This window comes from Prevotella marseillensis, assembly GCF_900625065.1.
Classification (GTDB): domain Bacteria; phylum Bacteroidota; class Bacteroidia; order Bacteroidales; family Bacteroidaceae; genus Prevotella; species Prevotella rara.
On record NZ_UYXY01000001.1, the window covers coordinates 995,515 to 1,053,185 of the forward strand.

A 57,671-nucleotide genomic window follows, 5' to 3' on the forward strand; every position below is an offset into this window, starting at 1 on the left:
ATTCAAGTCTTTCAGATCTTGAACGTGATATCATGATTAAGATAATGACAATCTTATATGGTATAAAGCATCGTATAGAAATTAAAAGAAAAGATATGTTAGATTTATATCTTAGCTTAAAATATAATAATTTTGATGAAATTCAGTTATATAATAAAGTTCATGAGACCGGTATTTTAAAAGATACAGCGCGCTTGTTTCAAATAATGAAAGAGCGTTATGGGTTAAGTGAAGGCTTTATGTTTATAGAACCGATTAATGATAGTAAAACGGAGAAATTGAGAAAAATGTTTTTTAAATCTAATATACAATGAAGACAAGGAATTATGACATTGAAAAGGACTTAAAGTATTTGCAATTGTTGTCTCATACTTTTCCGACAATTGCTGATGCCAGTACAGAGATTATAAATTTGCAGGCGATATTGAATTTGCCTAAGGGTACTGAACATTTTCTTGCAGATTTACATGGTGAGTATAAATCTTTTCAGCATGTATTAAAGAATGCTTCTGGTAATATTAAACGTAAGGTTAATGAAATCTTTGGAAATGATTTGCGTGAATCGGAAATCAGGGAATTGTGTACTTTGATATACTACCCCAAAGAGAAACTTGAACTTGTTAAAGCTAGTGAGCCGGATTTGGAGGATTGGTATCATATAACAATACATCAGCTTGTAAAGGTTTGTAGGGATGTTTCTAGTAAATATACACGCTCTAAGGTTAGAAAGTCTTTACCGAAGGATTTCTCTTATATTATTCAGGAACTTCTTCATGAACGTACAGATGATATAGATAAAGCTGCTTATGTTAATGTCATAATCGAAACAATAATATCAACGGGACGTGCGGATGATTTTATTATTGCTATTTCTCATGTGATACAGCGTTTGGCAATAGATCTATTGCATGTGTTAGGTGATGTCTATGACCGTGGACCTGGTGCGCATATTATAATGGATGTACTAACGAATTATCACAATTGGGATATTCAATGGGGAAACCATGACATACTTTGGATGGGTGCTTGTGCCGGTAACGATGCATGTATATGTAATGTAATACGTTTGTCTTTGCGTTATGCAAATCTTGTTACACTGGAAGAAGGGTATGGTATAAATCTTATTCCATTGGCAACATTTGCAATGGAGCATTATGGCGATGATCCTTGTGAGGAGTTTATGCCTAAAATTAATGGAGGCAGTACAGACATTGACGATAAGACAAAAAGGTTGACTGCATTGATGCATAAAGCTATCACTATCATTCAATTTAAGGTGGAAGCTTCCATGATAAAACGTCATCCAGAATGGGATATGCAAGATAGACTTTTATTGGAATGTATTGATTATGATAATGCGACATGCAATATCTCTGGAAAGTCTTATGAAATGAAAAGCTGCTGTTTCCCGACTGTAAATCCTAATGCACCATATGAATTGACACCAGATGAAATTATACTTATGAGTAAACTTCATCACTCGTTTACCGTTAACGAGAAGCTTCATAAGCATATAAGGCTATTGTTGAGTCATGGTTCATTATATACCATAATTAATGATAATCTTTTATTTCATGCTTCCGTTCCTTTAAACGATGATGGTAGTCTTAAAGAAGTGGAACTTTGTAAAGGTCATAAGTACAAAGGACGTGAACTGATGAATCGGACGGAACATATTATTAGAAATGCATTCCAAAATGATTCAGATCCGCGTGAGAAGGAATTTTCTGTAGATTATTTCCTTTACTTGTGGTGTGGGCGAAATTCAGTTTTGTTTGATAAGTCTAAGATGGCAACTTTTGAACGTTACTTTCTTAAGGACAAATCTACATATAAAGAGGAAAAAGGAAATTATTTTAAATTAAGAAACAATGAGGAAGAGTGTGATGCCATTCTTGATGCTTTTGGAGTGAGCGGTCAGAATAGGCATATTATTAATGGACATGTCCCTGTTCATGTCGTAAATGGAGAGAATCCGATAAAGGCTAATGGTAAGCTAATGGTTATTGACGGCGGATTTTCGCAGGCATATCATGAAGAAACGGGTATTGCCGGATATACATTGGTTTATCATAGTAGAGGTTTCCAGTTAGTTCAGCATGAACCATTTACGAGTACAGAAGATGCAATACTTAGAGGGTCCGATATTAAAAGTACAACACAGATTGTTGAAATGTCATCACATAGAATGCTTGTGGCAGATACAGATATAGGACGTGATTTGAAAAAGCAAATTGCAGAGTTGGAAAAACTGCTTTATGCTTATAGGCATGGTTTTATTAAAGAATTACGCTAACAATTGAGAATCATTGAGGTAGTCCAAGATTTTGTGGTGAAAGCAAAATTTTGGACTATTTCAATATTAAACAATGTGTGTGTAACAATCTTCAAATATGCAATCAAAATTTCCTATCTCTTTTTCAAATATACCGAATAAAGCACTTCCACTTCCCGTCATTGAAGCGTAAATAGCGCCTAAATCATATAGCCTGTTTTTAATTCTACCTATTTCTGGATGTATAGTGCAGATGCTATTTTCAAAATCGTTTATCAGTTCTTCTTTCCATGTTTCTATCGGCTGTGCTACGATTTCTTTGCAGCATTTTATTGGCTGTTTAACTATGATGTTTGAAAAAGCCTCTTTCGTACTTATCATTACGGGAGGTTTTACAATCGCAATTTTATATTTGCTCAAATTGATGTCTATAGGTGTCAATATTTCTCCAATGCCCGTTGCGTGTGATGGCTGTGGATTTATGAAAAAAGGGCAGTCTGCACCTAATTTAGATGCAAAAGATTGCATGTCTTTTATTGACATTTTCAGGTTAAACATCTCGTTTAACATTTTTATTGTATACGCACAATCAGACGAACCTCCACCCATGCCGGCTTGCGTTGGAATATTTTTGGTAAGGGTTACATTGACATTTGGAATTTGTGGATAGTATTTTTTAAGAATATTATAAGCTTTAACAATTAAGTTTTGTTGTAAATCGCCTTCTATATTAATCCCTTTTATACTTAAAGAACATTGGTACTTTGTGATTTCTTTATCAAGTACAGGTTCAATACATATCTCGTCATTTAGATTTATTGGATAAAACACTGTTTCTAGATTATGATATCCGTCAGGCCTTTTGCTGACAATATTAAGGCCTAAATTTATTTTTGCACATGGTCGTTGAATCATAGTCATTTTTATTTTTGTTTGTAAAGGTAACTATTTAAATTGAATTTAATAGTCTTAAACCGAAGATTTATTTGTAATTTTGCGCAAATTATTATGTAAATATTATGCCTGAAAATAAGAAAACCCGTAAAGTAAATAATAATAGCATCCATATGCAGCCTCAGGCTGTTGATATAGAAAAGATGGTCCTTGGAGCCTTGATGGTTGATAAGGATGCCTTTTCTGTTGTTAGTGAGATTTTGCATCCCGAAACTTTTTACGAACCGCGTAGTCAGAAAATATACAAGGCTATTCAAACTCTAAGTTTGAATGAAGATCCTGTGGATATTATGACTGTTGTTGAAGAATTGAAGCGCGAGGGAACTCTAGATGACATTGGTGGAGCTGGCTATATATTGGAGTTAAGTGAACGTGTGGCATCATCTGCACATATTGAATATCATGCTAAGATTTTAGCACAAAAATATTTGGCTCGGCAATTAATTTCCTTTGCGAGTGTAATCGAGACAAAGGCCTTTGATGAAACTGTAGATGTAGATGAGCTTATGCAGGAGGCTGAGGGTTCACTATTTGAACTGTCACAAAAAAACATGAGGCAGGATTATACCCAAATTGATCCTGTAGTAAAACAGGCTGTCGAAATCTTGCAAAAAGCTGCAGCAAACAAAGGTGGATTAACGGGTATTCCTACAGGGTATGCCAAATTAGATGATTATACATCCGGATGGCAAAGAAGCGATTTGGTTATTATTGCTGGTCGTCCGGCTATGGGTAAAACCTCATTTGCATTATCTTTGGCAAAAAATATTGCTGTTGATTACGATACGCCTATAGCATTCTTTTCATTGGAAATGAACAATGTTCAGCTGGTTAACCGTCTGATATCTAATGTATGTGAGATTGAAGGTAAGAAAATACTTAACGGACAGCTGGATGATGAAGAATGGAAACGACTTGATAAGAATGTAAGAAAACTTCAGGCTGCGCCAATTTATATTGACGACACTCCGGGTATGTCTATTTTTGAATTAAGAACAAAGGCAAGACGTCTAGTAAGAGAAAAAGGAGTGCAAGTAATAATGATAGACTATTTGCAGCTTATGAATGCCAACGGAGCACGTTTTGGAAGCAGACAGGAAGAGGTGTCAACCATCAGCCGCTCATTGAAGGGACTTGCAAAGGAGTTGGACATTCCTGTATTGGCTTTGTCTCAGTTGAACCGTACTGTAGAAGGACGTGAAGGTATAGACGGAAAGCGGCCTCAACTCAGTGACTTGCGTGAGTCTGGTGCGATTGAGCAGGATGCCGATATGGTGCTGTTTGTTCACCGACCGGAATATTACAGAATTTTTACTGATGAAAAAGGAAACGATCTTCACGGAAAGGCTCAGATTATTATAGCTAAACACCGTAAAGGTGGTACAGGTGATGTGTTGTTGAATTTCCGTGGAGAGTTTACGCGTTTTGAGAATCCAACAGATTCCGATAAGTCGCCAATCGGTGGAGGAGAGATTATTGGTTCGAAGATTAATGGAGATGATTTGGGTCCGTCGCCGTATATTGGTGATATTCCAGATAACGGCCCATTACCATTTTAGATGTTATAATGTATGAAGTTATAATTAGAATACAATAATGGCGCATCTGTAAGCAGAATGTTTAAAGTGGAAAAATGGGAATATTATAATTTATATGATCGAATAGGTGTTTTTGTGAAGTGATAAAGAATAAACCATTAAATAAATAATTATGAATCTTAAAATAGCTGTTCTTCCTGGTGATGGTATCGGACCGGAAATTATTAAGCAGGGTGTTGATGTCATAGATGCCATTGCTGAAAAATTCGGACATAAAATAAAGTATCAAGAGGCTATATGTGGAGCACATGCAATAGATTTGGTCGGTGACCCATTTCCTGATGATACGTTTAATATATGCAAGTGGGCTGATGCGGTGTTGTTTGCTGCTGTAGGTGACCCTCGTTTTGATAATGATCCTAGGGCTAAAGTTCGTCCTGAGCAGGGCCTGTTAGCTATGCGTAAAAAGTTGGGACTTTTTGCAAATGTTAGGCCCGTACAAACATTTGAGTGTCTGTTGCATAAATCTCCATTGAAAGATGAGATAATAAAAAATGCAGATTTTATATGTATAAGAGAGCTTACCGGTGGCATGTATTTTGGTGAAAAATATCAGGATGATGAAAAGGCGTATGATACAAATTATTATACACGTCCGGAAGTAGAACGTATTTTAAGGGTAGCATATCAATATGCGATTAAGCGCAAACACCATGTTACTGTTGTTGACAAAGCAAACGTGCTGGCTTCAAGCAGGCTTTGGCGTCAAGTTGCTAAAGAAATTGAAAAAGAATACCCGGATGTTATAACTGATTATATGTTTGTGGACAATGCTTCTATGCGTATGATTGTCGAACCAACCTTCTTTGATGTAATCGTTACGGAAAATACTTTTGGAGATATCCTCACAGATGAGGGTAGCTGTATTTCTGGAAGTATGGGCTTGCTGCCATCAGCTTCTACAGGAGAAGGCACTCCGGTCTTCGAACCTGTACATGGATCATGGCCGCAGGCTGCAGGCAAAAACATCGCTAATCCTCTGGCTCAGATTTTATCGGTGGCTATGCTTTTTGAGTATTTTGGTCTGAAAGATGAGGGATTGCTTATACGTAAGGCCGTTGATGCTTCACTTGACGCCAATGTACGTACTCCTGAAATTCAGGTAGAAGGAGGTGAATTTTATGGCACGAGAGAAGTAGGAGAGTGGATCGTTGACTATATAAATAAAGCGTAATAATGTTTGTGAAGTAAATAATGTCATGACGAATGAGCGTCCGCATTATTTTGCCAATAAATATTCAAAAGTATATATTGGTGCTTTAAATACATATAGTCATGATTGATGTACTTTGAATATGATTCTGAATATCAGTGTGTTATACACTTGCGTCATGCAAGGTTGTTAAGGCTATTGCATAATACGGCATATTAGGTAGTAAAAGGGCACATATTGCAAAGTAAAAGCGTATGTTTTGCATTGCAATATGTGCCTTTTCGTAATTGGTCTGTTTTTGTTTCAAGTTTCACTTTATGGTAAAGTGATTTACAGCCTTGTTGCGCTTGTGGCAATTGAAACCAATATCATTAAAATAAAAACCAGAAATACTATCGAGCATTTCTGGTTTTAGTTATATTACTTGTTTCTTAATTTTGCAAGTGATTCTTTCAGCATTGCTATCTTTTCTTCAGAGTCATGCTGTTTCTTTCTTTCTAATGCTACAACAGCCTCAGGGGCATGAGCAACAAATTTTTCGTTTGAAAGCTTTTTTATCACACCTGCAAGGAAACCTTCCAGATGCTTTAGTTGTGCTTCCTGCTTTTCAATCTCTGCTTCAACATCAATAAGATCACCTACAGGTACTGCATATTCATCAGTGCCGACCATAAACTGTATTGTATCGGCAGACTTGCCCTCCGCAATATTTATGGACTTTAAGTTTGCCATCTTTATTGTAATATCGTCATATGCGGCATATTTATTTTCACCGATAGCCTGCAGTTCAAGTTCCTCTTTGGGTGATATGTTCTTTTGATTTCTTATTGTTCTGATGTTGCTGATTATCTGTTTAACATTTTCAATGTCTGCTACCAGATTCTCATCTTCTTTTGTTGAGGCCGGAATTGACAGACAATCACGCATAATGCTTTCACCTTCTTTGCGTTCATATATATGTTGCCATAATTCTTCTGTTATGAACGGCATGAACGGATGTAGCATCTTCAAAAGTTCATTAAAGAACTTCAGTGTCATGTCGTATGTACTGTGGTCGATAGGTGTGCCGTAATTAGGCTTTATCATCTCGAGATACCAACTTGAGAACTCATCCCAGAAGAGACGGTAAACGGCCATTAATGCCTCAGATATGCGATATTTCTTAAACAGGTCATTTACTTCGTCGTTAGTGATTTTAAGTTTGGCCTCAAACCATTTTACGGCAGTCTTGTTTGATGTGGGCTGTTCAGCGTCTGAAACTTCCCATCCCTTAATTAGACGGAATGCGTTCCATATCTTATTATTGAAGTTTCTTCCCTGTTCACATAGGCTCTCATCGAAGAGAATGTCGTTGCCGGCAGGTGCTGACAGCATCATTCCCATACGAACGCCATCGGCTCCGAACTTGTCGATAAGTTCTATAGGGTCTGGGCTGTTACCTAAACTCTTGCTCATCTTACGGCCAAGTTTGTCACGTACAATACCTGTGAAGTACACATGCTTAAACGGGAATGTTCCTTTATATTCATATCCGGCCATTATCATGCGAGCAACCCAGAAGAAAATGATATCAGGTGCGGTAACAAGATCTGAAGTAGGATAATAATATTTTATTTCTTCGTTGTCAGGATCGTTGATGCCGTTGAAAACAGATATGGGCCACAGCCATGATGAGAACCATGTGTCAAGGCAGTCCTCATCCTGTTTCAGGTCATCTATGGTCAGATCGTTGTTGCCGCTTTTTTCCTTGGCCATAGTAAGTGCTTCCTCCGGAGTTTCTGCAACAACAAATCCGCCATTGTTAGGTAGGTAATATGCTGGAATGCGATGTCCCCACCATAGCTGGCGGCTTATGCACCAGTCTTTAATGTTTTCAATCCAATGGCGATAAATGTTCTTATATTTTGCTGGATAGAATTTAATTTCATCATTCATAACCGGTGGAAGTGCCATATCTGCAAAGTGTTGCATTTTCAGGAACCACTGTGTTGAGAGTTTTGGCTCTATTGGTACATTAGTTCTTTCAGAGAAGCCAACTTTGTTGTTATAGTCTTCAACCTTTTCAAGCAGACCGGCTTCTTTAAGATCTTTTTCAATTTGAACTCTGACATCCATTCTGTCCATGCCGACATACAGACCGGCTGCTTCAGATATTGTTCCGTTATCGTTAAAGATATCGATCGATTCCAAATTGTGTTTCAGACCTAATGCATGGTCATTTATGTCGTGTGCCGGTGTAACTTTCAGACAACCTGTTCCAAATTCTATATCAACATAGCAGTCTTCGATGACTGGTATCTGACGATTTACTAAAGGAACGATTACGTGTTTTCCTTTTAACCATGTGTTCTTCGGGTCGTCAGGGTTTATGCACATAGCTGTATCGCCCATGATTGTTTCAGGACGTGTAGTTGCAACAATGGCATATTTTTCAGGTTCTTCAACAACCTTGTATCTAAGGTAATACAGTTTGCTGTGTTCGTCCTTATAAATAACTTCCTCGTCGCTAAGGGCGGTCTGGGCTTTAGGATCCCAGTTTACCATTCGTACTCCACGATAGATAAGTCCTTTGTTATACAAATCGCAGAATACTTTTATCACTCCTTTGGAGCGTTTTTCGTCCATGGTGAATGCTGTTCTGTCCCAATCGCAGCTTGCACCAAGTTTTCTTAACTGCTTTAAAATTATTCCGCCGTGCTCATTTGTCCAGTCCCATGCATGCTTAAGAAAATCGTCGCGTGTCAAGTCGGTCTTCTTTATTCCTTCCTGCGCCAACTTGTTTACAACTTTTGCTTCTGTAGCAATAGATGCATGGTCTGTTCCCGGCACCCAGCAGGCGTTTTTGCCTTCCATTCTGGCACGTCTTACCAAAATGTCCTGAATAGTATTGTTGAGCATGTGTCCCATATGGAGCACTCCCGTTACATTAGGTGGAGGAATAACTATGGTGTAAGGCTCTCTTCCGTCAGGTTTACTGCTGAAAAGCTTATTGTCAAGCCAATATTGATACCATTTTGACTCTACATCTTTTGGGTCGTACTTACTTGCAAGTTCCATTTCTTATCTTATTTTTATTTATTTTGCCTAATTCAATAAAAAACGTTGCAAATGTACAAAATATTCGTGGAAAATATCTACATTTGCATAACTAAAATACATATTATGCATACAAAGGAAGAAAAACTTGAAGCATTTGGACGTTTATTGGATGTACTTGATACGTTACGCGAAAAATGTCCGTGGGATAAAAAGCAAACAAATGAGAGCCTTAGGCCAAATACGATAGAAGAGGTGTTTGAATTGTGTGACGCCTTGATGAAAGACGACAAGAAGAATATATGCAAAGAACTTGGAGATGTCTTTATGCACGTTTGTTTTTATGCACTTATTGGCAGCGAGACAGGAGATTTTGACATTGCTGATGTATGTAACATGCAGGCTGATAAGCTTATTTTCAGACATCCGCATGTCTATGGTAATGTGAAAGCTGATACAGTAGATAAGGTTTTGGAGAATTGGGAACAGATAAAATTAAAGGAAAAGGATGGTAATAAGAGTGTCCTTTCCGGTGTGCCGGCTGCACTGCCTTCACTTATTAAAGCTTATCGCATACAGGATAAAGCTCGTAATGTCGGTTTTGACTGGCAAGATAAGGGCGATGTCTGGGCTAAAGTGAGAGAAGAACTTTCTGAGCTTGAAGCAGAATTGCGTAAGGATGATAATGAAGCTTCTGAAAAAGAGTTGGGTGATTTCTTGTTTAGTGTCATAAATGCAGCACGTCTTTATCATTTAAATCCTGATACGGCTCTTGAACATACAAATCAGAAGTTTATCAGGCGTTTTAACTATATAGAAAATCATTCTATAAAAGTTGGTAAACCATTGACTGAGATGACTTTGGCTGAAATGGATGAACTATGGAATGAAGCTAAAAAAGAAGAAAAAACGAATAAATAATACAATTATGAGTAAACTAAGTTTGGCATTCTTGTTGTGCTGCATTGTAGCGATAGGATGTGACAATAAAAAAAATGCAAAGGCTGTAGTTGAGAATGTTTCTGATAACGAAATAGCAGACACTACTGTGTATGGCAAATGTGGTGAAGGTACTGCAATGCACACACTTGAACTGATTACGGATAAGGGAGACACCTTGACATATACATTGGAGGGACTTGATACGTGCTCAAACGTTCAAGGGGGATTGTTTGTCGGTGACCGGCTGGCAGTGATCTCGGGTCCGAAAAGTGAAGAAGGACTTTTTGCAGAAAAGGTAATTAACCTTACATCTCTATTGGGTAAATGGGTCAGCCTTGACAAGAGTTTTGAGATTTGTGAGGGCGGAGTTGTTGAAGGTAGTATGAAGGAGCCGAAGCCGTATACGGAATGGAAAATATTAAATGGTAAGCTGATTTTATCGTCAGATACATTTGACATCTATTCTTTGGGTGCAGATTCACTTTATCTGGAGAATACAGAAGGAATCTATGGCTATAAACGTCTGTCGAAAGAGGCTAAATAGTTTATGTATCTTGTGTAATATATAAAATACATGCAGCCATTTAAAGTCTATATATTAGGATGCGGCAGTGCTTTGCCTACGTTGAAGCATAATGCTTCTTCGCAGGTTGTTCTTGTCCGTGATAAGATGTTTATGGTTGATTGTGGTGAAGGAACACAAGTGCAATTAAGACGTTCACGTATTAATTTCAATAAACTTTCTGCCATCTTTATAAGTCATCTGCACGGAGATCATTGTTTCGGTCTTATCGGCCTGATCTCTACGCTGGGTATGCTTGGCCGTATAAGTCCTTTGCATGTATTTGCGCCTAAAGACTTTTTCCCTATATTGCAGCAGCAACTGGACCTGTTCTGTAATGGATTGGAATATGAAGTTGTATTTCATGTGGTAGATACGAAACGTAATGATGTGATATATGAGGATAAAAGTCTTACGGTTAGCTCTATACCTCTAGAACATCGTGTTGCGTGTTGCGGATATTTATTCCGTGAGAAACCGACCTTACCGCATATAAGACGCGATATGATAGACTTTTATGGCATACCTGAATGCCAGCGTAATAACATAAAAAATGGGGCAGACTGGATTACTGCTGACGGCGACGTAATTCCAAATTCTTATCTTACCTTCCCTGCGGATCCGCCAAGGTCATATGCGTATTGTTCAGACACCAGATACATGCCGGAACTATACAGGATGGTGGAAAATGTGGATTTGCTGTATCATGAGGCAACTTATTGTAGTGAAAACGAGAATAGGGCAAAGTTATATTATCATAGTACGGCAAGACAGGCGGCCATGGTGGCATTGAAGGCAAAGGTTAAAAGACTTGTTGTCGGACATTTTTCTGCGCGCTATGAAAATGAAGATGTTATTCTAAAGGAAGCTCAAGAACTCTTCCCGAATACAGATTTAGCGAATGAAATGGCTGTTTTTGATGTGTAAGTAAAAAAAAACGTATAATATTTTGTTATATCGTAAAAATATTTTATCTTTGCGGTAATAAAAAAGAAGCTTTTATGTTAAGAAACTTACTTTTTATTCTGTCTGCAGTGTTGCTGTTGTCTGTCGCAACTCCTTCTGTTGCCAATTCCAATTCGGCAATAGAGATAATTGATGTTGAAAGTCAGAGCGTTTCAATCTCTGTTAATTCATCGTCAATTCGCGTTGTTGGAGCCAATGGACAGATGTTGTATATATACAATGTTGCCGGAGTAAAAATAATGTCCATAAAAGTTGATGGTTCAGATAGATATTACGATTTGAATTTGCCTAAAGGCTGTTATATTGTTAAGGTTGGTAAAGTCGTAAGGAAGATTTCGGTTAAGTAGTATTTTGTCTGTTTTGTTAAAGTTATTTTACCTTATACTTTTATGTCTGCTCGTGTCATCTTGTCATGACGCGACAAATAATTATGACAAAAATATTAATTTAGATACATTTTCAGACTTACGGGATGAAAAGTATTCTTTGGACATAGTTGATATACGTGAACATATATCCAAAATTGCAAGTGAAGACGGAGTCGCATTGCCCATGGATGGGTTTGTAAACAAATATTATAAAGAGCAACAACCGTTTTTGTGGATAAACCGTTATGGTATATATGACCGTGCAGATACTCTTTTGAGTCTTCTTAAGGGTATTGGTTATTATGGATTGAACAAAGACGCTTTTCGTGTCTCTAAAATAGAAAAGGATCTTTACTTGGCACGTAGTTTAGACATAGGGTCTTCAAATGATAATCTAAACCGAATCTTGGCTCGTTTAGAGTATAACCTGACAAAAGCCTTTTTAAGATATTCTGCAGGACAGTATTTTGGCTTTGTTAATCCCGATTATTTATATAATAGTTTGGAAGAGTATCAGGTGGATTCTTTGACAACACGATTCAGACAATTGTGTGATTTAAAAGTATTACGCCCGGACAAAAAATTCTATTTTAGAGCCATCAGCCATATTTTGAATGACAGTGTAGCTGAGTTTTGGCATACAACCCTTCCTAAAGGACGTTTGGTCGGTAAGTTGTTGAAAGAGTTAGATAATCCGAATTTAACCAAATCTGAACGGTTAAGAATATTGTGTAATATCGAACGGTGTCGATGGCGTTTGCGTGGAATGCCTAATACAGATTTGCACAATAAATATATAGTCGTGAATATTCCTTCATTTGAATTATACGCTTTTGACGGTGAAAAATCGCAAACAATGAAGGTATGTTGTGGCGAGATTAGTTTCAAGACTCCGATTCTTACCAGTTGGATTAAGCGCATGGATGTAAATCCGCAATGGATTGTTCCTAAAAGCATTTCCAAAGGATTTTTGCATAATTATTCTTATATGCATAAAATGGGGATGTTTGTTCTGGACAGGGAAAAGGGTAAGTTGGCTCCTGAGCAGGTTTCATATGATAGAATAATGTCAAACGAGCAATATATTGTTCAGGCTGGAGGTAAAAAGAACTCTTTAGGACGTATTATTTTCAGATTTGATAATAATTTTTCTGTCTTTCTTCATGACACCTCTGCACCATGGGCGTTCAAGCGCACCCAAAGAGCTGTGAGCCATGGTTGTGTTAGAGTAGAACGTCCGCTGGAACTGGCTTTATTCTTATTAGGCGAACGTGCAGAGGAGATGGAAGACAGATTACAGTATTCAATGTCTGTTGATTTTATTAATGATGTAGATTCGTTGAAGAAGAGAAATATAGACAGAAAACGTCTCGTAAATACTTTGAATGTAAATCCACCAATACCATTATATATTACCTATTATACAGTTTATGATGGCATTTGTGGACAATTATGCTATTATGATGATGTTTATGGCTATGACGATGTCCTGATAGAGAAATTGTCTCCGTTTATTGAATAATATGGCATTAAGTGAAGATTTAATATGCAGGATGCTGGCCTCTGAAACTACAAGGCGTAAAGCTTTTGATGCAATCGTAAAGTTATATGGTGAACGATTGTATTGGAAGATACGTTATATTGTTCTATGTCATGACGACGCTAATGATGTGTTGCAAAATACGTTTCTTAAAGCATGGAATAATATTGATTCTTTTCATAATAAATCTAAGTTATTTACGTGGCTGTGCAGTATTGCCATAAATGAGGCTTTAGATTATTTGCGCAAAAATAAAAATAATTCAACTATAGATATTTCAGAGTCGCCGTCAGTTTCAAAGACTCTTATGGCTGATGAGTATTTTGATGGTGATGAGGCACATGCATTATTGTTAGAGGCTGTTGCGACATTGCCTGATGTACAGAGGACGGTTTTCAATTTGAAATATTTCGATAATATGAAATATAGTGAAATCAGTGAAATTCTCAACACCTCAGAAGGCGCGTTGAAGGCCTCGTATCATATTGCGGTAAAAAAGATTTCGGATTATTTTCATCTACATGAATGACTTTTTTTGACAGGCAATTAAACTTTTAATGGGAAGTTCCGTCATAGAATAAAAGAATAATAATTATTTATTATGAAAGAAGAACAATTGCTTAAACAAAAATTTGGCAGCCAGCGGCCATTTAAAGTTCCTGAAGGCTATTTTGATTCTTTGGAGAAGAGTCTGATGCAGAACGTGGTTGAGCCAGCCGTACCTAATAAACGCCCTGCAATAAAAGCGTTTATGCGTCCATTGAAGTGGGCCGCATGTTTTGCTGCGGTTCTTCTAGTTTCCGGAACAATATATTTTAATAGTTTAGAAAAAGAATCTTATCAGAATCACGCAGACAATATATCAGAAAATATGTCATCTTCAGTTTATGCTGATTATATTTTAGACGAAATTTCAGATTATGCCATGCTTGATAATGATGACATTTATTCTTATGTGGAAAATGAATGATAATAATAAAATGAGAAGATTTATAATTTGTTTATTCTTTATATTAGCATTTAATATATCAGATGCCCAAAATAAGAATAGACATTTTACACCAGAACGTTTTCAAGCAGAATTAGAGCAGTATATCACACGAAAGGCGGGCTTGTCTCCAAAAGAGGCTTCAGAATTCTTTCCGCTTTATTCGGAAATGTTACGTAAGCAGCGGTCAATTCATGATGAACTTAAAAAGTTAAAACGAATAAAGCCGACAACGGATGCTGAATGCAAAAAGAATCTTATGAAGCGTGATAAGTGTGAAATTGAAATAAAACAACTTCAGAAAACTTATCATGAAAAATTTATGCAGATATTACCTGCGGGCAAAGTCTATGACATTGTGAAAGCAGAAGAGCGTTTCCATCGGCAGATCTTTAAACGAGCTGCAGATAAAATGAGGCATAAGAAAAAGTGATAATGACGAAACTTTGTTGTGTAGTTTTATATATTATCCAATAATAATATTGTTGTTTATCTGATTATAAATATAACTTGATGATTTTATATTTCTTGTGGTAATGTTATAATAAATATAATTAATTTAATGTCGGATTATAGACTTATAAACCCATTGGTTTCATTAATGAAAATCAATGGGTTTTTAGTTATAACTCAATGAGTTTTATGCAAAAACTCATTGAGTTATTTTAAATGAATATTTGATATTAAAATTTTTATTGACCACGCTTTTGTGGAATAAACAAAAGCGTATAGGAATAAACAACATCCATTCGAAGTGTTACCTTTTAATCATAAAGTATCCTAATCTATGTGCTATGTCTTTTTTATTTAATGATAATAGAATGTAACACCCATTTTCAAGATTGCTTATATCTGCATATTTGCCTTTGTATGGATGTATTGAAATTATATTACCTGCCAGACTTTTTACTATAACGTATTCGCTATCTAAGGTTTTCCCTTTGTCTGGTAATAAAAGTTTCTTGCCGTCATTTTTAATAAATTTGTCTGTGATTGCAGATTTGTCAGACTGTTTTTGCTGTGTGGGAAGGCTTTCATTGCCATAACGGTCTATACTAGTAACCGCATAAAAGAGGTCGCATTTTGAGTCTGTTTCAATTGCAATATAGTTATCTTTTATCCTTGTCGCCAAGATGTTCCTGCAGTCATTTATATCAACAGGATATTTCTTACTGACGTAAACATTATACATAATGCCGCCATAATTGTTATCTGATTTATCCCATGTTATAATTTCATTTTTATCTGTAACTTTTACAGATAAATTTTGTGGTGATTGTGGCACCGGAGCTTTTGCCCATTCCATTGGAGGAGTTAAAGCAGGATATAGATTGAATTCATCTTTTGTGAATGAATACAGCCCTTTGGTATTATCATAAAAGAATTTGTTCCTAAAGAAGGCATAGCCCATGCCATGACTTCTCGTAACATACATTTGACGCTTAATCTCATCTATATTCCAATTACCTTCGGAGGTATCTAGAAAATAAATGCCCAATCCGGGTATTATTGTTCTGTTATTGCAATTTTCTTTCCAGTCTATGGCAAAAGGATAGAATTGATTTCCGCGAAAGTACATCATGGGGTAAAGCTGATCCATTAGGCCTTGTTTGATCCAACTTTGGGCATCCTGGCATCCTTTTTTATATGCATTCCATCCACGGCTGGAATATCTGGTGAGATCATCGTATTTGCCAATTGGAGCACAGCTTAGTTTCACCCATGGTTTTGTTCTTTTTACTTTGTTGTAAATCTCTTTTACAATGTTTGTAATATTTTTTCTTGCTTTAGAAAGTGGTATCTCCAATTTCCATTTTTCGGGATATCTTATATAGTCAAGATGTATTCCGTCTATATCGTAATTGTCGGAGATTTCTTTACAAATATCCGATATATATTGAGCAGCCAAAATATTTGAAGGGTCTATAAATCCTTCTCCACCGTTTTTGATTACTAAGTTGGGATATTTATTGCGTAATGTTCTACAGCCTATTCCGTTCCATTTTCCTACAGGAATTGTTACTATCCATGCATGCAGTTCCATACCTCTTTTATGGCATTCTGCTATTGCAAATTCTAACGGATCATATCCGGGGGATTTGCCAGGAAAGCCGGAACAGCATCCGTCCCAAGGCTCTATGGATGAAGGATAAATAACCGTGCCTCTTATTCTTGTCTGGAATAATATTGTATTAATATTTGCCTTTTTCAGCTTGTCAAGTATGTCAATTAATTCTTTCTTTTGCTTTTTTATTGATGTTTCCGTTTGCGCATAGCTGTGTGGCCAGTCAAGTCCGCCTATTGTTGTAAGCCACACGGCCCTGACCTCGTATTTGGGATGTTGCCTGAAAACAAAGCTTTGGGAATTGCATGTTTCTGAAAAGCATATAAATAACAATATGATTACTATATTGAGGAATGATTGCTTGATTGAAATTTTCATTTGATATTTGTAAATCGATTATGATGCAAAGTTATATTATTTTTTTTGTTTTTCAAATTAAATATGTACTTTTGCATATGATAGGGAATAATGAAAATGATAAAAACATACATTTGTATGAAAGTAAAATTTTATATAGTGTTTTATATCAGTTCATTAATTCTATATTCGTTGATACTAAAAAAATAAACAATGTATATATGAAAAAAATTGTAATGTTGATAGCCTTTATGGCGTTTGCTCTTTCTGGATATTCTCAGTTTGAGCAAGGTAAGTATTATGTTGGTGCATCTCTTACAGGACTGAATCTTAGTTATAGCGGAGCAGAAAATTTTAATATCGGTCTTGATTTAAAAGGTGGATATCTTTTGGCTGACGACTGGATGATAACAGCTCAGGCTGGTATACAGCATAGTGGAAATGATGATGTCGCAAATTCTTATTCTATAGGCATTGGAGGACGCTATTATATAGTTCAAAATGGATTGTATCTTGGTGTTAATGCAAAATTGATACATGCAAATCATAATTACAACGATTTGATGCCGGGTATAGAAGTCGGATATGCGTTCTTCTTAAATAGAACAGTAACGATTGAACCTGCCGTATATTACGACCAGTCGTTTAAGAATCACTCTGATTTTTCTAAAATCGGTTTACGTATAGGCGTAGGTGTTTATTTATAGAACTTTGAATAAAATTTTTTAATATGTATTCAGTTGATGAATTAGAAGACAGACTTATTGATCTGTCTTTTGCCGAGGATATCGGTGATGGTGACCACACTACATTGTGTTGTATTCCGGAAAGTGCCATGGGTAAGTCACATTTGCTTATTAAGGAGGATGGTATTCTGGCAGGTGTGGAAGTGGCAAAAAGGGTATTTGCAAGATTTGATCCTTCTCTTGAGGTGCAAGTGCTTATCGAAGATGGCTCTCATGTAAAGAAGGGCGATATTGCAATGATTGTGTCTGGAAAGGTACGATCTTTGTTGCAAACAGAACGTCTCATGCTGAACATAATGCAAAGAATGAGCGGTATAGCAACAACCACAAATAAGTATGTTGAGTTGCTTAAAGGAACAAAAACACATGTCTTGGATACAAGAAAAACAACTCCTGGTATGCGTATGCTCGAAAAGCAGGCTGTGAAGATAGGTGGAGGAGTGAATCACCGTATAGGATTGTTTGACATGATTCTTCTGAAGGATAATCACGTAGATTTTGCCGGTGGAATAAATAACGCAATAGACAGATGTCATGATTATTTGAAAGCAAATTCGCTTGATTTAAAAATTGAGATAGAAGTACGCAATTTTGACGAATTGCAGCAAGTGCTTGATCATGGCGGTATAGACAGAATCATGTTGGATAATTTTTCTGTAGATGATACGCGTAAAGCTGTTAAAATGATAAATGGAAAATATGAGACGGAATCAAGTGGAGGTATAACTTTTGATACGATAAGGAGTTATGCTGAATGCGGTGTCGATTTCGTTTCTGTCGGGGCATTGACCCATTCTGTTAAGTGTCTTGATATGAGCTTTAAAGCTTGTTAATAGATTAATTATATTTACATACTGATAAACGTTCTCTTTTGACCCTAATAGTGCATTCTATAGAACGTCTTTCAGTATGTAAATATGTTTATAATTTGTTTTTAAACTTTGTTTTTAGAAAATGTTTAGTTTGTTTTCATCTTTGATTCTTGCTGCAATTACGAGTTTTAGTTCTCCCGTGAATTATCCAATTTCATTGGCCGGCAACTTTGGTGAGCCGCGTCCAAATCATTTTCATGGTGGAATAGACATCAGGACAGAGCAGGTTGAAGGCAAACCGATATTTTCTGTAGCTGATGGTTATGTTAGTAGAATAACTGTTGGGCTTGATGGCTTTGGATATGCAGTTTATGTGAACCATCCTGGTGGTAAGACAAGTGTATATTGTCATTTAAAAAAGTTTATACCGCAGCTTGGTGCTATTGTGCAGAAATGGCAATATCTAAACCAAAGCTATTTTGTTGATGTGAGATTAAAGCCTACAGACTTTCCTGTTGCCAGAGGACAACTTATTGCTGTTAGCGGAAATTCCGGAGCAAGTCGTGCTCCGCATTTGCATCTTGAATTTCATGATACAAAAACATGGAGTTATCTTGATCCATTGCAGTACTTGAAAGAGTATGTCGTAGATAAGACAAGGCCTATTGCACATGCGTTTATGGCTTATCCTATTGAAGGTAAAGGTGTCTTTTGCGGATCGGTCCAAAAGCAGTCTTATGGTTTTGCATCTTCTTCGTTGTCGCGTGTATTTACAGCTTGGGGAGAGGTCGGATTTGGTATATGGGCGAATGATTACATGGAAGGGAGTTATGGAATACTTGGAATCAGGAATACCCGGTTAACCGTTGATGGAAAATTGGTTTTTGAGAGTGACATAGACAGCATACCGGTTCGTTGTAATAGGATGGTTAACTCTTGGGGGGATTATGATCACTATTGCCGGACGCATGTATGGTATATGAAGTCGTTTAAGGAACCGGGAAATAGCTTGCCGATACTTCATGCTTTGAATAATAGTGGAATAATAAATATTGATCAGGAGCGTGATTATAAATTTGTTTATACAATATCTGATGTTTTTGGTAATTCTTATGATTATTCTTTTGTTGTAAAAGGTGTAAAACAGCAGATTCCCAAAAAGAGAAAACCAGATTTGATAAATTTGATGAGTTATGAAAGATTTAATCATCTGCAACGTCCGGGGGTAAGTTTGTTACTTCCAAAAGGGACCTTGCCTGATAATGTTGAATTGCACCCTAATGTAAAGTTTCAACCAGAATCATTATCAGACTCATGGCGATTCTATAATAAATCATATCCTATCTTTGGATGGGCAACAATAAAGATTAAATTGAATAAACCTGTTAAAGATACGGATAAGTTATACGTCGTAAGTCATTTTGGCATAGATAAATACATGGGTGGAACTTATAAGGATGGCTGGGTCATAACTAAGATAAGAGAATTAGGTGCTGAGTATGAAATCTGTTACGATGATGTTCCGCCTCATGTGTCGGTATCTGGAACTTCAGGTAATATACGTGTTCAAGCATCAGACTCAGGTAGTGGATTAAAATATATTAAGGGATTTGTAGATGGTAAGTTTGTTCTTTTAGAGTACAAAGAAAAAAATAATATATATGTATGTAATTTGAAGAATGCTCCTGTCTTACGTACAGGAGGCATGCATATGCTTAAAATTATTGCTGCAGATAAACTTGATAACCAAAGAATCATAATGGAAAATTTTAAGTATTAATAATTATATCGCTTATGAAAAGGATAGTTTTAGTAGTTTCTTTGTTAGTTAGTTATTTTAGCTCTTGGGCTTGTACCAATTTTATTGTAGGCAAGAAAGCCAGTGCTGATGGATCGGTGATATGTTCATATAACGCTGATGACTATGGATTGTTCATCGGCTTGTGTCATTATCCTGCCGGGAAACACGAGAAGGGTTCTGTACGTAAAATTTATGATTGGGATACAAATGTTTATCACGGACAGATACCCGAAGCAGAGGTAACCTATAATGTTATTGGAAACATTAATGAATATCAAGTTTCGATAGGTGAAACGACTTTTGGTGGAAGAGAGGAACTTGTTGATACAACAGGTATTTTAGATTATGGCTCTCTGATATATATAGCTTTACAGCGTTCAAAAACCGCACGAGAAGCAATAAAAGTTATGACTACATTAACCGATAAATATGGATATTGTTCTGGCGGAGAGACTTTTACAATATGTGATCCAAACGAAGCCTGGATAATGGAGATGATAGGAAAGGGACCTGGACGCAAGGGGACTGTATGGGTTGCTGTTAGAATTCCTGATGATGCTATATGTGCTCATGCAAATCAGAGCCGTATTCGTACATTTAATCAAAAGGATAAAAAGAATGTGATGTTTTCAAAAGATTGCATAACATTTGCAAGAGAAAAAGGATGGTTTAGTGGTAAAGATGCAGATTTTAGTTTTTGTGAAGCTTATGCTTATCCTGATTTTTCTGGAAGACGGTTCTGCGAAGCTCGTGTGTGGAGCTTTTTTAACCACTTCTCGACAGATATGGAACGTTATTTGCCTTATGCAGAAGGAAAAGTTAAAGATGCCGAACCGATGCCTTTGTGGATAAAGCCTAATCGCAAGGTTAGTGTTCAAGATATACAGGAATGCATGAGAGATCATTATGAAGGAACTCCGTTCTCTTTAGATAAAGACCCAGGTCAAGGTGTATGGAATATGCCTTATAGACCAACGCCTCTAACCTATAAAGTTGATGGTAAGGAATATTTTAATGAACGTCCGACGTCAACACAACAAACAGCATTTTCTTATGTTGCTCAATTAAGATCATGGCTTCCAAGACAAATCGGTGGTGTGCTTTGGTTTGGCAATGATGATGGTAATATGGTTGCTTATACACCTGTATATTGCGGAAATACTTCACAGCCAGAGTGTTATAATACTAAAGGTGCGGATGCTGTTACATTCAGCATGAAGAATGCTTTTTGGGTTTGTAACTGGGTTAGTAATATGGTATATCCACGTTATTCATTAATGTTTGGTTCTCTAAAGTCTGTCAGAGATTCTTTAGAAACCAGTTATTTTTCGGCTCAAGCAGAAATAGAGCGCAAGGCAATGGTTTTGTATGATGAGAATCCTTCTTTAGCTATTGATTTTTTGACAGATTATAGTATCAATAAAGCTCAACAGATGATTGACAGATGGAGACAGCTTGGGACTTATCTTATTGTGAAATATAATGATATGGCAATAAAGCCAGATGAAGATGGCAGATTCATTAGAACTGAAACAGGACTTGGTGCCACAGTTGAACGTCCGGGATTTCCTGAAAATGTTGCTAGAGAGATTGTGAAAAGTTCAGGTGACAGATATGCCGTACCAGAAGAATAGTGCGTAAAAGTTGAATAAATTTTTATCAAGTGGGTCCCAATACCTGAATAGTTTTACTATTTTGTGGTATTGGGATTTTTATTGTTGCATGACATTACAATATGCCTTTTTGTATAGGTTAAAAACTAGTTAAACACGAATATTTTTTATCGTCATATTTTTGGCTTTTAATATTATTTCGTAAATTTGTAGCTGATTAATATTGTTTTTATGGCATTTGTTTTAGTCTCAATATTATTGATAGGCTATATGCTTATCGCTACAGGATATGTCACTAATGTTAACCGAGCTGCTATTGCAATGTTTATCGGTACATTAGGGTGGGTGTTGTATATATGCTATGGAACTGATTTCGTTATGAGTCAGCATCAACAAGCTTATTATGATTTCCTTGGGGGCGCAACGTCTTCCAGTACAGCTGTAAAACAATATATAGCTCAAAACATATTTCTAAAATATGTGGGGAAAGGTGCAGAGATAGTACTTTTCTTATTTGCGACAATGTCAATTGTTGAGATTTTGAATAATAATGGATGTTTCGATTTCTTATCAGAGTTATTAAAAACGCGTAATAGCCATAAACTTTTATGGATGATGGCTATAATCACATTTGTTATTTCTGCAAATCTTGACAATTTAACAACAACAACAATGATGCTTGTTATCATGCATAAATTGTTGCCTAATCGTAGGCAGCGCATGATTTATGGCAGCGCAATTGTGCTGGCTGCCAATTGTGGTGGCGCATTAACTGTTATTGGGGATCCGAATGGTTTGATTCTGTGGAATAATGGTATTGTTACTGCAACAAATTTCTCTGCATCGTTGGCTTTACCTTGTTTAGCAGCTTGTGTCATACCGATTTATTGGCTCGGTAGAAGTTTGCCTGAGCATATAGACTTACAATATGTTGCAATGCCTTATAGAGGAGATGATACAAATCTTAATCGTTGGCAGCGTATATTGATGCTTATTGTAGGAATAGGCGGATTGTGGTTTATACCTACTTTCCATAACATTACTAAATTAAGTCCTTTTCTAGGTGCTTTGTGTGTGTTATCTGTGTTATGGATTGTAAATGAAATATTTAACCACAAGCTAATGAACGCCGATCAGATGATACAACGTCCTGTGCCAAGGGTCCTTCAGTATGGTGTTATTCAGCTTATGCTTTTTGTAATGGGAATAATGCTTGCTGTTGGAGCTATATACGAAACTGGAATAACGTCCAATTTGACACAATTTATTGATACCAATATTCATAATGTATGGGTAATGGGCGTAATCACTGGGGTAATCAGTTGTTTCTTGGATACATTTGCTACATGTATGAGTATAATATCTCTTTACTCTGTGGGTGATATTGCTAATTTGGCATTTTCGTCAGATCCGAATTATATGTCTTCATTCGTTCAGAACGGAATATTTTGGAAAATAATTGCTTATTCCTCAGCAATGGGTGGAAATATATTGCTTATAGGTTCTGTAAGCGGATTGGCATTGATGAAAATGGAACATATACATATTGGATGGTATTTTAAAAAAGTCGGTGTAGTTGCTATGGCTGCTTGGCTGCTTGGTCTGTTTATTATGTGGATTTTGAGTTAATTCTTAAATGATATAGATATGGCTAAAATTAAAACAATAGGTGTATTGACTTCCGGCGGAGACGCTCCAGGAATGAATGCGGCAATTCGTGCTGTAACGCGTGCCGGTATATGCAAGGGATTTAAGGTAAAAGGAATTTATCGTGGATATGATGGTCTTATTAATAATGAGATTGTTGATTTTACAACAGAGAATGTCAGTGGTATAATAATGTCTGGAGGAACCATTTTGAAAACTGCAAGATGTGACGAATTCAAAACTCCAGAAGGACGTAAAAAGGCATATGACAATTTGTTGAAAAACGAAATAGATGCGCTTGTCGTTATAGGCGGAAATGGCTCGTTGTCCGGAGCAATGGTCTTTGCACAGGAATATGATGTATGTTGCATAGGATTACCGGGAACTATAGACAATGATTTGTATGGTACTGATTCAACAATTGGCTATGATACGACTCTAAATACAATTGTTGAATGTGTAGACAGAATAAGGGATACTGCCCAAAGTCATGAACGAATTTTTTTCATTGAAGTAATGGGACGTGATGCAGGATTCTTGGCTCAGAATAGTGCTATTGCTTCAGGTGCTGAGGCCGCAATAATACCAGAGGACTCAACGGATGTTGACCAATTGGCGAGGTTTATGGAACGAGGTATAAGAAAAAGTAAAAAAAGCTGTATTGTAATCGTTTCAGAGAGCCCCAAATGTGGAGCCTTGTATTATGCTGACAGAGTTCGGAATGAATTCCCTAATTACGATGTTAGAGTTTCAATACTTGGACATTTGCAGCGTGGGGGACGTCCGTCCGCTCATGACCGCATTCTTGCCAGTAGAACTGGGGTGGGGGCAATAGATGCTATCATTCAAGGTCAGCGTAATGTTATGATAGGCGTAAGAAATAATGAGGTCGTTTATGTCCCATTGAGTGAGGCTATAAGGTCAGATAAACCTTTTGATAAAAAATTAATTACAGTCTTAGATGAGTTGAGCATATAATAGTCTGACGTATAAGTTGTAAAAATGTCTTTATATTATGTCAATTGAACTTATTATAAAAAGTTTTTGTTCTTTTCTTTGTAAGTTATAAAACAATTGATTAATTTTGCGTTTAGAAAAATACATGAAAAATAAAAAATAAAGTAAATCTATATGGAACAAATAAAAGGGCATATTTCTCAGATTGTGGGTCCTGTTATTGATGTCTATTTCGATACAAGTGGCTTAGATCCGGAAAAAGTGTTGCCCAAAATTCATGATGCGTTGACAATTTCACGCGAAGATGGACGTGAACTTGTTATTGAAGTTCAGCAGCATATCGGTGAAGATACTGTTAGATGTGTTGCAATGGATAATACTGACGGTCTTAAAAGAGGATTGGAAGTAGTTTCAACAGGTCATCCAATATTGATGCCTGCAGGAGAACAGATAAAAGGACGAATGATGAATGTTATAGGCCAGCCTATAGATGGTATGAAAACTTTGGATATGAAAGGCGCATACCCTATTCATCGTGAAGCTCCTACTTTTGAGGAGTTGTCAACGCATAAAGAAATGCTTGCAACTGGTATAAAAGTTATTGATTTGCTTGAGCCTTATATGAAAGGTGGAAAAATTGGACTTTTTGGTGGAGCCGGTGTCGGTAAAACTGTCTTAATTATGGAGCTTATCAATAACATTGCAAAAGGTCATAATGGATATTCGGTGTTTGCTGGCGTTGGTGAGCGTACGCGTGAGGGTAATGACCTTATTCGTGATATGCTTGAGTCTGGCGTAATTCGATATGGTGAGAAGTTTAAAAAAGCAATGGAAGAAGGCAAGTGGGACTTGTCGTTAGTAGATCCTGAGGAATTGAAGAAGTCTCAAGCAACATTGGTTTATGGACAGATGAATGAACCACCTGGAGCACGTGCTTCTGTTGCCTTGTCAGGCTTAACTGTTGCAGAGGAATTCCGCGATCATGGCGGAAAGAATGGTGAAGCAGCAGACATTATGTTCTTTATTGATAATATCTTCAGGTTTACTCAGGCTGGTTCAGAGGTGTCTGCTCTTCTTGGCCGTATGCCTTCAGCCGTAGGTTATCAGCCGACATTGGCAAGTGAAATGGGTACGATGCAGGAAAGAATTACTTCAACCAAAAATGGTAGTATTACTTCTGTACAGGCTGTTTATGTTCCTGCCGATGACTTGACAGACCCTGCACCAGCAACAACTTTTACTCATCTTGATGCTACTACAGAACTTAGTAGAAAGATTGCTGAGCTTGGAATTTATCCTGCAGTTGATCCTTTAGGTAGTACTTCGAGAATATTGGATCCGCTAATTGTTGGTAAGGAACATTACGAATGCGCACAGAGAGTGAAGGAAATCTTACAGCATTATAAAGAACTGCAAGATATTATTGCAATCCTTGGTATGGATGAACTTTCAGATGAGGATAAATTGACTGTTAATAGAGCTCGTCGTGTGCAGCGCTTCTTGTCGCAGCCTTTCACCGTTGCTGAGCAATTTACAGGTCTGCCTGGTGTGATGGTGCCAATTGAGGAGACAATTAAGGGCTTTAATGCTATATTGGATGGTGAAGTCGATGATTTACCAGAACAGGCATTCCTTAATGTTGGAACTATTGATGACGCTATTGCAAAAGGAAAGAAACTTCTTGATATTGCTAAAGGTAATTAACAAATCTGATAGGCATGAGTTTAAGATTGAAAATAGTATCACCTGAAAAAGTTGAATTTGAGGGATTGGTTGATAGCGTATTGGTACCTGGAACAAAAGGTGCTTTTGAAATATTGAATAATCATGCTCCAATCATTTCCTCACTTCAAACAGGAAAGGTTGAGTATGCTGTAAATGGTGTGCGAAATCAGATTCAAATTACTGGCGGCTTTGTAGAAGTTCAAAAAAATGTTGTCAGCCTTTGTGTTGAGATAGCTTAAGTTATGGATATGAATAAAAAAGTAGACATAACAAGTAAAAGATATTTTAAATATAGTCTATGGCTTATTGCGGCACTTACATTATTGTGTAGTGCTGCGATAAGTATGAATGTGTTAAAATATTCTATTGTTAATGCATTGGCTATAAGCGCATTATATACGGTATTCATAAATTCCATATATGTGGTATTTTGGAGAAAGATGGCTAAAACATCTCCTAATGTTATGACAAAATTTTATCTGGCAGCTTCTGCTTTGCGTCTTGTATCAGCCGCATTTGTTGTAACGGCTTATTGCTTAATATGTCATGATAAAAACTCTATACGTGATTTTGCGCTGCTTTTTATGAGCTTTTATATTGTAATGCTTGTTTTTGACAGTGTATTCTTTGCTCATGTAGAAAAATGTTATACTCTTAAAGATTGACAGATGAGACAGATCAGACAAATACTATGCTTGTTCATGCTAGTATTCATAATAGCGCCTATAAGTGCGTCAGAGCATACAGATGATAAAAAAGGGCTTGATTTGCAAGGCGTTTTGTTTGGGCATATTAAGGATGCGTATGAATGGCATATCACTGATATTAATGGTCATCCTATTGTAATAAATCTTCCTGTTATAGTGAAGAGTTCTACGGGATGGCATGTGTTTAGCAGTGCCGAATTTTCTGAAGAGAAGGATGCTGCTGGAAATCGTCCTGGACCGTATGGTCTATATATTTCCGGTAGTCAAGATAATGAGAATAAAATATGTGAAGTGATATCTGGTAAAGAAGTTCGTCCATTTGATATTTCTATAACCAAAACGGTTGTAGTTTTATTTATCAATTCCATACTTCTCCTAATTTGTATCTTAATTCCTGCAAGATGGTGTAAAAAACATCGTCCTGAAGATCCTGCGCCTAAAGGTTTTACAGGTTTGATGACAATGTTTATTATGTATATCTATGATGATATTATTAAGGCAACTTTGGGTAAAAATACAGATAGATTTGCACCATATTTATTAACGTGCTTTTTCTTTATCTTCTTGTCAAATATTATGGGTGTTGTGCCATTCCCGCCCGGAGGTGGAAATCTAACAGGTAATATCACTATAACATTTTTCTTGGCTTTGTGTACGTTCCTTATAACAAACTTTACGGGAACGAAAGCTTATTGGAAAGAGATTTTTTGGCCGGATGTGCCTACTTGGTTAAAGGTGCCTGTTCCACTTATGCCCTTCATAGAGTTCTTTAGTATTTTTACTAAACCTTTGGCTCTTATGATTCGACTATTTGCTAATATGATGGCAGGGCATGCAATAGCATTGTCATTGACGTGCCTGATTTTTATAATGTTTGGAATTAATGCAGTGGCAGGTGCATCAATGACTGTTGTGAGTGTTCTTATGAGTGTTTTCATGATGTTGCTTGAATTACTCGTATGTTTCATTCAGGCGTTAGTTTTCACTATGTTAAGCGCTGTGTTTATATCATTGTCTCAGGTTAAAGAGCATTCAGCAGAATAAATATGTTTTTTGATTAAAATAAAAATAAATAACTTTAAAAAATTACGATTATGATTTCATTATTATTAGCAGCAGATGCTGTAGCAAAGTTAGGTGCCGCAATTGGTGGTAGTATAGCTGCAATTGGTGCAGGTATTGGTATTGGAAAAATTGGTGGTCAAGCAATGGATGCAATAGCAAGGCAGCCGGAAAAAATAGGCGATTTGCGTTCTTCTATGATTATTGCAGCCGCTCTTGTTGAGGGTGTTGCTTTCTTTGCTGTTATTATTGCATTGTTGGCACTTTTCGTGTAAATTTTAGATTAAAGAAATAGAAATCTTAACAGCTTATGTCATTAATAACACCTGATTTTGGCTTGTTATTTTGGATGACGATTGTGTTTCTGATTGTACTTGGCATTGTAAGCAAGTTTGGCTTTAAAGTTATTGTCAAGATGGTCAATGATCGTAAAGATTATATAGACAGCAGTCTTCAGAAGGCACATGAGGCAAACAAAAAATTAGCTAATATCAAAGTTGAAAGCGATGCTCTTTTGCAGGAAGCACGCGAGCGTCAGGCAGCAATATTAAAAGAGGCTGCCGCAACGCGCGATGCTATCGTTGAAAAGGCACAGGACAAAGCTCATGAGGAAACTAACCGATTGCTTACAGAAGCGAAGGTTGAAATTGAGAATCAAAGACAGGCTGCCGTTAGCGATATCCGTAAACAAGTTGCAACGCTGAGTGTTGAAATTGCTGAGAAAGTATTGAGAGAAAAGCTTGGTGATGAAAAAACACAGATGGATTTGATTGAACGTATGCTGGATGAAATTTCTTTGTCTAATAAAAAATAGTTAATATGGATTTCGGATTAATATCGGTTAGATATGCCCGTGCCTTGTTAAAGGCAAGCTTAGAGGCAAAATTGGAGGATAAGGTATATGCAGAAATGCAGACTTTATCTGCCAGTTATATAAAAGTTCCTGATTTTAGGTTTACGATAGATAATCCCATGTTTTCAAAGAAGCGTAAAAAAGATTTATTTATTATTGCTTTAGGCGGAGATCCTTGTAAACTTACACAAGTCTTTATTGATTTGGTTTTGAAGGAAGAGCGCGAAAACATGATGCAGTTCATTGCAAATTCATATATTACATTATATAGGAAAAACAAGAATTTAATCCGTGCTAAACTTTTGACTGCTACAGCCGTATCTCCTTCTACGGAGCAACGGCTTAGGCAGTTGGTTGAAAGTAAGACAAATGGGAATGTTGAATTTGAGACAGAGATTAAACCTGAAATTCTTGGTGGTTTCATAATAGAATATGATACTTATAGAATGGATGTTAGTGTAAAGTCTCAATTAAATTCTATTTTGTCACAGCTTAAGTAATAAAATTAATTGTAATATGTCTGATAAAATTAAACCAAGCGAAGTATCTCAAGTTCTTTTGGAACAACTGAAAGGGATTAATGATAGCGCAAAGTTTGATGAAGTAGGTTCTGTCCTTCAGGTAAGCGATGGCGTAGCACGTATCTATGGTCTTCGAAATGCTGAAGCTAATGAACTTCTTGAATTTGAAAATGGGACTATGGCTATTGTCATGAACCTTGAAGAGGACAACGTTGGTTGTGTGCTACTTGGCTCTACTTCCGAGATAAAGGAAGGAATGTTGGTAAAGCGTACAAAACGTATTGCCAGCATCAGGGTGAATGATAATATGCTGGGAAGAGTCATAAATCCATTGGGGCAGGCTATAGATGGTAAAGGTGACATTGATTTGACGAATTCGTTTGAAATGCCATTGGATAGAAAAGCTCCAGGTGTTATCTATCGTCAGCCTGTAAAAGAACCTTTACAAACTGGTTTGAAAGCCGTGGATTCTATGATTCCAATTGGTAGAGGTCAGCGTGAGCTTATTATTGGAGACCGACAAACAGGTAAAACAGCAATTGCTGTAGATACTATTATAAATCAAAAGAGTTTTTACGATGCTGGTAAACCTGTTTATTGTATATATGTAGCTATTGGTCAGAAAGCCTCAACTGTTGCGGCATTAGTATCTACATTGAAGGAACATGGAGCAATGCCATACACGATTGTTGTTGCAGCTACAGCAGCAGATCCTGCTGCTATGCAATATTATGCACCTTTTGCAGGAGCTGCAATAGGTGAATATTTTAGAGATCGCGGTTATTCGGCCTTGGTCGTATATGATGATTTGTCTAAGCAAGCTGTTGCATATCGTGAGGTTTCACTTATTTTGCGTCGTCCTTCTGGTCGTGAAGCTTATCCTGGAGATGTGTTCTATTTGCATAGTCGTTTGTTGGAGCGTGCAGCACGAATAAATGACCAGCAAGAGGTTGCAGAGAATATGAATGATTTGCCTGAGTGTATGAAAGGGCATGTTAAAGGTGGTGGTTCGCTTACTGCTTTGCCTATAATTGAAACTCAGGCAGGAGACGTATCTGCGTATATTCCAACTAACGTTATCTCTATTACTGATGGACAGATTTATCTTGAGACCGACTTGTTCAATCAGGGATTTAGGCCTGCAATTAATGTTGGTATTTCTGTAAGTCGTGTAGGAGGTTCTGCGCAGATAAAAAGTATGAAGAAGGTTGCGGGAACATTGAAAATAGATCAAGCACAGTATAGAGAGTTGGAATCTTTTTCAAAGTTTTCAAGTGATATGGATGCTGTAACGGCTATGACACTTGATAGAGGTCGTAAGAATAATCAACTTTTGATACAGCCACAATATAGTCCAATGCCTGTTGGTGAGCAAGTTGCAATACTCTATTGTGGAACACATGGTCTAATGCATGATGTACCTGTTGAAAAGGTGCGTGAATGCCAAGATGCCTTTTTGGATAAGATGCGTTCTTCACATGAAGATGTTGTTGATGCTTTATCTAAAGGAAAAATTGATGATCAAATAACCCAAACTATTGAGGCTGTAATGGCTGATATTGCAGGGCAATATAAAAAATAGTTGATTTATGCCGTCACTAAAAGAAATAAAAAATCGTATATCATCTGTAAATAGCACTCGTAAAATAACGAGTGCTATGAAGATGGTTGCGTCGTCAAAACTGCATCATGCACAGATCATGATAGGGAACATGCTTCCTTATGAATCTATGCTAGAGCATATACTAAAAGCATTTTTGGCTTCAGAAGTTGATGCTACAACTGTATATAATACTGTGAGACGTGTAAAAAAAGTTGCTTTTGTTGTATATTCATCTAATAGCAGTTTATGCGGTGGTTTTAATGCAAATGTTATTAAGGCCATGCAGCAGGCGATTGATAAATACCAGCGTCTGGTAGGTATGGATAATATTGTTGTTTATCCTATTGGACGAAAGGTTGCTGAAAAAGTGACGAAACTCGGCTTGAACTGTGGTGGAGATTTCTCTGAAATTGCTGATAAGCCTGATTTGCATCGATGTATAGAACTTGCAGATTTACTTTCGCAGAAATTCATCGATGGTGAGTTTGATCGCATAGAGATGATTTATCATCATTTCAAAAGTGCTGGTTCACAAATCTTGACTCAAAAAACTTTCTTACCAATTAATATCAAAGAGGAATTGGATTTTGATGATGAGCGAGATTTGACATCTAATATTGCAACCTTGGAAGCTCAAGAGTATATACGTAAGAAAGGTAAGGTTTCTTCAAATGCCAAAGAGGCAGTAAAGCCTCTTAATGACAATTTTATTGTTGAACCTGATATGGAATCAGTGTTGTGCTCACTTATTCCTAAACTATCACATTTAATGATATATACAGCATTGCTTGATAGTAATGCTAGTGAGCATGCAGCTCGTATGGTTGCTATGCAGACAGCAACAGATAATGCTGATGAACTTCTGAGAGATTTGAATCTCCAATATAATAAGAGTCGTCAGCAGGCTATCACAAATGAGTTGCTTGACATTGTGGGTGGTACTGTTAATTCATAGTGTATTACTCTTACTTATATAAAGAGACTGCACAATTTGTGCATGTCTCTTTTTTATATTTAGGCATTGTCTAAATTTTTGTGTAATCTAAATAAATCTGTTTTCTATCAGATTGCTTATTTCTGTTTTCGTTTAGTTAAAAGATTTATCCTTTTGGAAGGTTCTTGTGCTTCTGGATATAATTCTAATGCCTTATTATAATTAGCTATTGCAGCTTCATACATTTTTTCATTTTCACATTCTTTACCTAGTATCGTATACTCTGCTGCAAGTCTTTTTAAGAAAGTCTCTTGCTTATTTAATTTTTCTTCGAGGCATTTTATTTCATCTTTTAGTGTATTTATCTTATTTAATTTTTTACGGATAAGTCTCTTGGCACTAGGCTTTTCTATATCGTATCTGCTGTGTATAGCTTTAAAAAAGCATTTTAAGAAGTTTTCATAGTCTCCGTTGTCAAATGCTTTTGCTGCTTCGTAATATTCTTTATCTGCGGCAGATTCGCTTAATGCTTTTTTTATAAGTGTTGAATTGTTGTAATTTTTAGCAAATTGCAATATTTCTTTTCGTACGAAAATATTTTCGTGCCTTATTGGCGATTTGAGTGTAATGCCGTTTAATGATGTACATCTTGATAAGGCGACGTATGTTTGGCCTCCGGCAAATACACCCCCTGTCAGGTCAATAATAACCTTGTTAAATGTTAGGCCTTGGCTTTTGTGTATAGTTATTGCCCATGCCAATCTTATTGGAAACTGTATAAAATATCCAATTTCTTCTTCTTCAATTTTTTGTTCCTTGTTATTGAAACGGTACTTCATATTACTCCTTCTCTCCCTCGAAACTTCGTATTCGTTACCGTCTTCTGTGATTATATATATTAATCCTTTTTCAACGTCAATAGTTTCAACAATACCTAGAGTACCATTTACCCATCTTTTGTTTATGTCGTTCTTTATAAATATTACTTGTGCACCAGGCTTGATTTCCAATTTTGTGAGTGTTGGTAGACTATTTTCTGGAAATTCTCCACCAATTTTCCCATTAAATATTGTTGATGATCCTTTAAGTTCTTTTAGCTTATTTTCATTTATATAATCTACAGTATCTCTACGTGTTGATAATGTTATTACGAGCTTTTCACTTTTGAACTCGTGGTTTTCTTCTTTATAACGGCTGTTTAATATTTTTAAATCATAGTCATTTACGTCACCAAGTCTTATCTTATCGAGTATGTTGATGAACTGGCTGTCTTTTTGTCTGTAAATTTTATTTAATTCAATACATATTAGTTTTATCTCTTTAAATATCTTTGCGTCAAAGAAGAAACTAGTAGGGTAGAATGGCTGAAGGAGTTTCCGTTCATCCTCCTTGACAACTGGTTCTAACTGAAAAATATCCCCTACAAGTAATAATTGTTTTCCGCCGAAAGGCTCGCGCATATTTCTCGAATATACCCGTAATACCTTATCTATAAAATCGATGATGTCAGCTCTTACCATGCTAATTTCATCAATTATGATGAGCTCAACCTCTCGTAGCAGCTTACATTTTTCACCATTGTATTTTAGTGTATTGCGTAAATGCCTTACTGAATATTGAGTATCATTGGGTAATATTGGGTGAAATGGGAGTTTGAAAAAGCTATGTAGTGTTGCGCCTCCTACATTGATTGCAGATATGCCAGTTGGGGCGAGAACAACAATTTTCTTTTTTATGTTGGACTTGACATATCTTAAAAAAGTTGATTTACCCGTCCCTGCTTTACCTGTAAGGAAAAGCGAGCGACGGGTAAATTTTAATATCTGAAGAGCTTCTTGAAACTCTTTGTTTGATTGATCAATTTGTGAATTCGGTTCCAATGTTGAGCTTCTTATAAGTCTTCAAATCTAATCTGTTCTTCACGAGGTTTATTTTTCTTTTTTTCTTTTTTATCTTCAGATTGTTGTACGTTACCTTTATCTGTATTGATGGCGGGATTATTTTCTTTTGAGATTTCGTTATCTTCGTTTCCTCTTGGAAGTATATTGCCTTCTTCGTCAATAAGAAGTTCTTCGTCCTCTACCATGGTACTGTCAATCTGTGTCGTATCTTTTTTAGCAGGTACATAACTGCTGCAGTTATACATATCTGCAGTTATGTCTTCATCATCTGGCTTATGGAATCGGCCATGATACTTTTTAAATTCAGGATCTTTCATAAGCGCCTGAATGAAATATCCGCAAATAGGTAATGCCGTCCTACTTCCTTGTCCAAGAGCGCCTGTGCGGAAATGAATACTTCTGTATTCTCCACCAACCCATGCGCCTGTTACAAGATTCGGGCTTACGCACATAAACCATGCATCTGAATGATTATTTGATGTTCCTGTCTTGCCGCCAAAGTCTGTATCACGTGCAGTGTCAGTATATGCCCATAAACTTTGAGATGTTCCACCTGGTTCACGCATACCACCCATAAGTAGCTGTTGCATGAAGAATGCGCTTTTATATGGTATAACTTGTTTTTCCTCTGTAGAACTTACATATACCTCTCTTCCGTCTTTGTCTACTATACGTGTCACAAGGACTGGTTCTATATGTTTACCATCATTTGCTATTGTACAATATGCATTGACCATTTCTAACAGATTAACGTCAGAAGCACCTAACGCTAATGAAGGTTCTTCGTCCAAAGGACTTTTTATACCCATGTCATGTGCTGTTTTGGCAATGTTCTTTATTCCCATTTCCTGTCCAAGTCTGACAGCAATCGAGTTGATACTTTTCGCGAATGCGCTTTTTAAGGGGATGGAGTCTCCTGAGAACCTGCCATTGGCATTTGTTGGAGTCCATGAAGTCATTTCATGCTTATTTTTATCATATACTTGCATTCTTATGTATTCGTCCCTTCTCTTATCACAGGGTGTAAGTCCCTGGTTCATTGCTTCTGTATATACAAATAGTTTAAATGTTGAACCTGGTTGGCGCATAGCTGTAACTTTGTCATATTTCCATGAGTTAAAGTCAATGTCTCCGACCCATGCTCTGACTGCTCCGGTTTGTGGCTCCATTGCAACGAATGAGCAATGCATGAATTTAACCATATACCTGATGGAATCCATTGTGCTCATTTCTTTTTCAATGGTACCTTTCTCATAATCAAATAATTTGACTTTGTGTGGCTTATTCAAATAGTATTGAATAGAGTCGGGGTTATTGGGAAACTTTTGTAATAATGTTTTGTATACCGGTAATTTCTGAGCTATATTCTCTATAAAGTTTGGTATAATCTGATGGTTCTCATCTCTCCATGGGTCTTGACCGCTCCAATGACTATTGAAGTTTCTTTGTACCTGTTTCATTTGTTTGATTGCGGCTTCTTCAGCATATTTTTGCATGCGGGTATCTATCGTAGTGTAGATTTTTAAGCCGCTACTATACAGGTCATATCCATTTTCCTTACACCAATCCTTAAGATAGTCAGCTATTGCCTCACGAAAATATTTTGCCTGACCATCATAATTGCTTTCAACACTATAGTTTACTTTTATGGGTATTGCACTTAAAGAATCATAATCATCTTTTGTGATATCCTTATGTGTCATTAAGTTGTGCAAGACAGTATTTCTGCGTTGCAGACTATTCTCAGGGTTCGTAATAGGGTTATAATATGTTGTAGCTTTTAGCATACCAACCAAAACAGCTGCTTGTTCAGCAGTCATTTCAGATGGAGTTGTGTTAAAATATGTCTTACATGCGGTTTTTATGCCATATGCATTTGAACCAAAATCTACGGTATTAGCATACATCGTAAGAATTTCTTTTTTATCGTATAGAATTTCCAACTTTGTTGCAATAATCCATTCTTTGCTTTTCATAATAAGCATGCGTACCCCCGGAATATATCCCAACAATCCTGTTGAATACTGTGTCCTGACGCGGAACATGTTTTTTGCGAGCTGTTGCGTAATAGTGGATGCACCACGTGCTTCATGGTGTACAATAATATCTTTTGCTACAGCAAATAATCCGGTGAAATCAACACCAAAGTGCTTGTAGAAGCGTTCATCTTCTGTATCAATTAAAGCTTTCCAGAAGAGAGGGTTTACTTCTTCATATTTAACAGGCGTTCTGTTCTCGCTAAAATATTTGCCTATCATAACGCCGTCTGCACTATATATTTCAGATGCCTCGCTTGTTGTAGGATGCATTATCTGTGAAAAGCCGGGAGACTTTCCAAATAACCATAAGAAGTTAATATCAACCATTATAAGATACACAAAAAATGTGATTATGGCAGACAGGATTGCTACACAAGTTTTTGTATACCATTTGCGACCTATATAAAGTCCTTTATACCAAGGCCAAAAACCTTTAATTTTGTTCAGACACGTTTTGATAAATCTACCGATACGTGAATCATTGTTGTTGTTGAACATATAATTTTAGTATTATTTATTCTGCAAATGTACAAAAAAAGTACAGTTTATATGAATGTGTTTATGTAATTTATGATTTCTTCAATATTGTCGGGTGAAAACCAATGTATATTTGGATCACGCCTGAACCATGTAAGCTGTTTACGGCAATACTTATGTGTATTGCTTTTTATCCTAAATATTGCATTGTCAAGTGTACATAATCCGTCTAGATATTCAAATGTTTCTTTGTAACCAACAGTGTTTAATGCATTTAGATTTTTATATTCATAGACGTTTAGAGCTTCTTGAATTAAACCATCATGAATCATTTGCTCTACACGTAAGTCTATTCTCTCGTATAATCTCTGCCGGTCCATATTAAGACCGATTTTTATAATTCTAAAAGGTCTTTCTTTGGTTGTGTTTTTTCTGAAGGAAGAATATGGCTTGCCTGTAGATAAGCATATTTCTAATGCATGTATTATGCGCTTATGATTATTCTTATCAACAATTGCGTGATAATCAGGATCTAGTAATGCCAATTCTTTGCTAATGCCAGAAAGACCTTCTTTATCGAATCTTTCTTGAAGTGTTTTTCTAATGTTGTCATCAACCGATGGTATGTCGTCAATACCTTTGCATACTGCATCAACGTACATCATGCTGCCACCAGACATGATTACATTATCTTTATACTTGAACAAGATGTTTAATAATTTTAAAACATCTTGTTCATATTTTGAGGCGTTGTAATATTCATTAATATGAAGATTGCCAACAAAAAAATGTCTAATTGATTTACGTTCATCTTTTGTTGGGGCAGCTGTGCCTACAGGTATTTCTTTAAAAACCTGCCGAGAGTCAGCATTAATAATAACCGTATTTAAGTGTTCGGCAACCTTCAGACATAATGATGTTTTTCCTACCCCTGTAGGTCCAACTATTACAAAAAGTGTCTTCATCACAGAAGGTATTTATCTTATTATACCTCTCTTAGAGTTTTCAACAAAATTAATTATATATTCAATTTCTTTTGTTACAGGCAGCTTTTTCCTTATTTCTTCAATGCCCTCTTTTAGGATTCCTTTAGAGTACAGAAGTCTGTAAGCTTCATGTATATTGTTGATTAATTCGTTGCTGAATCCTCTTCTTCTTAATCCCACAATATTTATTCCGCAATATTTCGTCGGTTCTTTTCCGGCAATGATAAAAGGTGGTATGTCTTGGCTGAAACGGCAGCCTCCCTGAATCATTACATAGCTACCAATATGGCAGAATTGGTGGCATAAAACAACAGCACTAATAATGGCATAGTCGTCAACAACAACTTCTCCTGCAAACTTTGTTGAGTTTCCAATAATACATCCATTACCGATAACACAATCGTGAGCAATATGCATGTTTTCCATCAGCAAATTGTTTGAACCAACTTTTGTTGTCCCTTTAGATGCTGTGCCTCGTGATATAGTTACATTTTCACGTATACTATTGTTATCACCAACTTCACATGTCGTATCTTCACCTTTGAATTTAAGATCTTGTGGCTTTGTACTAATACTTGCACCGGGAAAGATTTCGTTATTATTTCCGATGCGTGCTCCGTAGTTAATCGTTACATTATTTTGTAATACGTTATTGTCGCCAATTACTGTATTTTTATCAATATAACAGAATGGGCCGATAATATTATTGTCACCAATTTTGGCTTCAGGATGTATGTATGCTAACGGACTTATATTATTCATGGCTAATATTTTAAAATAAGGCAGAAGTAAATCTGCCTTATGGGTTATTTATTTTTTACTATTTGAGCTGTGAAAGTAGCTTCTGATACGACTTTATCTCCTACAAATACATATCCCTTCATAGAAGATACACCATGGCGTACAGGAGCAAGAAGGCCAACTTTAAATAAAAGAGTATCTCCCGGTACAACTTTTTGTCTAAACTTCACATCGTCAATCTTCATGAAATATGTTGACCATCTTTCGGGCTCTTCCAAAGTGTTAAGAACAAGCAAGCCACCGCACTGTGCCATAGCCTCAATTTGTAAAACGCCAGGCATAACGGGCTCTTGGGGAAAATGTCCCTGGAAGAAAGGTTCATTACTGGTGACATTTTTTACGCCAACGATACTGCTCGGTCCAAGAGCTATCACTTTATCAACAAGCTGCATGGGATAACGATGCGGAAGCAATTCGCGAATGCGGTTTACGTCCATAAGCGGTGCTTCATTGCAATTGTATATTGGAGCCTGTATTTCATGCTTACGGATTTCTTTTCGCATGAGGCGTGCAAACTTATTGTTGATTGTATGTCCTGGACGAGTGGCTATTATGCGGCCTTTAATAGGTTTGCCGATAAGTGCCATATCGCCTATTATGTCTAACAGCTTATGCCTTGTACATTCATTTTCCCATACTAGCGGTTTATGCTGAATGTATCCCAGTTTTGTTGCGTCAAGATGTGGTACATGTAAGAAATCTGCCAATTGATCAAGACGTTCCTGAGTTGTCTGTCTTTCATAAATCACAATAGCATTATCCATGTCACCGCCTTTAATAAGATTAGCTTTTAAGAGTGGTTCGATGTCTCTTACAAAGACGAATGTACGGGCTGGAGCTATTTCTGTGGCAAAATCTTCAATTTTGTCAAGTGTTGCAAATTGACTATTTATGAATTTAGAGTCAAAAGAGCACATTGCGGTCAAGCTGAATTCTTCATCTGGCAGAATAGTAATGCATGAACCTGATTCTTTATCCTTTACCTCTATCTTGTGACGTATAATATAGAAGTCTTTTGGAGCATTCTGTTCAACGATTCCAATTTCACGGATCTTCTCAATGTATTGTGCTGCTGAGCCATCTAAAATTGGAAATTCAGGACCATTTACCTGTATAAGGCAGTTGTCAATGCCTAAAGCATACAGAGCGGCAAGTCCATGTTCTACGGTTGATACTCTTACATCACCTTTCCCTAATACAGTTCCACGTTGGGTGTCAACGACATTTTCAGCAATGGCATCAATGATGGGTTGACCCTCAAGATCGATTCTTTGTATCTTATATCCGGTATTTTCATTTGCCGGATTAAAGGTGATTGTCAGATTTAATCCAGTATGAAGACCTTTTCCACACAGTGCAAAACTGCCTTTAAGTGTGTTCTGTTTTGACATTTCCATAATTTATTTATATGTCTCTTTTAATTTTTCAACTTCATGTTTTAACTCGTTGAGCTCTTTGTAAATTTCTGGTAGCCTGCGTGTTAATGCAATAGACTTAAAGTAAGCCTTTGGGTCAGTCGGCGGCGTTCCGATGAGAGTCTCATTGCCTTTAAGGTTGCCTGGCACTCCAGACTGGGCACCAAGGAAAGTCTTATCACCAATTGTTGCATGTCCTGCAATGCCGACTTGACCTCCAAACATACAGCCTTTGCCAATTTTTGTACTACCTGCAACGCCTGTCTGAGCAGACATTACAGTATTTTCGCCCACTTCAACATTGTGAGCAATCTGTACAAGATTGTCAAGCTTTACACCTTTACGTATAATTGTTGTTCCCATCGTAGAACGGTCTACGCATGAGTTGGCTCCAATTTCAACGTTATCTTCAATAGTTACAATGCCAATTTGTGGTATTTTGTCATATCCATCAGTATTTGGAGCAAATCCAAAACCGTCTGCACCAATGACAGTGCCGGCATGAATTGTAACATTATTGCCTAGCTTACACTCTTTGTAGATGGTGACATTAGGATATAAGATACATCCATTTCCAATTTTAACACCATCTTCAATAACCGTATGTGGATATATTTGTGTATTTTCACCGATAACAACGTTCTCGCCTATATATGCAAAAGCACCTACATAGCAATTGTCGCCAATTGTCGCTTTAGGTGATATGAAAGCCATTGAGCTTATGCCACTTTTTTTAGGAAGTGCAGCCTGATACATTTGCAGAAGTTTTGCAACGCATTCATAGGCATTCTTTACTCTAATCAAGGTGGCTTTGACTGGTTTTGTCAACTCAACATCTTCGTTGACAAGCACAATACTTGATTGTGTTTCGTAAATATAGTGTGTGTATTTGGGATTTGAAAGGAATGATATAGCTCCTGGTTTTCCCTCTTCAATTTTGGCAAATGTATTTACTGTGGCATTTTCATCGCCTTCAACTTTGCCTTGGATAAAACTTGCTATTTGGTTTGCTGTAAATTCCATTGCAATTTAATTACATATTATCTGCAAAGATAAATAAATTTATTCAAAAACGTTGATAACATAAATAATATTTTCTGATTTTTTTTGAAAGTAATGCAATATTCAACAATTCTGAAGATTCAGAAATGTCTTTTGTTGTATTGTCTTTGAACAGTATAGTGATTTGGTCTTCATTAACATCGTACATATCTTTTTGTATTGTGTCAATGCTCATGAGATAGCCAGCTTCTTCTAAACTTATTTTGAACATGTCTGCAATTGTACGTTTCTTGCTTTCAGCATAGGCGTCGTCCACAGGATTTTCGAAAATTTCAACTTTGAAGATATTGCGGTTTATGATATCTGTGGAAAGAATCGATAGCACTTTATCGTTGCTGTCTGTCCATACTTTAAGGGAACTTAGAATGTCGCTGTCGTCGAGTTTTGTGTAATACAGCTGGGCTTGTTTGTCATTTCTGAATGTCTCTGCATCGATGTCATTGTATAAAAAATATCTTAGACAGGGTGTTGCGAAAATTTCTTTGCCTTCATGTGCAAGTCTTTTTGCACGTAAGAGAGCGTTTACTAGCACTTTTTCGCTAGAGACAGTTGTTTTATGCAGATACACTTGCCAATACATCAGACGTCTTGCCATTAGATAATTTTCGATAGAATACAGCCCTTTTGAATTTACAACAAGATTATCATTGTGTACGTCAAGCATCTTTATTATTCTAGCACTGCCAATATTTCCTTCAGACACTCCTGTGTAAAAGCTGTCACGTCTGAGATAGTCTAGCCTGTCCATGTCAAGCTGGCTGCTTATCAGTTGATGCAGAAACTTTTTTGGATATTCATTCTTGAATATTTTGAGTGCTAAATTCAATTCTCCTTTCATTTCCTTGTTAATTTGTTCCATCATAAGCAAGGATATTTCTTCGTGGCTTATTCCGCTTATCAATGTATGCTCTAAGACATGAGAGAATGGGCCATGTCCAATGTCGTGCATTAGTATAGCAGCCTCAACAGCTTCAGCTTCACTGTCGAATATGTATATTCCTTTTTGGGTTAATGACGTAATGGCTTCGCTCATTAAATGGAATGCACCGATAGAATGCTGAAAGCGAGTGTGTTGTGCGGAAGGGTACACCATAGATGTAAGTCCAAGTTGCTTTATTCGTGTAAGCCTCTGCATTAGCGGATGCTCAACAATATCTAACAGAAGGCCATGAGGTATCTTTATGAATCCGAAGATAGGGTCATTTATTATTTTACTGTCATTCATTTCGCTTGTTTTATATGTTGTACAACTTCAAAAAGGTAAATAAGTAGTACTGGTGTTTTACATTATAGCTGAAATCTGATTCATGATATATGTTATAACAGCATGTGGCAAATGCAAATATACAATTTATTTGTTTGATATACAACAAAATAGCTTGATGATGAAAGTTAACTGATGTTAAGGTCCGTATGAGATGGAATAAACTTTCTGTGAATAATATCAACCTCTTAAATGCTGCTTTTATGATTGACAAAAGGAAAACAAAATAATGTATGGACTGTCAAAGTGTAATTTTTTAATGTGTCGGCTAATGTTATGTTTTAGCGGATAAAATGCGATGCTTGATCACTTTTATGCTAATACTTTATCTTCAAAACACATATATTTGCTTGTTCTTGGTTGGAAATCATTGAGTTTTGTCGTCTATTTAACTGTATTTGTGTGGCTGATTGAATGTGTTTTGACATGTAAAATGCTGCATTCTATACTGTAATAGGTGGCATTTTAGATGTTTTTTAGAATGATATTGTGCTTAGAATTTATTGTTAACTGCTTCAACTGCTTGAAAATGAGAGGTTTATCTGTTGAATGAGCAATAGTCGGATTTTATGGCTTTTTCAGAGTAGAATCAGTGTTCAATGGAAAAATAGTCTACTATTTGAAATCAGAAAGTCAAAATAAGTGCAAATTGTGTGACATTCTGACGGCGCTTATGTCTATGACTATATTTTATAAAAGAAAACCTCCGGCATTTGCTTTAATGCCGGAGGATTTTTATACCTACTTTATTTTGTTTAATTCTATGGCCATTTCTTTTTGCAGGGCTTCAGCTTTAATTGCTGCAGCTTCAGCAAAATCGCTTCCGTTTGAGGCATAAATGATACCTCTGCTGCTGTTTACTAATAGTCCGCAGTCTTTGATTATTCCGTATTTGCATACTTCTTGTAGGCTTCCGCCCTGTGCTCCAACTCCAGGTACAAGTAAGAAGTGATTAGGAGCAACTTTACGTATGTCTTGGAACATTGAGCCCTGAGTGGCACCAACTACATACATCATGTTTTGCTCATCACCCCATGCCTGTGACTTACGTATAACTTTTTCAAAAAGTCTTTCGCCGTCTTGGTCGGCTGTCAGCTGAAAATCATGTGAACCTTTATTGCTTGTGAGCGCCAATAGAATAACCCATTTGCCTTCATAGTTGAGGAATGGTGTAACACTGTCTTCGCCCATGTAAGGCGCAACGGTCAATGAGTCGATATCATATTCTTCAAAGAATGTACGGGCATACATAGAGGATGTGTTTCCTATGTCGCCACGTTTTGCATCTGCTATTATGAAATGGTCAGGATAGTTTTCTTTGAGGTATTTTATCGTACGTTCAAATGATATCATTCCTTTTACACCCATACATTCGTAGAAAGCCAAATTTGGCTTGTATGCAACACAATATTGTGCCGTTGCATCTATTATGGCTTTGTTGAAGTCGAATATAGGATCTTCGTTGTTCAGTAAACATTCCGGCACTTTTTTGATATCAGTGTCGAGTCCGACACACAGAAAAGATTGTTTGCTGAATATTTGGTCAACTAATTGTTTTCTGTTCATTTTTTCTGAATTTATGTTTTTATTTATTAAGTGAATTCTTTTATATGAAATGGCTGATGCTCAGATTTTTGCAATTGCCAAGTCTTATATAAAACTTTTATTTCATATAAATAATCCACCCAAACATTAGGATTTATAGTTCTGCCTCTTTCATGCGTTCTGCATTTTCTTCTACAGTTAAGGCGTCTATCATATCTTGTATGTTTCCTGCCAGGAATCCGGACAGATCATGTGTTGTATAGCCGATTCTGTGGTCAGTTACACGTCCTTGCTGGAAGTTATATGTTCTGATCTTTGCACTTCTGTCACCAGTTGACACCAATGTCTTTCTGCGGCTAGCTATATCATCGATGTATTTCTGATGCTCTCTGTCGTAGATGAAAGTACGCAATCTTGAAAGTGCCCTTTCCTTATTCTTAGGCTGGTCTCGTGTTTCAGTACATTCAATAAGAATTTCTTCAACTTCACCGGTATTCGGATTTTTCCATGGATATCTAAGACGAACTCCAGACTCCACTTTGTTTACATTCTGTCCTCCAGCACCGGAACTTCTGAATGTGTCCCACTTAATGTCGCCTTCGTTGATGTTAACTTCAAATTTATCAGCTTCGGGCAATACAGCTACTGTTGCAGCGCTTGTGTGCATACGGCCCTGTGTTTCTGTGGCTGGTACACGTTGTACACGATGTACGCCAGATTCATATTTTAGTATTCCATATACATTGTCGCCGCTTACAGCAAAGTCTATTTCCTTATATCCGCCAACAGCTCCTTCACTTACGCTTGTTACAGACAGGGACCAGCCTTTTGAATCACAGTATTTTTTATACATTTGAAATAAATCGCCTGCAAACAGTGCTGCTTCGTCACCGCCGGTTCCGGCTCTAATTTCCATTTGGACGTTCTTGGCGTCTTCCGGATCCTTCGGTACTAAGGCAATTTTTATCTCCTCCTCAATTTTAGGCTGTAACTCTTCATTGGCTTGAAGTTCTTCACGGGCCATCTCTCTCAGGTCCGGATCACTTTCGTTGGCAAGAATATCTTTAGCCTCGTTTATTGAGTTTATGCAGGCAATATATCGTTTTCTGGCCTTCATTATCTCATCGAGGTCTTTATATTCTCGTGTAAGTCTTACGTATCTTTCCTGATCTGAAATGACAGAAGGGTCTGTTATCAATGTGGCAACCTCTTCATATCTGCTTTCAAGTCCTTCGAGCTTTTCTAAAATACTATTGTTTTCGGGCATATAATTAATAGTTAAATTCTCCAAATTCAGATTTAATGGTCAGACTCTTTTCTCCTTCTTCGATATGTCCGATAATCTGAGCGTCTATATTGAAACTCTTACTTATATTAATTACTTTTTCTGCAAATTCGGGTTTTACATATATCTCCATTCTGTGTCCCATATTGAACACTTTATACATTTCCTTCCAGTCAGTCTGACTTTCCTCTCTAATCATTCTGAAAAGAGGTGGAACCGGGAACATGTTGTCTTTGATAACCTTGCAATTGTCATTTACGAAGTGTAGCACTTTTGTTTGTGCTCCGCCTGTACAATGTACCATACCATGTATTTCCGGACGTAATTCGTCAAGAATGCGTTTAATAACTGGTGCGTATGTACGGGTAGGAGAGAGGACTAGCTGACCTGCATTTACAGGTACATCTGCTAATTTGTCGTCCAGGTGATAATGACCACTATAAACAAGCTCGTCAGGAACTGCATGATCGTAACTTTCTGGATATTTTTCTGCAAGATATTTAGCAAACACGTCATGGCGTGCACTAGTCAGGCCATTGCTGCCCATACCTCCGTTGTAGCTTGTTTCGTATGTTGCCTGGCCAAATGAGGCAAGTCCGACAATGACATCGCCTGGTTGAATGTTGGCGTTGTTGATTACGTCGCTACGTTTCATTCTACATGTAACAGTAGAGTCGACGATAATTGTTCTTACTAAATCGCCAACATCAGCTGTTTCACCTCCCGTTGCGTAAATGCCAATGCCCATTTCTCGCATGCTGGCTAAAAGTTCGTCAGTGCCATTAATAATAGCAGATATGACTTCTCCTGGTACCAGCATTTTATTTCGTCCGATTGTGCTTGAAACAAGTATGTTATCTACAGCTCCAACACAAAGCAGGTCGTCCGTATTCATAATTAGTGCATCTTGTGCAATGCCTTTCCATACACTTAAGTCACCGGTCTCTTTCCAATACATATAAGCCAATGACGACTTAGTACCTGCGCCATCTGCATGCATAATATTACAATATTCAGGATCGCCTCCTAGAATGTCTGGTATTATTTTACAAAATGCCTGTGGAAAGATACCCTTATCTATGTTTTTTATTGCGTTGTGTACATCTTCTTTTGCTGCAGAAACACCACGCATCATGTAGCGGTTGTGTAAATCCATTTTAAATATATTTTTATGTATATGGAACAAAAATTACGTCTTATTCTTTATTATGCCAAAATTCCCAACTTGCAAATGCCTGTAATAAAAGCATTTCTAATCCATTTTTTACAGTGGCACCATGTTGGGCTCCTTTTTTCATGAAAAGAGTTTCATCGGGATTATAGAGCAAGTCATAAAGGATGTTCTTGCTTGTCATTGCCTCATATGGCAATTGAGGACACTCGTCTATATGCGGATACATTCCGCATGGAGTGCAATTAACAATAACATTGTACTCCTGAATTATGTCAGGGGTGATTTGTGAATATTGTATCGTTCCAGGACGTTCAAATCTGCTTACGAATACTGTTTCAAGACCTAGTGATTTTAAACCGAAGTTTATAGCTTTAGATGCCCCTCCTGTTCCTAATATTAATGCTTTTTTATGAAATCTTTCAAGCAAGGGCTCAATGCTTTTTGTAAAACCAATGACATCGCTGTTAAAGCCTTTCAGATAAGTATCATTACCTTTGTGGTCAACGCGTATAACATTTACTGCTCCTATAGCTCTTGCTTCGGGGCTTATGGAGTCAAGATAACTGATAACTTTTTCTTTATATGGTATTGTGACATTAAGGCCTTTCAGTTCCGGGTTAGAAGCTAAAATTTCCGGAAGGGAGTCGAGTGTCGGAATCTCAAAGTTGATATATTCAGCATTAATTCCTTCATTTTCAAATTTTTCGTTGAAATAACTTTTTGAAAATGAATGACCTAATGGGTAACCTATTAATCCATATTTATCCATAGACTTATATTTATTTAGTTGCAAAATAACAAGTGCAAATGCCGAAGGTTAAACGTTTGAATGTAGCTTCAGTAAACCCGGCTTTTTTTATGATATCTGTCATCACTTCACCTTGTGGAAATGCTTCTATTGTTGTTGTTAAATAACGATACGCATTTTTGTCTTTAGAAACAAGCTTTCCATATAGCGGTAGTACGGAATGAGAGTATATCCAAAATAATTGCTTCATTGGGAAACTTACAGGCTGGCTAAGTTCTAGAATACTTACGTGTCCTCCCTTTTTCAATACTCTGCACATCTCCTTTAAACTAGCATCAAGATTTTGAAAATTTCTGATTCCAAATGCGGTTATTATTGCGTCGAATGTATTGTCTGCATAAGAGAGATGTTCGCAGTCTTCCTTTTCAAAGCTTATGATTTCGCTCAGTCTCTCATTCTTAACTTTCTCTTGACCAATACGCATCATGCCTTCTGATATATCAATGCCAATGACCTTTTCAGGGGATAACTCCTTGGCTGATTTTATCGCAAAATCACCTGTCCCTGTCGCAACATCTAGTATTTTAAGAGGTTTAAAGGGCTTAAGCTGTTTTATGGCCATATTTCTCCAAAGATAGTCAATGCCAAGTGACAGCCTGTGATTAAGCAGATCATACGAATGAGCTATGGTATCAAACATTGTTTCAACCTGCTTACTCTTTTCTTCCCCGTTATTATATGGCGTTATACGTTCCTGTTTGTAGGTCATTTTTATCTGATTTATAAAAAGGCATGATGCTATAGAGGTATTTTGTCAATATGAATTATTATCTGTTTTTCAGATAATTCTTCACATTGTTTTCGATTCGTGCTGCAATATCACCATCTTCAGCAGCTTTGTCGAATTTATCACCGGTAATGTTCTCGAACAATTCAATGTAACGTTCGCTTACACTTTCAGCATATTCGTCTGTTATTTCTGGCATTGTCTGTCCAGGCTCATTCATGAAGTTGTGTTCAATAAGCCATTGACGTACAAATTCTTTAGATAATTGGCGTTGCGGCTCACCTTTCTCAAATTTCTCCTCATAACCGTCTGCATAGAAATAACGGCTGCTGTCTGGAGTATGTACTTCGTCAATAAGATAAACTTTACCGTCTCTTTTTCCAAATTCGTATTTAGTATCAACGAGGATAAGACCATGTTCAGCTGCAATTTCTTGTCCGCGTGCAAAAATCTTACGTGTATAGTCCTCCATTACCTCGTAATCTTCTTTACTTACAATGCCTTGAGCGATTATTTCTTCTTTGGAAATATTCATGTCATGACCTTCGTCAGCCTTTGTTGTAGGTGTTATTATTGGTTCGGGGAAACGCTGATTCTCTTTCATTCCATCGGGCAGTTTAACACCACAAATTTCACGACATCCCTTTTGATACTCACGCCATGCCGAACCTGTCAGAATTGAACGTATAATCATTTCAACGCGGAATCCTTCGCATTTCAGACCAACTGTAACCATTGGATCGGGAGTGGCAAGTTTCCAGTTTGGACAAATGTCCTTTGTCTGATCCAGAAATTTTGATGCGATCTGGTTAAGAACCTGACCCTTAAAAGGTATTCCTTTAGGCAGAATAACGTCGAAAGCTGAAATTCTGTCTGTGGCAATCATTACGATAATGTCGTCGTTAATGTTGTAAACATCGCGTACCTTACCATGATATACGCTTTTTTGTCCATCAAAATGGAAATCTGTTCTTGTAAGTGCTTTCATTCTTGTTGATTTATTGTAAAACCTTTTCTACTTGTTCTTTATTTCTTTATCTCTTTCATATGCATTGACTATTCGTGTGACAAGCTTATGTCTTACGATATCCTTTTCATTCATATTTATAAAAGAGATTCCGTCAATGCCATTTAATACACGTATAGCTTCTCGTAGCCCCCTAGTCGTTCCATGCGGTAAGTCAACCTGAGTAAGGTCGCCTGTTATGATCATTTTTGCATTCCATCCAAGTCGGGTTAAAAACATACGTATTTGAGCAGATGTTGTATTTTGTGCCTCGTCGAGAATTATTACAGCATCACTGAGTGTTCGTCCACGCATAAATGCCAATGGTGCAATCTGGATGATATGTTTCTCAATCATGTCCTGTAATTTAACAGCAGGAATCATGTCTTCAAGTGCATCATATAGGGGCTGCAGATATGGGTCGATTTTGTCTTTCATGTCACCTGGCAGAAAGCCTAACTTTTCTCCAGCCTCAACAGCCGGACGACTTAATATTATTTTTTTTGTCGCTTTCTCTTTGAGGGCTTTTACAGCAAGAGCTATACTTAAATATGTTTTGCCCGTGCCGGCAGGACCGACTGCGAACAGCATGTCATTGTTGTTGTACGCATCAATCAGTTTCTGCTGATTGGCACTTCTGCTTTTTATTGGTTTTCCAGAGATGTTATATACTACAACATCACTTGAAGTGTCATCGTTAATCTTTCCGCCCTTAATTATGTTGATTAAATTATCTTCATTAATCGAGTTGTATTTTAAGACGTGCTTGCGTATTTTCTCAATGTTTTCTTCAAAGTTTGCCATTTGCTCTTCGTCTCCTAATACGCGTAGGACATTATCACGTGCAACTATCCTGAGCTTTGGGTATAGTGCCTTGATTATTTGCAAATGCGTATTGTTGACTCCGTATAATATTACAGGGTCAATATCCTCAAGTACAATGTGCTTCTCGATCAATTTTATTCGAATTTAATATTATTGTGCAAAATTACAGAAACTTTTTCAATATATCATCGTTTTTCTTATCTTTTTTCTATTCTTGGGCTGATAGCGTATAGGTGTGAGAATGTTATGATTGTATCGCTATGTTGTATTTATTGATAAAAGGCTTTTGTCATATAGGGGATAGATTTCATTTAAATTTGTTTTTTTTCTCTCCATATGTCTTAGTGATATAATCTTGAATGGATGTCATGGCCATGGCATTGATATGAGTTGAAGATATATTTAAAAGTCTATGTATTTTGTTTGTTGCAAGAAATATTTTGTTTTGATGATATTGTTTTTAATTGGATTTTCCAATAAAAAATGTTGCTATTTTGTCATGGATAAAATTATGTTAATTGTTGACGTCCTTTCTGTATGCAATAAACATATTTATTTTGTATTTACATATACTTACATTATCTTTGCATCGTTTTATTTAAATTTAAATTATGTATATTATTAGACAGTTTTATCAGCGTGCAGTCTCGTTTGGCTTATGCCTCGTCTCGTTTTGTTGTTTATCTTATGGTAATAATGATAGCTATTCTCTCAGATTTGCGGATAAGGAGGAAGCAAATAATGTGTTGGCTGTTTCTAAGGGTTATGTAGAACGTCTTGGGAAATTTGACTTGGAGGCTCGTGTGGGTAAAAAGAATGCTACTCATGACGATATGGTAGACATGATAAGACGAGAGACTAGAGATTTTACAGATACAGAAAAAGATTCTGTTGTTAAAGCTTTTGCAATATTGGATGATGCTATTGCTCGAAAGGGCTTGAAGCTTCCTATCCCCCAAGAAGTACTGCTTATAAAAACAACGATGAAAGAGGAGGGAGGTGCAGCAGCGTATACTCGAGGCGAGGTAGTCTGTTTAGGTGAAGGCCTTTTGAAAAAAGTTAATACCAAAAGGCTTGCTAAGCTGTTGGCTCATGAGTTGTTTCATGTGATGACACGAAATAATATTGATTTTAGAAAGTCAATGTATAAAATAATAGGATTCAGTATATTGGATAAAGAAATAAAGTTTTCTGACGATGTGACCGAACGATTTATATCTAATCCGGATGTGAATCATTATGATAGCTATGCCATGTTAAGTGTCGGTGGAAAACAACAGCCATGCACAATGGTTATTTGTTCTGATCGTGATTATGCCGGAGGATCTTTTTTTGATTATGTGCACATCGGATTGGTTCCGCTTGACGATAAATTTTCTCCGGTAATGAAGGATGGAAAGATGTTGATGTATAAATTGGATGATGCATCCGATTTTTATGATAAGGTAGGAAGAAATACAGGGTATGTTATAAATCCGGAAGAATGTTTGGCAGATAACTTCTCGATAGCCTTGTGTGGAGATGTTAAAGAATTGCCAAATCCAGAAATTATCAATGAAATTGTTTCAACAATTCGAAATTTTAATGTTGATTGATACAAAAAGATGTGAGTCTTTTTTTTGTTTCTATGTTGAATAAATAAAGAACGTATGAAAATAACAAAAAATAGGTATTTGATGAGTTTTGTGGCCATAGTTTTGATTTTGGCTATGATACGTCTGATTTTTCCTGATGTCGCAAAAGATAAAAATGTAAATAGGCCTGTTGTCGTGAATGATGCTTTAAATGATTCTGGCATTAATACTTTGGGTAAAAAAGATAGTGTAGGTGATGGGGAGCACGTGGTTTCTTCAATATTTAAGTTGACGTCTTTCTATAATGCAGAAGGAACACAGGTACGTAATCGTATAAATAGTGTGCCTGGTTTTAGTCGTACATTCCCTGACAATAATGACGTGCAGCTAGTTTCTGCCAATAAGTATGGAGTAAAACCTGTTGAAAATAGAGAAGATGCAGAAAATAGAAAAAAAGAACTTGTTTTTGTTGGTGCAAATCCTTATTATTTTATAGATCCTTTGCGCAGTAGTATTCCGTATTTGGTTCCACGTGCAGCTGTCCTACTCAATGATATTGGTAGGGCGTATTATGATAGCCTAAGAATAAAAAATATACCATTGCATCAAATAATTGTAACGAGTGTTCTCCGGTCAAAAGAAGATGTGATGAAACTTCGGAATTACAATGGAAATGCAACGGAAAATTCATGTCATTTGTATGGTACAACTTTTGATGTATGTTATAATCGCTATAAAACTATTAATAAACTAGATGGAAGCAAAGGCCGAATGGTAAGAAATGATACGCTTAAGTGGGTGTTAAGTGAGGTCTTGCGTGATATGCGTGAGAATAATCGGTGTTATGTTAAGTATGAGGTTAAACAGGGGTGCTTCCATATTACAGTTAGATAATGCTTAAAATTTGACTCCATAAAGGAGCGTTTATAATATATAATAAGGTGTAAAAAAGTTTTTTTGAATTAAATGAAAAAAAACTCCAGAAAAATTTGCAGGGATAAAAATAAATGCATACCTTTGCATCGCATTTGAGCGAGAATGCTTCGGTACAATAAACCGGAAAGGAAGTTTGGGTGAGTGGCTGAAACCAGCAGTTTGCTAAACTGCCGTGCGAGTTTATCGTACCGGGGGTTCGAATCCCCCAGCTTCCGCTGTGATTTAAGGTGGATTCATCTAATGGTTAGGATACAAGATTCTCAATCTTGGCATAGGGGTTCGATTCCCCTATCCACTACGAAAGTTTAAATGCATTTGAAAGGAAGAAACATTATGATTGTTTTCTTCCTTTTATTTTGTTTGTAACAATCCCTTTGGAAATTTATAAAATTGTGTTTAATCGTTAGTTTAAGTTGGTCGTAGAAATCTTGTTGGATATCTGTGTGCCTGTGCAATCCTAAAGAGAAAGACTTTTGTCCGTTGTTTCATGAAGATTTGCTTTGAAAAAACTTGATAGTGTTTCACTGAGTGTGTCTGAGGCAGGTTTGCTTTAGAAGTGATGATGCAAAGTTAATAGACAATTTTGGGGGCAGTAGAAATTTGATGGGGATATCCTTAGGGCTTTGTGATTCTAAAGAGGAAAAACTTTTTATCTGTCACTCCATGAAGATTAGCTCTGAAAAGTTTGATTTTTGCATTGAATAATTCAGCAGCTGCATTCGTGGAACGATTGCTATAAAATTTCAATATTTCATCATTATACTCATAAGAGAAAGGTTGCCTTTTCCTGATATGTTTTGGTTTGAATATATTGATTAAAATAATGTGTGTATTTGTTGTCTGCAAGAGTACTCGCTATTGGTCGGTTAAATGCAAATGTAAGTTTGTTGTTTGGAGAAAAATGAAAGGACGCATAAAAAAGATGCGCCCTTTCATTTTTTCCTTCTATTTGATTTCAGGTGAAATTGCTTTGTTATATGTGATAGTCTTTGTTCTTTCTTTATTGCCTGTCGTGTTGGATGATAAATTCTTCTGCGCGCTTTAAGTCTTCTGGAGTATCAATTCCTATGGTTTCAACGTGGGTAATGCCTACTTTTATGCGGTATCCATTTTGAAGCCATCTGAGTTGTTCCAAGCTTTCAGCAAGCTCTAGGCTTGATTGTGGTAATTTTGTTATTTCTGACAAGACATTAGCCCTGTATGCATAAAGTCCAATATGCTTTAAATATGTGAATTTGTTTATCCAATTTGATTTTTCTTCTCCGCGTATATAGGGTATTATATTCCTGCTAAAATACATGGCAAAGCCATTGTTGTCGCAAATGAGTTTCGGGGAATTAGGATTCTCTAAATCATTTATAGAGTCTTTTTCAGTAAATGGCCTGCCTAAAGTCGCAATCATAGTTTCTGAGTCATCGAAACATCTGCATATTGTTTCTATTTGGGTCTTGTGAATAAATGGCTCATCACCTTGGATGTTGATTATGACGTCAAATTTTTTTTCTATAATATTTACTGCTTCTTCTATTCTGTCAGTCCCACTTTTGTGATTAGGGGATGTCATAATAGCATTTCCTCCAAAGCTTTCCACCGCATCCTTAATCCTTTCGTCGTCAGTGGCGACGTATACGTCGTCAAGCACTTTTGAAACTTTTTCGTAAACATGTTGAATTACGGGTTTTCCGCCTAAAATGGCTAACGGTTTTCCGGGAAAGCGTGTTGACGAATATCTTGCTGGTATGATTCCTACAAAGTTCATAGTATTTCTGTTTTAATATTTTTGCAAAGATACTAATATTTATCAATAAATATATTCGTAAAACCGATTTTAAAAAAATAATTTTGCAGTATGGTTATTTTTTATTACTTTTGGTGATAAATTTAAAAAGAAAAATCGTGAAGAACTATATATTGCTTTTATTTTGTGCTGCTTTGCCTCTAATATGTAGTGCGCAAAAGATAACATTAGGCTCATGTGAGACTAAAGATGGTGGAACATACCAGGGTGAAATGGCTTCAGGGAAACCTCACGGGAAAGGTAAAACTGTTTATAAAAACGGGGATACTTATGAAGGTGAATATGTGAAAGGAAAGCGTCAAGGATATGGAGTTTATACTTTTTCTGATGGGGAGAAGTATGAAGGAGAATGGTTCCAAGATCAGCAACACGGTAGAGGGACATATCATTTTATGAATAATAACAAATATGTTGGATTATGGTTTCGTGATTATCAACAGGGCCATGGCGTAATGTGGTATTACAACGGTGACAAATATGACGGCGATTGGTATCAGGATAAACGTACTGGAAAAGGAACATACACTTATAGCGGTGGTGCCTATTATACAGGTGAATGGAAAGATGACAAGAAAACAGGTAAAGGATTCTTTGATTGGGGCGACGGGACAACATATGATGGTATGTGGCTAGATAATTTGCGCTCAGGAAAAGGAACCAATCATTATGCTGATGGAGATATATATATCGGTGATTGGCTAGATGATGTTCAAAATGGGAAAGGTATATATAAGTTCCAAAATGGCGATATGTATGAGGGTGATTATGTTAGAGGAAAACGTACGGGTGAAGGTATTTTTACTTTTGCTAATGGCGATAAATATACCGGACATTTTACAGAAGGAGATAAGGATGGCCATGGAGTCTTACGTTGGAAAAACGGTGATGTATATAATGGATATTGGAAGGCTGACAAACAAAACGGTCTAGGTAAGTTAACGAAAAAAAATGGAGATGTCTTTGAAGGTAATTTTAAAGACGGCGTTTTTGACGGTGAAATTATTATTCATTTCTCAGACGGAAGTAAATTCAAGGGTATTTATCGTCGCGGTAAAAGAAATGGTCGAGCTTTAGAGGTCGATAAGGACGGACGGCGTTTTGAAGGTTCTTATAAAGATGATAAGCGTGATGGTAAATATGTTGAGAAAGACAAAAATGGTAACATCGTTTCTCAAGGTATGTATATTTTAGGAAATAAGGTTCAATAATTAATTAAAATAATATTTATGGTTATAGATACATTGGAAAATTTAGAGAAATATGTTTCTTTAAATCCATTATTTAATGATGTAGTTGATTTTTTGAAATCAAATGATTTAAATAAATTAAGTGAAGGAAAACATCTGATTAAAGGCACAGATTTATTCGTAAATATACAAGTGGCAAAAGGTAAATCATGTGAAAGTGCTTTGCTGGAAACTCATAAGAAAATGATTGATATCCAGATACCTTTAAGTACGTCAGAGACGTATGGATATACTCCATTAAAGGATTTGCCTGAAGCAGAATATAATGAAGAAAAAGATATAACAAAATACGAAGGAGCTGCTGCTACGTACGTTACCTGTAAGCCCGGCGAGTTTGCTATGTTTTTCCCTCAAGACGGTCATGCTCCTTGTATTTCTGAACAGGCAGAAATAAAGAAGGCCATATTTAAAGTCTTAGCATAATTTTGCTGAGAGTATCAAACAATAATGTTATTATAAAAAGTTTTTAAGGAGGTATCATGGTTACCAGAAAAGCCAAATCATTAAATAATAAGGCTAAAACGGATAGTAAAGCGGCAAATGAGCCGAAACATATTGGCTTAGTTGTTAATGATGGTTATCTCGCGCCTTATGAAGATGCCATAAGAGGGCGGCATGATCATGCCTTGTGGAAATTAGGCCAGCTGACTCGTAATGGTAAAATATCATTAGAGGATTTTGCCAGTGGGTACGATTATTATGGCTTGCATAAATTATCAAGAGGCTGGGTCTTTAGAGAGTGGGCGCCTAATGCGACAGAAATTTATCTTGTCGGCGATTTCAATAATTGGCAAGAGACAGAAAAGTATAAAGCCAAGCGTATAGAAGGAACCGGAAACTGGGAATTGAAAATCTCAGAGAAAGGTATGAAGCATGGCGATTTATACAAAATGCATGTTTATTGGAATGGCGGGTCTGGAGAACGTATCCCGGCATGGTCTCAGCGAGTTGTGCAGGATGAAGAAACAAAAATATTCTCAGCCCAAGTCTGGAATCCTGAAAAGCCTTATGTGTGGAGGAAAAAGAAGTTTAAACCAAATAAGAGTCCGCTTCTGATATATGAGTGCCATATAGGAATGTCGCAAGATGCGGAAAAGGTTGGTACTTATACTGAATTTAAGGAGAATGTGTTGCCGAGGATAATTGAGGATGGTTATAATTGTATACAAATTATGGCAATACAAGAGCATCCTTATTATGGTTCTTTCGGTTATCATGTAAGTAGCTTCTTTGCTGCTTCAAGCAGATTTGGTACTCCTGAAGAACTAAAGTCCCTTATTGATGAAGCTCATCGCAACGGCATAGCAGTGATTATGGATATTGTTCATAGTCATGCTGTTAAGAATGAAGTTGAGGGATTGGGTAATTTAGCAGGTGATCCTAACCAATATTTTTATCCAGGTGACAGGCATGAGCATCCCGCATGGGATAGCTTGTGTTTTGACTATGGTAAGGATGAGGTTATGCATTTCTTGTTGAGCAATTGTAAATATTGGCTTAAGGAATTCCATTTTGACGGCTTCCGTTTTGACGGCGTTACTTCTATGCTTTACTATAGTCATGGTTTAGGAGAGGCTTTCTGTAATTATGGTGATTATTTCAACGGGCATGAAGATGATAATGCAATATGTTATCTTACTATTGCTAATAAACTAATTCATGAAATTAATCCTAATGCAATAACAATTGCAGAGGAAGTAAGCGGTATGCCGGGGCTTGCAGCTAAGTTTGAGGATGGCGGATACGGCTTTGACTATAGGATGGCAATGAATATTCCTGACTATTGGATAAAGACGATAAAGGAGCAAAGTGACGAAAACTGGAAGCCTAGCAGTATTTTCTGGGAAGTAAAGAACAGGCGTCCGGATGAAAAGACTATAAGTTATTGTGAAAGTCACGACCAGGCTTTGGTTGGTGACAAAACAATTGTTTTCCGTCTTATTGATGCGGATATGTATTGGCATTTCAAAAAAGGCGATGAAAATGAGGTCGTTCATCGTGGAATAGCTTTGCATAAAATGATACGTTTAGTAACTGCTGCTGCCATTAATGGCGGATACCTTAACTTTATGGGAAATGAGTTTGGGCATCCTGAATGGATAGACTTTCCTAGAGAGGGTAATGGTTGGAGCTACAAATACGCAAGAAGACAATGGAATTTGGTGGACAATAAAGATTTGTGCTATCATTATCTGGGTGATTTTGACCGTGAAATGCTTAGCGTTATCAAGAGTGTGCGTAATTTCCAACGGACGAACGTACAGGAGATTTGGCATAATGATGGTGACCAGATATTGGCTTTTATGCGTGGTGATTTGATATTTGTGTTTAATTTTAATCCCACACGATCCTTTACCGATTACGGATTCTTGGTTCCTACAGGATCTTATGATGTTGTATTGAATACTGACGCTAAAAAGTTTGGTGGAAATGGACTTGCTGATGACAGTATGACTCATATGACAAACTTTGATCCTCTCTATGTAAAAGATCATAAGGAATGGTTAAAACTTTATATCCCTGCTCGTTCAGCCGTGGTCTTAAAGAAAAATTAATATGACACAAGAAGTCAAGACAAACAATAGCACATTAGTTAATTCTGTATGTGCTATTGTTTTCATATTATTTACTTTTGTATATTTATATTTCTTCCAGTCTGATATTATTGCTATGGAGCAACATGTCTTGTCTGGAGGCATTACTCATTACAACAAAACCATAGGTGCGGTATTGCTGACAGTGGTACTGTTTCTTGTCAAACTTGGCGTGAGTAAGTTAACGAGGTTTGATGGATGGATTAATATTCTGAATTATTTGCCATCATTAATGTTTCTCGCTGTTCTGACATCCGGGAATCAGGATTTCGATGTTAGTTTATTTCCAACCAATGTTATAGTAATCGTATGCATTGTTATAATATTGTATGCAATTTTTGCTGTTTTGTCTAGACAGAAGTCAATATTCTATATTGATACGTCTTATACAGGAAGTTTGACCGGAGGTTTGTGGAAGAGTC

Annotated in this window: 51 protein-coding genes, 2 tRNA genes and 1 pseudogene (2 of these 54 only partly in view); 35 read left to right on the forward strand and 19 right to left on the reverse strand. The window is 36.7% G+C overall.

Translation table 11 applies throughout. From position 1 onward, the window contains the following. Together EJL04_RS04155 and EJL04_RS04160 are read left to right on the forward strand one after the other, a co-directional pair. Nucleotides 1-314 carry the end of a glycosyltransferase family 4 protein gene (locus tag EJL04_RS04155; protein WP_125104147.1) on the forward strand. 1,033 nt of this gene lie to the left of the window's left edge, so 314 of the gene's 1,347 nt are visible here — the last part of the coding sequence; its start codon lies off the left edge, out of view; it ends in the stop codon at nt 312-314. Next, nucleotides 311-2,296 (forward strand): fructose-bisphosphatase class III, encoded by a 1,986-nt coding sequence (locus EJL04_RS04160; protein WP_021854268.1) that lies wholly within the window; start codon nt 311-313, stop codon nt 2,294-2,296. Before EJL04_RS04155 ends, EJL04_RS04160 begins: the two co-directional genes overlap by 4 nt. A gap of 66 nt (nt 2,297-2,362) precedes the next feature. On the opposite strand, the gene ispE is transcribed toward EJL04_RS04160, so the two are convergent. Continuing rightward, entirely contained in the window at nt 2,363-3,190 is an 828-nt protein-coding gene (gene ispE / locus EJL04_RS04165; protein ID WP_125104148.1) for a 4-(cytidine 5'-diphospho)-2-C-methyl-D-erythritol kinase, read from the reverse strand. A 104-nt stretch (nt 3,191-3,294) separates the two neighbouring features. On the opposite strand from ispE, the gene dnaB reads away from it, so the two are divergent. Both dnaB and leuB read left to right on the forward strand, forming a co-directional pair. Next, nucleotides 3,295-4,788, forward strand: coding sequence for a replicative DNA helicase (gene dnaB, locus EJL04_RS04170; RefSeq protein WP_125104149.1), 1,494 nt, complete (start codon nt 3,295-3,297; stop codon nt 4,786-4,788). Between the two features lie 151 nt (nt 4,789-4,939). Beyond that, nucleotides 4,940-6,001 carry a 3-isopropylmalate dehydrogenase gene (gene leuB / locus EJL04_RS04175; protein WP_125104150.1) on the forward strand — a complete coding sequence of 354 codons (1,062 nt, stop codon included), beginning with the start codon at nt 4,940-4,942 and terminating at the stop codon, nt 5,999-6,001. Between the two features lie 399 nt (nt 6,002-6,400). On the opposite strand, the gene EJL04_RS04180 is transcribed toward leuB, so the two are convergent. Continuing rightward, nucleotides 6,401-9,037 carry a valine--tRNA ligase gene (locus tag EJL04_RS04180; RefSeq protein WP_125104151.1) on the reverse strand — a complete coding sequence of 879 codons (2,637 nt, stop codon included), beginning with the start codon at nt 9,035-9,037 and terminating at the stop codon, nt 6,401-6,403. Nucleotides 9,038-9,142: 105 nt separating this feature from the next. Here EJL04_RS04180 and mazG point away from each other — a divergent pair, with 105 nt between their 5' ends. From mazG to EJL04_RS04220, 8 genes are all read left to right on the forward strand, one after another. Continuing rightward, entirely contained in the window at nt 9,143-9,937 is a 795-nt protein-coding gene (gene mazG / locus EJL04_RS04185; protein ID WP_125104152.1) for a nucleoside triphosphate pyrophosphohydrolase, read from the forward strand. 7 nt (nt 9,938-9,944) lie between these two features. Beyond that, the gene (locus EJL04_RS04190; RefSeq protein WP_021854275.1) at nt 9,945-10,502 is read left to right on the forward strand and encodes a lipocalin-like domain-containing protein; all 558 of its coding nucleotides are present in this window, start codon (nt 9,945-9,947) and stop codon (nt 10,500-10,502) included. Nucleotides 10,503-10,532: 30 nt separating this feature from the next. Further along, nucleotides 10,533-11,447 carry a ribonuclease Z gene (locus EJL04_RS04195; protein WP_021854276.1) on the forward strand — a complete coding sequence of 305 codons (915 nt, stop codon included), beginning with the start codon at nt 10,533-10,535 and terminating at the stop codon, nt 11,445-11,447. A 74-nt stretch (nt 11,448-11,521) separates the two neighbouring features. Continuing rightward, nucleotides 11,522-11,833 (forward strand): T9SS type A sorting domain-containing protein, encoded by a 312-nt coding sequence (locus EJL04_RS04200; protein WP_021854277.1) that lies wholly within the window; start codon nt 11,522-11,524, stop codon nt 11,831-11,833. 139 nt (nt 11,834-11,972) lie between these two features. Then, entirely contained in the window at nt 11,973-13,376 is a 1,404-nt protein-coding gene (locus EJL04_RS04205) for a L,D-transpeptidase family protein (protein ID WP_125104153.1), read from the forward strand. 1 nt (nt 13,377) lies between these two features. Then, entirely contained in the window at nt 13,378-13,923 is a 546-nt protein-coding gene (locus EJL04_RS04210) for an RNA polymerase sigma factor (protein WP_125104154.1), read from the forward strand. Nucleotides 13,924-13,995: 72 nt separating this feature from the next. Further along, entirely contained in the window at nt 13,996-14,364 is a 369-nt protein-coding gene (locus EJL04_RS04215; protein ID WP_021854280.1) for a hypothetical protein, read from the forward strand. A 10-nt stretch (nt 14,365-14,374) separates the two neighbouring features. Next, nucleotides 14,375-14,815 (forward strand): hypothetical protein, encoded by a 441-nt coding sequence (locus EJL04_RS04220; RefSeq protein ID WP_239684896.1) that lies wholly within the window; start codon nt 14,375-14,377, stop codon nt 14,813-14,815. A 324-nt stretch (nt 14,816-15,139) separates the two neighbouring features. On the opposite strand, the gene EJL04_RS04225 is transcribed toward EJL04_RS04220, so the two are convergent. Beyond that, a complete protein-coding gene (locus tag EJL04_RS04225) occupies nt 15,140-16,825 on the reverse strand; it encodes a glycoside hydrolase family 10-like protein (protein WP_125104155.1) in 1,686 nt (561 codons plus the stop codon). Nucleotides 16,826-17,025: 200 nt separating this feature from the next. On the opposite strand from EJL04_RS04225, the gene EJL04_RS04230 reads away from it, so the two are divergent. The 15 genes from EJL04_RS04230 (at nt 17,026) to EJL04_RS04300 (ending at nt 31,806) form a co-directional block, all read left to right on the forward strand. Continuing rightward, a complete protein-coding gene (locus EJL04_RS04230; protein ID WP_125104156.1) occupies nt 17,026-17,511 on the forward strand; it encodes an outer membrane beta-barrel protein in 486 nt (161 codons plus the stop codon). Between the two features lie 23 nt (nt 17,512-17,534). Continuing rightward, nucleotides 17,535-18,383 (forward strand): carboxylating nicotinate-nucleotide diphosphorylase, encoded by an 849-nt coding sequence (gene nadC / locus EJL04_RS04235; RefSeq protein ID WP_021854284.1) that lies wholly within the window; start codon nt 17,535-17,537, stop codon nt 18,381-18,383. A gap of 121 nt (nt 18,384-18,504) precedes the next feature. Continuing rightward, nucleotides 18,505-20,142, forward strand: coding sequence for a M23 family metallopeptidase (locus tag EJL04_RS04240; protein ID WP_125104157.1), 1,638 nt, complete (start codon nt 18,505-18,507; stop codon nt 20,140-20,142). Between the two features lie 14 nt (nt 20,143-20,156). Then, the gene (locus tag EJL04_RS04245; protein ID WP_125104158.1) at nt 20,157-21,797 is read left to right on the forward strand and encodes a dipeptidase; all 1,641 of its coding nucleotides are present in this window, start codon (nt 20,157-20,159) and stop codon (nt 21,795-21,797) included. Nucleotides 21,798-22,007: 210 nt separating this feature from the next. Next, nucleotides 22,008-23,405 (forward strand): SLC13 family permease, encoded by a 1,398-nt coding sequence (locus tag EJL04_RS04250; protein WP_021854287.1) that lies wholly within the window; start codon nt 22,008-22,010, stop codon nt 23,403-23,405. 18 nt (nt 23,406-23,423) lie between these two features. Beyond that, nucleotides 23,424-24,401 (forward strand): 6-phosphofructokinase, encoded by a 978-nt coding sequence (gene pfkA / locus EJL04_RS04255; protein WP_021854288.1) that lies wholly within the window; start codon nt 23,424-23,426, stop codon nt 24,399-24,401. 153 nt (nt 24,402-24,554) lie between these two features. Next, nucleotides 24,555-26,084, forward strand: coding sequence for a F0F1 ATP synthase subunit beta (atpD, locus tag EJL04_RS04260; RefSeq protein ID WP_053398337.1), 1,530 nt, complete (start codon nt 24,555-24,557; stop codon nt 26,082-26,084). Between the two features lie 14 nt (nt 26,085-26,098). Then, nucleotides 26,099-26,344: an ATP synthase F1 subunit epsilon gene (gene atpC / locus EJL04_RS04265; protein WP_021854290.1), complete on the forward strand. Its 246-nt coding sequence runs from the start codon at nt 26,099-26,101 to the stop codon at nt 26,342-26,344. A 3-nt stretch (nt 26,345-26,347) separates the two neighbouring features. Further along, nucleotides 26,348-26,770, forward strand: coding sequence for a hypothetical protein (locus tag EJL04_RS04270; RefSeq protein WP_125104159.1), 423 nt, complete (start codon nt 26,348-26,350; stop codon nt 26,768-26,770). Nucleotides 26,771-26,773: 3 nt separating this feature from the next. Continuing rightward, nucleotides 26,774-27,856 (forward strand): F0F1 ATP synthase subunit A, encoded by a 1,083-nt coding sequence (gene atpB, locus EJL04_RS04275; RefSeq protein WP_125104160.1) that lies wholly within the window; start codon nt 26,774-26,776, stop codon nt 27,854-27,856. A gap of 50 nt (nt 27,857-27,906) precedes the next feature. After that, nucleotides 27,907-28,149, forward strand: coding sequence for an ATP synthase F0 subunit C (gene atpE, locus EJL04_RS04280; protein ID WP_125104161.1), 243 nt, complete (start codon nt 27,907-27,909; stop codon nt 28,147-28,149). Nucleotides 28,150-28,184: 35 nt separating this feature from the next. Further along, complete coding sequence (gene atpF / locus EJL04_RS04285) at nt 28,185-28,688, forward strand: F0F1 ATP synthase subunit B (RefSeq protein WP_125104162.1); 504 nt, start codon at nt 28,185-28,187, stop codon at nt 28,686-28,688. A gap of 5 nt (nt 28,689-28,693) precedes the next feature. Then, nucleotides 28,694-29,227 (forward strand): F0F1 ATP synthase subunit delta, encoded by a 534-nt coding sequence (locus tag EJL04_RS04290; protein ID WP_021854295.1) that lies wholly within the window; start codon nt 28,694-28,696, stop codon nt 29,225-29,227. 16 nt (nt 29,228-29,243) lie between these two features. After that, nucleotides 29,244-30,830, forward strand: coding sequence for a F0F1 ATP synthase subunit alpha (gene atpA / locus EJL04_RS04295; protein WP_053398342.1), 1,587 nt, complete (start codon nt 29,244-29,246; stop codon nt 30,828-30,830). A gap of 7 nt (nt 30,831-30,837) precedes the next feature. Continuing rightward, nucleotides 30,838-31,806, forward strand: a complete 969-nt coding sequence (locus EJL04_RS04300; protein WP_125104163.1) for a F0F1 ATP synthase subunit gamma — start codon at nt 30,838-30,840, stop codon at nt 31,804-31,806. A 116-nt stretch (nt 31,807-31,922) separates the two neighbouring features. Here the strand turns inward: EJL04_RS04300 and EJL04_RS04305 are convergent, their stop codons facing one another. From EJL04_RS04305 to EJL04_RS04370, 14 genes are all read right to left on the reverse strand, one after another. After that, nucleotides 31,923-33,665 carry an AAA family ATPase gene (locus EJL04_RS04305; protein ID WP_125104164.1) on the reverse strand — a complete coding sequence of 581 codons (1,743 nt, stop codon included), beginning with the start codon at nt 33,663-33,665 and terminating at the stop codon, nt 31,923-31,925. A gap of 11 nt (nt 33,666-33,676) precedes the next feature. Then, complete coding sequence (locus tag EJL04_RS04310) at nt 33,677-36,223, reverse strand: transglycosylase domain-containing protein (protein WP_021854299.1); 2,547 nt, start codon at nt 36,221-36,223, stop codon at nt 33,677-33,679. Nucleotides 36,224-36,270: 47 nt separating this feature from the next. Beyond that, a complete protein-coding gene (miaA, locus tag EJL04_RS04315; protein ID WP_125104165.1) occupies nt 36,271-37,167 on the reverse strand; it encodes a tRNA (adenosine(37)-N6)-dimethylallyltransferase MiaA in 897 nt (298 codons plus the stop codon). A gap of 12 nt (nt 37,168-37,179) precedes the next feature. Then, on the reverse strand, nt 37,180-37,950 hold the full coding sequence (gene lpxA, locus EJL04_RS04320; RefSeq protein ID WP_125104166.1) for an acyl-ACP--UDP-N-acetylglucosamine O-acyltransferase: 771 nt from the start codon (nt 37,948-37,950) through the stop codon (nt 37,180-37,182). A gap of 44 nt (nt 37,951-37,994) precedes the next feature. Continuing rightward, nucleotides 37,995-39,386 (reverse strand): bifunctional UDP-3-O-[3-hydroxymyristoyl] N-acetylglucosamine deacetylase/3-hydroxyacyl-ACP dehydratase, encoded by a 1,392-nt coding sequence (locus EJL04_RS04325; RefSeq protein WP_125104167.1) that lies wholly within the window; start codon nt 39,384-39,386, stop codon nt 37,995-37,997. A gap of 3 nt (nt 39,387-39,389) precedes the next feature. Beyond that, nucleotides 39,390-40,427 (reverse strand): UDP-3-O-(3-hydroxymyristoyl)glucosamine N-acyltransferase, encoded by a 1,038-nt coding sequence (gene lpxD, locus EJL04_RS04330; protein WP_053398347.1) that lies wholly within the window; start codon nt 40,425-40,427, stop codon nt 39,390-39,392. A 43-nt stretch (nt 40,428-40,470) separates the two neighbouring features. Further along, nucleotides 40,471-41,691, reverse strand: a complete 1,221-nt coding sequence (locus EJL04_RS04335) for an HD domain-containing protein (protein WP_125104168.1) — start codon at nt 41,689-41,691, stop codon at nt 40,471-40,473. Between the two features lie 780 nt (nt 41,692-42,471). Further along, nucleotides 42,472-43,296, reverse strand: coding sequence for an orotidine-5'-phosphate decarboxylase (pyrF, locus tag EJL04_RS04340; protein WP_021854305.1), 825 nt, complete (start codon nt 43,294-43,296; stop codon nt 42,472-42,474). 133 nt (nt 43,297-43,429) lie between these two features. Further along, nucleotides 43,430-44,542 (reverse strand): peptide chain release factor 1, encoded by a 1,113-nt coding sequence (gene prfA, locus EJL04_RS04345; protein WP_021854306.1) that lies wholly within the window; start codon nt 44,540-44,542, stop codon nt 43,430-43,432. A gap of 4 nt (nt 44,543-44,546) precedes the next feature. Continuing rightward, nucleotides 44,547-45,716: an AIR synthase-related protein gene (locus tag EJL04_RS04350; protein ID WP_125104169.1), complete on the reverse strand. Its 1,170-nt coding sequence runs from the start codon at nt 45,714-45,716 to the stop codon at nt 44,547-44,549. 40 nt (nt 45,717-45,756) lie between these two features. Further along, nucleotides 45,757-46,503: a shikimate dehydrogenase family protein gene (locus EJL04_RS04355; protein ID WP_053398350.1), complete on the reverse strand. Its 747-nt coding sequence runs from the start codon at nt 46,501-46,503 to the stop codon at nt 45,757-45,759. A 10-nt stretch (nt 46,504-46,513) separates the two neighbouring features. Then, nucleotides 46,514-47,251 carry a bifunctional demethylmenaquinone methyltransferase/2-methoxy-6-polyprenyl-1,4-benzoquinol methylase UbiE gene (gene ubiE / locus EJL04_RS04360; RefSeq protein WP_125104170.1) on the reverse strand — a complete coding sequence of 246 codons (738 nt, stop codon included), beginning with the start codon at nt 47,249-47,251 and terminating at the stop codon, nt 46,514-46,516. Between the two features lie 58 nt (nt 47,252-47,309). Then, on the reverse strand, nt 47,310-48,257 hold the full coding sequence (locus EJL04_RS04365; RefSeq protein WP_021854310.1) for a phosphoribosylaminoimidazolesuccinocarboxamide synthase: 948 nt from the start codon (nt 48,255-48,257) through the stop codon (nt 47,310-47,312). Nucleotides 48,258-48,284: 27 nt separating this feature from the next. Beyond that, entirely contained in the window at nt 48,285-49,232 is a 948-nt protein-coding gene (locus tag EJL04_RS04370; protein ID WP_125104171.1) for a PhoH family protein, read from the reverse strand. A 479-nt stretch (nt 49,233-49,711) separates the two neighbouring features. Between EJL04_RS04370 and EJL04_RS04375 the strand changes: the two genes are divergently transcribed. From EJL04_RS04375 to EJL04_RS04390, 4 genes are all read left to right on the forward strand, one after another. Beyond that, complete coding sequence (locus EJL04_RS04375) at nt 49,712-50,695, forward strand: eCIS core domain-containing protein (protein WP_125104172.1); 984 nt, start codon at nt 49,712-49,714, stop codon at nt 50,693-50,695. Nucleotides 50,696-50,749: 54 nt separating this feature from the next. Continuing rightward, entirely contained in the window at nt 50,750-51,568 is an 819-nt protein-coding gene (locus tag EJL04_RS04380; RefSeq protein ID WP_053398353.1) for a DUF5715 family protein, read from the forward strand. Between the two features lie 169 nt (nt 51,569-51,737). Then, nucleotides 51,738-51,825, forward strand: a tRNA-Ser gene (locus tag EJL04_RS04385). An 11-nt stretch (nt 51,826-51,836) separates the two neighbouring features. After that, nucleotides 51,837-51,908 (forward strand) — tRNA-Glu (locus tag EJL04_RS04390). Between the two features lie 317 nt (nt 51,909-52,225). Here the strand turns inward: EJL04_RS04390 and EJL04_RS04395 are convergent. Both EJL04_RS04395 and kdsB read right to left on the reverse strand, forming a co-directional pair. Then, nucleotides 52,226-52,378, reverse strand: a pseudogene (locus EJL04_RS04395) (transposase); the annotation flags it as partial. A 232-nt stretch (nt 52,379-52,610) separates the two neighbouring features. Next, nucleotides 52,611-53,369: a 3-deoxy-manno-octulosonate cytidylyltransferase gene (kdsB, locus tag EJL04_RS04400; RefSeq protein ID WP_125104173.1), complete on the reverse strand. Its 759-nt coding sequence runs from the start codon at nt 53,367-53,369 to the stop codon at nt 52,611-52,613. Nucleotides 53,370-53,506: 137 nt separating this feature from the next. Between kdsB and EJL04_RS04405 the strand changes: the two genes are divergently transcribed. The 4 genes in view from EJL04_RS04405 to EJL04_RS04420 are tightly spaced (at most 56 nt apart) and all read left to right on the forward strand, a layout consistent with a single transcriptional unit that may run on beyond the window. After that, nucleotides 53,507-54,616, forward strand: a complete 1,110-nt coding sequence (locus EJL04_RS04405; protein WP_125104174.1) for an MORN repeat-containing protein — start codon at nt 53,507-53,509, stop codon at nt 54,614-54,616. Between the two features lie 18 nt (nt 54,617-54,634). Further along, the gene (locus EJL04_RS04410; protein ID WP_125104175.1) at nt 54,635-55,078 is read left to right on the forward strand and encodes a NanQ anomerase/TabA/YiaL family protein; all 444 of its coding nucleotides are present in this window, start codon (nt 54,635-54,637) and stop codon (nt 55,076-55,078) included. Between the two features lie 56 nt (nt 55,079-55,134). Beyond that, a complete protein-coding gene (locus EJL04_RS04415) occupies nt 55,135-57,210 on the forward strand; it encodes an alpha amylase C-terminal domain-containing protein (protein ID WP_021854317.1) in 2,076 nt (691 codons plus the stop codon). Nucleotide 57,211: 1 nt separating this feature from the next. Beyond that, a protein-coding gene (locus tag EJL04_RS04420; RefSeq protein ID WP_125104176.1) for a DUF6057 family protein crosses the window boundary here: on the forward strand, nt 57,212-57,671 show its 5' end (the start). The gene runs 692 nt beyond the window's last position; only the first 460 of its 1,152 coding nucleotides appear in the window; its start codon is at nt 57,212-57,214; its stop codon lies off the right edge, out of view.

Excerpts from the sequence above, each read along its gene's own strand:
- EJL04_RS04160 (WP_021854268.1), top strand. The coding sequence starts at position 311 with ATGAAGACAAGGAATTATGACATTGAAAAGGACTTAAAGTATTTGCAA.
- ispE (WP_125104148.1), bottom strand. The coding sequence starts at position 3,190 with ATGATTCAACGACCATGTGCAAAAATAAATTTAGGCCTTAATATTGTC.
- dnaB (WP_125104149.1), top strand. The coding sequence starts at position 3,295 with ATGCCTGAAAATAAGAAAACCCGTAAAGTAAATAATAATAGCATCCAT.
- leuB (WP_125104150.1), top strand. The coding sequence starts at position 4,940 with ATGAATCTTAAAATAGCTGTTCTTCCTGGTGATGGTATCGGACCGGAA.
- EJL04_RS04180 (WP_125104151.1), bottom strand. The coding sequence starts at position 9,037 with ATGGAACTTGCAAGTAAGTACGACCCAAAAGATGTAGAGTCAAAATGG.
- mazG (WP_125104152.1), top strand. The coding sequence starts at position 9,143 with ATGCATACAAAGGAAGAAAAACTTGAAGCATTTGGACGTTTATTGGAT.
- EJL04_RS04190 (WP_021854275.1), top strand. The coding sequence starts at position 9,945 with ATGAGTAAACTAAGTTTGGCATTCTTGTTGTGCTGCATTGTAGCGATA.
- EJL04_RS04195 (WP_021854276.1), top strand. The coding sequence starts at position 10,533 with ATGCAGCCATTTAAAGTCTATATATTAGGATGCGGCAGTGCTTTGCCT.
- EJL04_RS04200 (WP_021854277.1), top strand. The coding sequence starts at position 11,522 with ATGTTAAGAAACTTACTTTTTATTCTGTCTGCAGTGTTGCTGTTGTCT.
- EJL04_RS04210 (WP_125104154.1), top strand. The coding sequence starts at position 13,378 with ATGGCATTAAGTGAAGATTTAATATGCAGGATGCTGGCCTCTGAAACT.
- EJL04_RS04215 (WP_021854280.1), top strand. The coding sequence starts at position 13,996 with ATGAAAGAAGAACAATTGCTTAAACAAAAATTTGGCAGCCAGCGGCCA.
- EJL04_RS04220 (WP_239684896.1), top strand. The coding sequence starts at position 14,375 with ATGAGAAGATTTATAATTTGTTTATTCTTTATATTAGCATTTAATATA.
- EJL04_RS04225 (WP_125104155.1), bottom strand. The coding sequence starts at position 16,825 with ATGAAAATTTCAATCAAGCAATCATTCCTCAATATAGTAATCATATTG.
- EJL04_RS04230 (WP_125104156.1), top strand. The coding sequence starts at position 17,026 with ATGAAAAAAATTGTAATGTTGATAGCCTTTATGGCGTTTGCTCTTTCT.
- nadC (WP_021854284.1), top strand. The coding sequence starts at position 17,535 with ATGTATTCAGTTGATGAATTAGAAGACAGACTTATTGATCTGTCTTTT.
- EJL04_RS04240 (WP_125104157.1), top strand. The coding sequence starts at position 18,505 with ATGTTTAGTTTGTTTTCATCTTTGATTCTTGCTGCAATTACGAGTTTT.
- EJL04_RS04245 (WP_125104158.1), top strand. The coding sequence starts at position 20,157 with ATGAAAAGGATAGTTTTAGTAGTTTCTTTGTTAGTTAGTTATTTTAGC.
- EJL04_RS04250 (WP_021854287.1), top strand. The coding sequence starts at position 22,008 with ATGGCATTTGTTTTAGTCTCAATATTATTGATAGGCTATATGCTTATC.
- pfkA (WP_021854288.1), top strand. The coding sequence starts at position 23,424 with ATGGCTAAAATTAAAACAATAGGTGTATTGACTTCCGGCGGAGACGCT.
- atpD (WP_053398337.1), top strand. The coding sequence starts at position 24,555 with ATGGAACAAATAAAAGGGCATATTTCTCAGATTGTGGGTCCTGTTATT.
- atpC (WP_021854290.1), top strand. The coding sequence starts at position 26,099 with ATGAGTTTAAGATTGAAAATAGTATCACCTGAAAAAGTTGAATTTGAG.
- EJL04_RS04270 (WP_125104159.1), top strand. The coding sequence starts at position 26,348 with ATGGATATGAATAAAAAAGTAGACATAACAAGTAAAAGATATTTTAAA.
- atpB (WP_125104160.1), top strand. The coding sequence starts at position 26,774 with ATGAGACAGATCAGACAAATACTATGCTTGTTCATGCTAGTATTCATA.
- atpE (WP_125104161.1), top strand. The coding sequence starts at position 27,907 with ATGATTTCATTATTATTAGCAGCAGATGCTGTAGCAAAGTTAGGTGCC.
- atpF (WP_125104162.1), top strand. The coding sequence starts at position 28,185 with ATGTCATTAATAACACCTGATTTTGGCTTGTTATTTTGGATGACGATT.
- EJL04_RS04290 (WP_021854295.1), top strand. The coding sequence starts at position 28,694 with ATGGATTTCGGATTAATATCGGTTAGATATGCCCGTGCCTTGTTAAAG.
- atpA (WP_053398342.1), top strand. The coding sequence starts at position 29,244 with ATGTCTGATAAAATTAAACCAAGCGAAGTATCTCAAGTTCTTTTGGAA.
- EJL04_RS04300 (WP_125104163.1), top strand. The coding sequence starts at position 30,838 with ATGCCGTCACTAAAAGAAATAAAAAATCGTATATCATCTGTAAATAGC.
- EJL04_RS04310 (WP_021854299.1), bottom strand. The coding sequence starts at position 36,223 with ATGTTCAACAACAACAATGATTCACGTATCGGTAGATTTATCAAAACG.
- miaA (WP_125104165.1), bottom strand. The coding sequence starts at position 37,167 with ATGAAGACACTTTTTGTAATAGTTGGACCTACAGGGGTAGGAAAAACA.
- lpxA (WP_125104166.1), bottom strand. The coding sequence starts at position 37,950 with ATGAATAATATAAGTCCGTTAGCATACATACATCCTGAAGCCAAAATT.
- EJL04_RS04325 (WP_125104167.1), bottom strand. The coding sequence starts at position 39,386 with ATGGAAATGTCAAAACAGAACACACTTAAAGGCAGTTTTGCACTGTGT.
- lpxD (WP_053398347.1), bottom strand. The coding sequence starts at position 40,427 with ATGGAATTTACAGCAAACCAAATAGCAAGTTTTATCCAAGGCAAAGTT.
- EJL04_RS04335 (WP_125104168.1), bottom strand. The coding sequence starts at position 41,691 with ATGAATGACAGTAAAATAATAAATGACCCTATCTTCGGATTCATAAAG.
- pyrF (WP_021854305.1), bottom strand. The coding sequence starts at position 43,296 with ATGAACAGAAAACAATTAGTTGACCAAATATTCAGCAAACAATCTTTT.
- prfA (WP_021854306.1), bottom strand. The coding sequence starts at position 44,542 with ATGCCCGAAAACAATAGTATTTTAGAAAAGCTCGAAGGACTTGAAAGC.
- EJL04_RS04350 (WP_125104169.1), bottom strand. The coding sequence starts at position 45,716 with ATGGATTTACACAACCGCTACATGATGCGTGGTGTTTCTGCAGCAAAA.
- EJL04_RS04355 (WP_053398350.1), bottom strand. The coding sequence starts at position 46,503 with ATGGATAAATATGGATTAATAGGTTACCCATTAGGTCATTCATTTTCA.
- ubiE (WP_125104170.1), bottom strand. The coding sequence starts at position 47,251 with ATGACCTACAAACAGGAACGTATAACGCCATATAATAACGGGGAAGAA.
- EJL04_RS04365 (WP_021854310.1), bottom strand. The coding sequence starts at position 48,257 with ATGAAAGCACTTACAAGAACAGATTTCCATTTTGATGGACAAAAAAGC.
- EJL04_RS04375 (WP_125104172.1), top strand. The coding sequence starts at position 49,712 with ATGTATATTATTAGACAGTTTTATCAGCGTGCAGTCTCGTTTGGCTTA.
- EJL04_RS04380 (WP_053398353.1), top strand. The coding sequence starts at position 50,750 with ATGAAAATAACAAAAAATAGGTATTTGATGAGTTTTGTGGCCATAGTT.
- kdsB (WP_125104173.1), bottom strand. The coding sequence starts at position 53,369 with ATGAACTTTGTAGGAATCATACCAGCAAGATATTCGTCAACACGCTTT.
- EJL04_RS04410 (WP_125104175.1), top strand. The coding sequence starts at position 54,635 with ATGGTTATAGATACATTGGAAAATTTAGAGAAATATGTTTCTTTAAAT.
- EJL04_RS04415 (WP_021854317.1), top strand. The coding sequence starts at position 55,135 with ATGGTTACCAGAAAAGCCAAATCATTAAATAATAAGGCTAAAACGGAT.